Origin of the sequence: Gottfriedia acidiceleris, from assembly GCF_004138285.1 — a bacterium.
In the GTDB taxonomy this organism is placed as follows: domain Bacteria; phylum Bacillota; class Bacilli; order Bacillales; family Bacillaceae_G; genus Gottfriedia; species Gottfriedia acidiceleris_A.
The window spans coordinates 173015-230685 of sequence record NZ_SCFN01000003.1 but is presented as its reverse complement, the minus strand read 5'-3'; the positions used below and the strand labels follow the sequence as shown (position 1 = coordinate 230685).

The window sequence follows — 57671 nt, the reverse complement described above, 5'->3', positions numbered from 1 at the left end:
ATTTCTAAAAGGTTCATCCCAAAATTCTAAATGTTAAAAGAAAGTTAAAAAATAAAAGGTAAAAATAGCCATTTGTTGAATAAATAAACAGTGGTGACCTCAATATGAATCAATCGTTATAATTTAGTTTAAATTTAGTCCTACTTTTTTAATGACAGTTTTAATAGTTATGAGGAGACTTTACAGAAGTAATTTCTAAAATTATTAAAGTTTAAAGAAGGAGGAAATTTTTTTGAATCGAAAAGAATTGTTTTTAAACGTATTAGACAAAACATTTGATAAGGAAAGTTGGTTTGCGCCTCTAAAAGGTGCAATTGAAGGAATTACAGCTGAACAAGCTGGTTGGAGACCAACAGGGGAAGCAACGAAATCAATTTGGGAAAACGTCAATCACCTCCTTTATTACAAAGAGAGGCTTGTAGCAAATCTAGAAGGTAGAGAGTGGACAAAAAATCTAGACGGTGACCAAACCTTTTTTCTTACTGAACAATCGAATGAAGAAAACGAATGGAAGAAAGTAGTTGAACGTTTGGAAAATACTAGTTTTAGTTTAAGACAGCTATTGAGTAATATGACAGATGAGGAACTGGTGAGTAATTCTTTTGAAGTCAAACTAATGGATCTATTACTTCATGATGCTTACCATACAGGACAAATTATTCAAATTAGAAAAATGCAAGGATCGTGGCCATCACATCGTTGACATAACCTACCTGAGGCAGCTTAAAGCTGTCTTTTTTGTTTATAACACTAAGAGGTTGAAATACGTGGGATTAGAAATTGGATATTAATAATCGATTATATTATTATTTCAACCGTAATGAATTTGGAGGAGAAAAAATGAGAAAAAGATTACGAAAAAAAAAGATCAAATGAATGGGAATGGTTTTTGAGTAAAGGTGTTATATGAATGTAAAATATCTGGAAATCCTTCACAAGAAAAAATCGATGATGATTATGGTAGCGACGATCATAATACATTTGAGGAAAGCATTTTTCTTATAAAAGCAACTTCGCAGGAAGAAGCATATCTAATTGGTGAAAAAGAAGCGATAAAAAATGAAGTAGATTACTTAAATCAATATGATCAAACAGGAATGGAAGTTCATAAGATTAATCGATTGCTTTAATTTATCTGATAAAAAACTTCAAACAGGTACTAAAACTTATTCCCGATTTATAAGAGTTCCGCATGAATTACCGAAAGAAAAGGTTAATTCATATAATGACCTCGATTTAATTCATGATAAAGAAGTCGGCAATTAGGCTGAGAAAACCATATTTTAAAGGAGAAATTATCATGTTTAGTTATAAAATTGAAGAAAACTTACAATTAAAGTTATTAACTCTACAAGATGCAGAAGAGTTATACAAATTAACAATCAATTCTATGGAACATTTAAAAGAATGGTTACCATTAATAGCAAATAATAAAAAACTTGAGGATACAGAGAATTTTATAAAATCAACAATGAAACAATTTGCTGAAAACAATGGATTTCAAGCTGGTATTTGGTCAAAATCAAAACTTGTGGGGGTTATCGGGTTCCATAAAATTGATTGGTCAAATAAGTCGACTAGTATCGGTTATTGGCTAGGAAAGGGGTTTGAAGGATCAGGCATAATGACAAAAGCTTGTCATGCATTTGTTAATTATGCATTAACAGGTCTATTGCTAAATCGGGTTGAGATTCGTGCTGCTGTTGAAAATACAAAAAGCCGTGCTATACCTGAGAGGCTAGGATTCTTTCAAGAAGGTCGTATAAGGAAAGCCGAATGGTTGTATGATCATTATGTAGATCACATCGTTTATGGGATGTTAGCTGAAGATTGGGTTTCATTAAAGAAATAATGTTAATTTCATATCAATGAACTTTTTTTCTTGCATGAAAAGTATTAATACTTCAAATACTTCATTTGAAAGGACTTACTAATTATTTTTGTATAGTGAATAATTACTCATAATGGCTTGTCTAGCGTGATGATATTAACTGCATGTAAGAAAAGGAGAATATCAATGCATTGGTATGAAAAACTAAATCAGTATTTTCCAGTTGAAGAAATGAAATCAAGAGAACATATGGAAACTTTATTGAAAGAGCGGTCAGATATTTACCATAAAGATGAAGGTCCACATCATGTTTTAATGTATGCGGAACTGGATGATTTTGTATTTATCGATTACTTGTTCGTTTCTAAAGATGCCCGTGGGCAGGGTCTTGGCTATAAACTGCTTGATAAGCTAAAGAAGAAGGGCAAACCGATTATTTTAGAGGTTGAACCAGTTAATTATGAAGATACAGATACAGAAAAAAGGCTACGTTTTTATAAAAGAGAAGGTTTTGAGCATGCTCAGTCGATTGGATATAACAGACGCTCACTAGCTACTCAAGAAATAAACCCTATGGAGATTTTGTACTGGTCTCCAAATAATGAGGGTGAAGAAATGATTTTTAAAGCGATGAAAAAAACATATAATATGATTCATACATATAGGGATACCCATTTTTACGGTGAACCTTATCAGCCAGTAGAGGAAGTTTTAACCTTTGGAGAAAATAATAGCAATCAAAATCTCTTAGAAGACATATAAAAATGTTAAATCAAAAACGACTGATTACTCAGTCGTTTTTTCTAATTAAACACCCATACGTTTGCGTTGATTGTTTGGCTTTTTAGAAATTTGATTCTTTTTCGTCATATCTTTAACAGCATTTACTCCATTATTTTGATTAGAGTTTTGCTGTTTTTTGCTAGCCAACTTTTGTTTCATTAATTCCTGAAGACTAACTTTTTTTGGTTCATTTGTATTTTCACTCATAAATTTAGTTTCCTCCAATTTTATCATACTTTTATAATGACTTGTTGAAGGAAAATTAGCAAGTACATTTAAAAGAATTAAAAGTTCTATTAGCTTTCTTTTTCTGTATTTTTCTTATGAAATTCTTCCATTTTTTTACTCTTTGAATAAGCAGATTCCTCAGAATGTCCAAATTGATCTACAGAACTTTTCTGTGGACCTTTGTTTGTATGTCCTTTAGCCATGTTTAACCCTCCTTTTTATTATTATGTGCTTAAATTCCTTGAATAATCTTTTATTTAAAATGGGAATCTATTTATGATAATTGGATTAGGAGGAAGCAAAATGACAAGTAAAAATGGCAGCAAAGGAAGTAAAAATCAAAACGCACCAGAACTTCATGGACAAGAACCTACTAGTGGCGATAACACAAAAGGAAACGTTTATCGCTCTAAAAAAGGCAGTAAATCCAAAAATGAATTACATTAATATTTATTAAATAAAAAAGAGCTTGGATTCTCCCAAGCTCTAATTTTGTTCAGTCTTGAACATGAAATCCTTCTTCATCTAAATATTCACAAGCTTCACCGTAGCTATTGAATGTACCATCAAGATTTTCTCCTGCGTAAACATTCCACATGTCCATTTCTGAAACTAATTTTAGGATTTGTCCATTAGAATTAACCCAAATTTCTTCTACTTCTTCATCTTCTTCAAAAATTGGTTCGAATGATAGGCTCTCAATTGATTTAGTAAGTACTGTACGAAGTTCGTCTTCAGTAAATTCTCTTATATTTACCATACCTTTTTCGTTTGTTTTGTACCCCTTAATACCTTCAGCATATACAAAGCCGTTCCCATTAGGATGTAAATGGTAAACAACATTCTTTCTTTCTTTTAAACTTTCTTCATACTGGAAATTTGTACGCCCAAGTGAGACGGGCTTTTTAGTTAATTCTGGAAATGATTCAATGATCGCAAGTTTTTCTTCGTAAGTTAGCATAATGCCTCCAAATAAATATTATTTTTCCTATGTTTTGTATGTAACGTAACAAATATAACAAAAATCTTTTGAAAATGACATAGAATTGTCACAATTTCGGCTACTCTAATTTGGTAAAATGATAATGCTGTATAAATTTTACAAATTTTTTTTGGCAAATTTTTGGACTTAATTTGATTTTATTATACATAGTAGGTGATAACATGACAGTAAAAGTGAAAGTAAAAGAACAATTTATTACAAAACAATTTTATAAATCGTACTTAAATGAAAATGAAAACATTAAACATCCTATTGCAGTATTAGCTGACCTTTACAGAGAACAAAATGATGATATGGATCTTTCATCGATCCGATTTGCACAAGGTGAAGTTTATTTTGAAAATAAAGATTTTGAATCTGCAGTTTTCAAATGGGAAAAAGTTGGAAACCAGTTAAGCGATTGGGCAAAGAAAAATATTGCTGATTCTTATTATGAAATTGGTGCATATGAAACAGCAGAAAAGCTATATAAAGAAGTTAAAACAGATAGTAGTACGTTGACATCTGAAATATTCTTAAATTTATTCTCACTTTATATCGATGTTTCGAAATACGAGGAAGCAGATCGTATTATTAAAGAAGCAGTAAAATATAATCCTGATTATCCGAACGTAACAAGAATTGCACGTAATTTTTATGAAAAACATCACGATTGGAATAGTGCTGTAGCTCTAGCTTCAGATGAATCAATTCGTACAGAAGATTTAAAATGGTTTATTGTATTAAAAGAATATATTATAAATGGTGTAACAAAAGAAATGGCACCAAGTTATTTTGTGCAACCGTTACTATCATTGGCTAAAGTCGATCTTGAGCATTTTGAATTAATGGTAGAAGCACTTTGGAATAGTTACAGAGAACAATCAGTTTATGTTAATTGGTTACAAACGTTCAATGATATGTTATTCCAAATCAACGTTGAGACAGGTGTGAAGTGGAATCGTTTGCCATCAATCTATTCAATGACATACGAAGAATTAGTTGAAGGTGAATATTTTGTAGCTCAACTTGAGGAAGTGATGCCAAGCTTCTTAACAAATTGGTTACGTATTACCGATATTAAAGGAGCAGTTTTAGCAACGACTGCAACACTTGCTTGGGATCGTTTATTCCCAGGCCGTATTGATTATCAAATTGTTGCTGACGCAGAAATGGCATTTGAACAATTATTGAAAACACCTGATTGTTTTGAAATTGGAAAAGAATTATTTGAAAACATCCTACAATGGTCTGCTTTAAATGAAATAGAAGTTGGAGACCGTTTTGAGTGGTGGACAAGTAAATTAACTCAATTTGAAAATACAACAATGCTTGTGGCAGGTACATCCGGTAACGGTAAATCTTCATTTGTTAACTCACTTTTAGGTGAGAAAATGATGGGTTCTTCTACGACAATGCCAGTATTATTTGAACAAAATAGTGAATCAGATATTATCGTATTTTCGAAGGAAGGAAATACACAGCTTGCTGAATTTGCAGATTTTTACGATTTAACAACAGTTGAAAATAATCTGTTAAAAGGTGATGAATTAGTATACTATAAATTACCAAATTCATTTTTAGAAAAGCATCGCCTATCAATCATTGACACACCTGGAATTGATGGGAACCAGGTTAATACAAAAGCATTATTCCAATCTGTAAAACTTGCAGATCGTCTTGTTTATGTTTTAAATGCTACTGCACCTTATACAGAAAACGAACGATCTTTACTAGTTAAAATTCATAAAGAATTACCAACTCTACCGATTCACTTTATTTTAAATAAGATGGATTCTATTTATAGTAAAGAAGAAATTGATCGAGTTCGCGCTGAAATCCAAGCGAAAATTAGTCTAGATTTCCCTAGCGCTCAAGTATTACCTTATTCTTCAATTTATAATAATCAAGATCAATTTAAAGATTTAGAATTATTTATAGAGAATAACGTTCTATCAACTGAAGCAAATTCTAAACAAACAGAGAAATTATTATTAGCTATTCGCAAATTAATTAATTTCCTATTAGAAAAACGAGTTGAGAAAGAAGACGAACTACGTGCTAATATTGAATGGAATGAAGTTCTTGATGACAAATTAAATGGTCTATTACATTCTTTAAAAGATAAAGAAATGGAACATTTAAATACAATTAAAAGCTCGTATCGTGAATTAAAAGACGAATTAAAATATGACCTGAAGCTAAGTATTCCTGGTTTACTAAAAGAATGTAAAGAGTTAATCAAAGAAGATAGTGATTTCGGTACAATTCTTGAAACGCTAAACGAAGAGATGAATCTTCGAATTGGTGAGTATGTAAGAGAAAATACTCTACCAAAACTAAATGAAGCTCTTCAAAACTGGATTAAAGAATCAGGTGTTTTATTAGAAGGTACTCAAAGCTACTTAACTGAAATGAGTGATTCTTTAAATGAGTACATTGGAAATGAATATTTAAATCTTGAGTGTGATTTTAAAGTATTAGATGACTGGCGCCGTGATGCTGATCGAATGACTTCTATGACTCAGCTAGATGACATGAATATTTTATTAAATTCATCACCATCTCAATTTATCTTAAAAAGCTCAGGAATCTTATTAGGTTTACTGCCACAAAATAAATCAAAGCTTGTTGCTCAATATCAAAAGTATGTTGATAATGTCAACTATGATGATGTAACATCAGATTTATCAACGAAGTTTTTCCTACAATTTGAAATGTTTGAAAAAACTTTACCAAGAGATTTATCAATGTTCCTACATGCTCCATTTGAGCAAATCCACGAACTAGTTGATGAAACAAGAGTAGCAATTTCTAACTATAATCAAATTTTAGAAGATATGAAATTAAATCCAAGTATTTACTTTGATCCGATTACATTCTTCACAGTAAGATTAAGACAATTAGAATTTTTAACATTACGTTAATAATAAGGAAAGAGTGTGCTAAATGGCACACTCTTTTTTCTTTTTAACTATGCAATTATTTATAAAGCCAGTATTTCATTCAACTATTCCTCTGTATCTTCTTCAAACGGAATATGTACAACGATTGTTTGGTAGCCCTCTTTAATTTTTACATAGCCACCCCATGGGATTTGTAGTATTAAAAAGGCTCCTTTAGTATCAATTGAAAAATGTGCAATTTTTTCATGTTCTTCATCAAGCAATAGTACTTCTCTTTCATTTCCAACAGTCCGAATTCCAGGGTGGCAGTGAATTTGAATTTTCCAGTTGCCTAGTCTACTTAATAAGAAATGACTCATAAAATAGATCACCTTCTATCATTTAGTGTCTTCAAAACGAACTAATGAAACTTATTGGGAAAACAATACGAAATAACAGGTGAGGCCATCATTAAAATAATTCTATTCTAAAGAATGGTAACTTAAAACTATTTAGAAATTTTCGAAATATATTTCTTACTCATTAAGGTTTCATGAGTGAGAAAAAAGTGAAAAAAATTGAGATAGAAGAGTTCATAAGTAAGTAAAAATGCTAAAGTATTAGAATTATTAACTCATAGGGGGTTGGCTGACAAGTTCTTTGCAGAAAGTATGTCCGAAAATTTAGGATACAGGCTAACTCTTTTTTTTGTTCTTCAACTATCTGGAGTTTAGTTGCTTAAGATTCTTTAAGATTCTTTAAAATACAATTAAAAAAAATGTATTTTGCAGGAGATTCTAATTTTTACGTCAAACTCAAATCATAACCATTTACATAAAAAAATATATGCCAAATGGAAAGTTGTATGAAAGAAGGTGATACATAACCCGAAGCCGATCGCCAAAAGGAATGACTGGAAAATTTAAATTCATGGTAGTCGGGTAGCCTCAAATCGTATTTTGATTTCTAGATTGTTGGTAAGATCTTATTTAGGAACTAAGGAGAGGTGTAAGGATGAAAAAAAGAAACCGAAAAATATTAGTACCGACTGTTGCTTCATTGTTAACTTTATCGTTGTATTTCCCAGGAGGCTCAACTTTTGCCGCAGCTTCTAAAAATGTACAACTTATACAGGCAGCTCCAACCGCTGCAAATCACGGCACTTCCATTGGTCACACAAACCGCAACTCCAAAGCTTCTATAACTATTGCCCTTCAGCTAAGAAACAGCGATAAACTGGATAATTATATTGCCAGCTTAAAGAACCCTAACTCCATCAACTACAAGAAATACTTAACTCCCGACGAATTTAAAAATCAATATGGACCAACTGATACAACTGTTGCCAACGTTAAAAGTTATTTGACAAGTCAAGGCTTTAAAGTCGAAAATGTTTCTTCCAATAACGCCTTTATTACCGTCAGTGGCACCATTGGTCAAATGGAGGATACTTTTGGTGTAACCATAAATAACTATAAAGATTCAAATGGCGAAACCTATTATGCCAATGATCAAGCTCCTTCCATTCCCGCTGAATTTTCTGGGGTGATTACGAATGTTGAAGGTCTGAACAATGAACCACATTATACACATTCGAAAATTAGTAGTTCACCTACACAAGGATCTCAACAGACGAAAGCGGTGACAATGAAAGTGGGCAGTGGTCCAGCAGGCGGTTACACACCAGCTGAATTAAAAGGTGCTTATGATATCAACCCACTGGCAACTGCCGGGTATACTGGATCTGGCCAAACTGTTGCAGTCATGGAGTTGGACGGATATAAAGCAACGAACGTTAGCACCTATAACAGTTACTATGGATTAGGAAGCCCTGCACCAACAAATGTATATATTGATGGTTATAGTGGTGCTGCAGGTCAAGGTGCAATTGAAGTTGAACTTGATATTGAGGTAATCAATGCAATTGCGCCAAAAGCACAAGTAGTTGTATACGAAGGGCCAAATAGCGCCCAAGGCTTAATTGATACTTATCAAAAAATTGCCTCTGATAATCAGGCAAAATCAATTTCTGTCAGCTGGGGGATCGGTGAGCAGCATGAAGCAAGTGCGACGATGAATAGCTTACATACCATATTCCAACAATTTGCTGCCCAAGGACAAAGTATTTTTGCTGCGTCTGGAGACAATGGTGCCTATGATTCTGGAGGTAGAACTTTAGAGGTCGATAGTCCTGCAAATGATCCTTATGTGACTGGTGTTGGTGGTACTCACCTGAATTTAAGCGGTACTTCTTACAGTTCAGAAACCGTTTGGAGTAATAAAACTACCAAATCAGGTGACGGTGGAGGACTATCTAAAGTTTATGCTATGCCGTCATTCCAGTCAGGCCCTGGTGTCCAAAACAGTTATTCGAATGGTAAAAGGGAGGTTCCTGATGTATCGGCAGCTGCGGACCCTAATACAGGATATTCAATCTATACTGGAGGTGCGTGGCATGTAGTAGGTGGAACATCAGCTGCCGCACCATTATGGGCTGGAATCGCTGCACTCAATAATCAATTTGCACAAGCAAATGGCAAGGGCAACCTTGGTCAAGCAAATCCAACTCTTTATCAAGTCTTTAATACAACTCAAAAATATGCAGCATATCATGATATTACGTCTGGAACAAACTTGTACTATCCGGCTACATCTGGCTATGATATGGCTTCAGGTATCGGGACACCGGATGCGTATAATTTAATTCGAGATATAAATGGGTTCTAAAATAATAAATCAGCAGTCTCCAAATATTGGAGGCTGTCGTTTTTGTTAAAGAGAGAAATTAAGAGTCAATCTTAAATTCACGTCTAATAGCTAATGAAGAAAATACTTTAAAGGGTGCAGTAAACATGTTAAATAGCTTTTCAAGAATACCTCAATTTATGTGGAAATATGTGGGGAAATAGGCAGCTAAATTATTTATAAAAAAAGAACATGATGATTTTATTCTTCATGTTCTTTTTTTATTTCTAAAAGCACTACATAGTCATTTCTATTGCTCTAATCTATTGATGTTATAGGAATCCTAAACTGGGAATAGCCACAAATAATTACTAGGAATTCTTATTTGGCGGTAGCGTCGTATTAAAAAAACTTGTTGTAATAAATTGTTCATGATATTCAAAATCTATTACACAGTAGAGTAATTTGAATTAAAAGCGCTTGCATTTTTTAAATTATGATTTTATAATACTTGTATACAAGTATACTCGTATGGAAATGAAGGTGAACTTATGTCAGAATTAAAGCAATATCTTTATCCGGAAAAATGGCTATCAAAAGCTTCAGCTGGTGATCGTGTAACATATGAATTAAGGATGCAGATAATTTCTGGTCAAATTGAAAGCGGTACCAAGTTATCAGAAAATAAATTGGCTGCCGATTTCAATGTGAGTCGTTCTCCTATTAGAGAGGCATTAAAAACTTTAGCATCTGAAAATCTGATTCGTTTAGAAAGAATGGGTGCAGTTGTTATTGGATTAACTGAAAAAGAAATAGAAGAAATATATGATGTGCGATTACTAATCGAAACATTTGTATTTGAACGGTTGGTAAAATTAGACACGAAAGAATTGGTTATGGAACTAAGTAAAATTCTTGAAATGATGAAAATTGCAATTAAATATCAAGATGCCGATGAGTTTTCATTTCAAGATGTATTATTCCATGAAACGATTATTCGAGCGATTGATCATTCATACATTTTGATGATCTGGAATAATGCAAAACCAGTAATGGAAGCGTTTATACTTTTATCAATGCGAGTACGGTTTAAGGAAAAATACGAAGACTTTCAACGAATAGTGGAAAATCATCAATTATATATTGATGCAATTGGTACGAAGAATAGAGACCTTATGATTCAATCTTTGCATCAAAACTTTGATGATGTTCAAGGAAAAGTAGAGGATCTTTGGAGATCCCAACAAATGTTTTCAAAAGGAGTAGAACAAGAATAATGACAAACTATATGTTAGGGTTAGACATCGGTACCACAAGCACAAAAGCCGTTTTATTTACTGAAACAGGTGAAGTCATTCAGCAAGAGAATATCGGATACCCACTCTATACACCTGATATTTCAACAGCTGAACAAGACCCAGAAGAGATCTTTACAGCTTTAGTACAAGCAATTTCTAAAATAATGAAACAACATCCTCAAAAAGAGATATTATTTATTTCTTTTAGTAGTGCAATGCACAGTCTAATTGTCATGGATGAAAATGATCAACCATTAACGCCTTGTATTACATGGGCAGATAATCGAAGTGAGTTTTGGACTCATAAAATTAAAGATGAATTAAATGGTCACGAAGTATACAAACGGACAGGAACTCCGATACATCCAATGTCACCTTTAAGCAAGATAACATGGATAGTAAATGAACGACCAGAGATCGCACAAAAAGCGAAAAAATATATTGGGATTAAAGAATATGTATTTAAAAAATTCTTTGACCAATATGTTGTAGATCATTCGCTTGCTTCAGCCATGGGTATGATGAATCTTAAAACATTAGATTGGGATGAGGGAGCTTTACAGATAGCAGGGATTACAACTGATCAACTATCTAGACTAGTACCTACTACGGAGATTTTTACAAACTGTAATTCTGAGTTAGCTAGACAAATGGGTATTGATCCACAAACTCCTTTTGTAGTTGGTGCAAGTGATGGCGTACTTTCTAATCTTGGTGTGAATGCGATTCGAAAAGGAGAAATTGCAGTCACAATCGGGACAAGTGGGGCAATTCGAACCATTATTGATCAACCACAAACTGACGAAAAAGGACGAATATTTTGCTACGCATTAACGGAAAAACATTGGGTCATCGGTGGGCCAGTGAACAATGGCGGAATGGTTTTTCGCTGGATTCGTGATGAATTTGCGGCTTCGGAGGTTGAAACTGCAAAAAGATTAGGGATTGATCCATATGAAGTATTAACAAAAATTGCCGAAAGTGTAAGACCTGGAGCAGATGGCTTGTTATTCCATCCTTATTTAGCGGGTGAACGTGCACCATTATGGAACCCTGATGTTCGAGGATCCTTTTTCGGCTTAACGATGGCACATAAGAAGGAGCATATGATTCGCTCTGCACTTGAAGGTGTTATATACAACTTATACACTGTATTTTTAGCTTTAATTGAATGTATGGATGGACCGGTATCTAAAATCCAAGCAACTGGAGGGTTCGCGAGATCAAATGTATGGCGTCAGATGATGTCGGATATTTTTGATTTAGATGTAGTTGTACCAGAAAGCTATGAAAGTTCTTGTCTTGGTGCTTGTATTTTAGGTCTTTATGCAACAGGAAAAATAGAATCCTTTGAAGTAGTATCAGAAATGGTCGGTAATACTCACAAACATACTCCGAATGAAGAGGCAGTAAGAGAATATCGAGAATTATTGCCAATCTTTATTAGCCTATCGAGAGTATTAGAAAAAGATTATAAGCGGATTGCTAATTATCAAAGAGGATTAATTAATAAAAATAAATAGATTTTCGGGGGGGATTTCCATGCCACTAGTTATAGTAGCAATCGGAATAATAGCATTACTTGTTTTAATCATGAAGTTAAAATTAAATACTTTTCTTTCATTAATTATTGTTTCATTTGGAGTTGCTTTAGCACTTGGAATGAAACCAGACAATATTGGCACTACCATTGAAACTGGGTTAGGCGGAACACTTGGTCATTTAGCATTAATCTTCGGACTTGGTGCAATGCTTGGTAAGTTGATCGCAGATTCTGGTGGCGCACAACGTATTGCGATGACTCTTGTTAACAAATTCGGTGAAAAAAATATTCAATGGGCAGTTGTTGCTGCTTCATTCATTATCGGTGTCGCTCTATTCTTCGAAGTAGGATTAGTATTATTGATTCCGATTGTATTTGCTATATCAAAACAATTAAAAGTTTCTATTTTATATTTAGGTATTCCAATGGCGGCTGCACTATCTGTTACACATGGTTTCTTACCGCCACATCCAGGTCCGACTGTAATCGCTGGTGAATATCATGCAAATCTTGGTGAAGTATTACTTTACGGATTTATTATTGCTTTACCAACTGTTTTTATCGCAGGTCCTTTATTTACAAAGCTTGCTAAAAAGCTAGTACCTGCATCCTTCACAAAAACGGGTAATATTGCATCTTTAGGTGAACAAAAAATATTTAAACTTGAAGAAACTCCTGGTTTTGGAATCAGTGTTTTTACTGCATTACTTCCTGTTATTTTAATGTCATTTGCGACAATTGTTAATTTACTGCAAAAAACAATTGGATTTGATGATAATAGCCTACTAGTAGCGATCCGATTTATTGGTAATGCTGGTACTGCAATGGTAATTTCATTATTAGTTGCGATTTATACAATGGGATTGGCTAGAAAAATACCAATCAAAGAAGTTATGAACTCTTGTACAACTGCAATTACACATATTGGGATGATGCTCTTAATCATCGGAGGCGGCGGTGCCTTCAAACAAGTGTTAATTGATGGCGGTGTTGGTGATTATGTAGCTGAATTATTCAAAGGAACTTCAATGTCACCGATTTTACTTGCTTGGATTATTGCAGCGATCCTACGAATTTCCCTTGGTTCTGCTACTGTCGCAGCTTTAACCACTTCTGGTTTAGTTATTCCAATGTTAGGTCATTCTGACGCTAACTTAGCTTTAGTTGTTCTAGCAACTGGAGCTGGTAGTTTAATCGCTTCACACGTTAATGACGCAGGCTTCTGGATGTTTAAAGAATATTTTGGGTTAAGTATGAAAGAAACTTTCTTAACTTGGACATTACTAGAAACAATAATTTCCGTTTGCGGATTGGTCTTTATTCTTTTACTAAGTTTATTCGTATAATGGAAAAAACCAGCAGGAAGTTTTACTTTTCTACTACTGTTGGTTAATTAATCATAAAGGGCAGTATCCTCATTATAATACTTAGAACCTTTCTACGTATTATAGTAGAGATTTACTGCTCTTTATTTTATTATATTTTTATTTAGTCATTGTTAGCCAACCAACCTTCTAGGAAGAACATGACAATTTAAACTTGGGAATCTATTGGGTAATGATACCCTTTGTTAATTGAAAGCTATAGTTCTACAAGATTATAGGTTTAAGACTTAGTTCATATTATTGTTTTGGTTAAAAAAACCTATATCTAGAGCTATAAATAGTAGTTGTTCTTTCTTTAGTTAATAAATTTGGACTGGCAAAAATACAGGTCAAATGACACGGGAAATCTTTTAGTGGGTTTAATAAACGATTTTAACAATCAATTTGAAGTATGACAAATCCCTAAAAGTTTAAAATCTAATTGTTAGAATTCTATCTTTTTGATTGACATAGATCTCCCACCGAGTTATATTTGTTTCAGACAGTTAGAAATCTAATTATTCGGAGGTGAACGATTTGATTGATACACCTTATACAAGACTTCTTAGTACCATTATGCATAAGGTACGAGATCAATTGTCGTATCGTACGAAAGAACTTGAAGTAAATCCACAACAAGGTAGGATGATCAGTTATATTGCTGAGCATCAGGATCGAGGTTTAATTCAAAAGGATTTAGCAGATGCATTTAATCGAAGAGGTGCAAGTATAACCAGCATGCTTCAAGGACTTGAAAAGAATGGATACATTGGTAGAAAAATTCAAGCTGATAACGAACGTCAGAAACAAATCTTCGTATTAGAAAAAGGTAAAGAAATCGTTAATCAGATTGATGATATGTTTTTGGCAATGGAATCACGATTAACAGAGCCATTGACTGAAGAAGAAAAAAATGAATTTTTACGCCTATTGAAAAAGATTGATTCGAACCTTTAAGTGACTACGGCCATTAGGGTCGTATTGTCAAATTGTTAGAAGTCTAAAAGTTAGAATTCTAATTATAAATAAACAAAAATTATGATCTTAAACCAAAATAAAAAAGATTAAGATTCGGGAGGATGGAATAAAATGGAAGAATTTGTAGTGGATCAATCTAATATTTATTATTTAAAAGAAGCACCGATACGAAAATCGTTAGCTCGTTTATGTATTCCAATGATGATTGGGATTTCTGCTGGTACAATCTATAACTTAATAAACGTATTTTTTATCGGTTTAGTTCATGATACTGCGATGTTAAGCGCCATTACATTAGGCTTACCGATCTTTACGGTGCTAATGGCGATTGGGAATGTATTTGGGGTTGGTGCAGGAACTTTTGTTACTCGTCTCTTAGGTGAAGGAAATCTTCAGAAAGGGAAATCTGTAGCAGGTTATGCATTTTATATGAGTATTATATGTGGCTTGATTATTGCAGTAATTGCTTTACTATTTGTTAGTCCAATTGTTCATTTGTTGGGAGCGGACGCTACAACATTGCTTTATACAAAACAATATACTATCACGCTTTTTATTGGTGGCTTTGCATTTATTTTGAACTTTGCATTAGAACAAATTGTGCGTTCTGAGGGTGCAGCAAAAGAATCGATGTATGGAATGTTTATTAGTGTTATTTTTAGCATCATATTTGACGTGTTATTCATTTTAGTTTTAAACCTTCATGTAATGGGTGCTGCTCTTTCTATGGTTTTAGCAAATATTGCGGCAAGCATATACTACATTTGGTTTTTAGATAGAAAAAGTGAAACTTTAAGAGGTTTCTTAAAGCATTGGAAAGTATCAATAATCGATCAATTAGAAATCTATAAAGTCGGTGTTCCAGAGTTATTTAAAATGTCATTTATGATTGTTACAACTTTACTATTAAACAATTATTCCATTGAATACGGCGAGCATGTTGTAGCAAGTTTTGGAATTGCAGTAAGAATTGCACAACTCCCAGAGTTTATTACGATGGGCTTATTTATAGGGGCTATTTCTTTAATTGCTTATAACTTCGGTGGAAAAAATAAACCGCGCCTATATGAAACATTAAAAGAGTTAACATTATGGATTGGCGGAATCTCAATTATATTTGGTGGAATTGTATATATTTTTAAAATTCAAGTACTCGGTTTATTTACAATTGATTCAGCCGTGTTAAGTATTGGAGCACTAATCTTAACAGCTCAACTTATTTCATCTGTATTTAACGGATTTACCGGTTTATTCACTAGCATCTTCCAAGCGTCTGGTGAAGGGCTTTCAACAGGAATAATGTCAATTACACAAGGTGTTCTTTTCATACCAGTTGTCATCATCTTACATCATTTTTATGGATTAAATGGCATAATTTGGTCTTTAACACTAACTGAGGGGATTACATTCGTTATGGGTGCTATTCTAATGATTCCTTACTTAAGAAAACTTAAGAAAATGCCAGATAGCAGCCTAGCTCAATAATCAGTTCTTAATCCAATTGCATTAAGGAATTGTCAGTATTAAAATTTCAATTTTATTCAAACCTTTTAAAAGGGTTATTAACAAAATTTGGGATATCAGTCAATAGACTGAAACAAAGCATAAGATCATTAAGATACTTATGCTTTATTTTATTTGTTCTTTGAATTTGCTTATTATTCCATGAAAAAGGCTCTTCGCTCAGAAGTAATCCATTTCTCTAAGTCGTCTTGGCTACGTCGAACAAGTCTATTCACTAGTACATCATGCCATATATAGTCCTCTAATAAGTAAATATGAACTGGATCATTTGTATAAAAAGCAACACTACGCTCCTCAATTGATGGTCCATAAATCATCTCTTTAGAATCGATCGATAAAATAAACCAATGATCTGTAGACTTGGTCTCAGTAAATGGTGTAATGCGATGACTTTCTAGTTTTCCAATTGGATTTTCGACGTGTAGAGTAATTCCTTGTATGGTTGCTTTTTTAGTCGCATAAACCAGTTCCTTTTTCAAAACCTCATACATTTCGTCCCACATTGAAATCACAATCCGTTTTTCTGCTTTTTTTATTAACGTCTCACAATAGTTAATAATCGTTTTATAGTCCTTTAAAGTAATTACACGGTTGTCCATTTTTTCACCAAAAGCTTCTAGACCTTTTAAAGAGTCACTTATTACCGAATATGTAGATTGCCACTCTGATTGGGCCTTCTGTAAAAAGATTTCAACGGGCAGAGGTGAATATCGTGCCGTGTCATTTATTTCCTCTTTCAAGACAATTCCTTTTTCAACAAGATTACCTAACACATCGTAAATACGTGCTCTTGGTATACCCGAATCCTTGCTAACTTGGTAGGCTGTAACGGGACCTTGTTTAACGAGTGATACATAAGATTTGGCTTCATATTCGTTAAAACCTAATTTTTTGAGCTGTTGCACTAGATCTTCCACTTTTTCGCACTCCTATTTTTTGTTTATGTAATAAATTTACAATAACTATTTACAGATAGCAATTAGTTAGTTACTATTTCAGTAGTGACTATATGGAGAGGTTGATTGAAATGCATTTAGACTCATCGTTATTAATTATTTTAATTTGTTTTGGATTTTTAGCGTCATTTATTGATTCTGTTGTTGGGGGTGGTGGGTTGATAACACTACCTGCATTACTATTCACTGGGCTGAATCCTGCTGCGGCAGTAGCTACCAACAAACTAGCATCGACAATTGGCTCTCTTACAAGTACATACATGTTTTATCGTTCTGGTAAACTTGATTTAAAATCAGTGTCTAGATTTTTTCCACTCTCATTTGTTGGCTCATTATTGGGTGCATACACTGTACATTTGCTAAACCCTGAATTGCTTAAGCCATTGATGTTAATTATGCTCGGAGCAGTAGCAATATTTACTATTTTCAAGAAAGATTGGGGAAGTATTTCAACACCAAAAAAGTTATCCTTTTATCATTTCATTATTTTTTTAGTTACGATATTTGCGATTGGCTTCTATGATGGGTTCATCGGACCTGGAACAGGATCATTTTTAATATTTGCTTTTTTGTTGATTGGTTTTGATTTTTTAAAGGCTGCAGGTAATGCAAAATTTTTAAACTTTAGTAGTAATATTGCTGGATTGTTAATGTTTATGTTTTTAGGACAAGTAAACTACACTTATGGAATAATAATGGGAATTGCACAAATTGCCGGTGCGATTTGTGGATCGAAATTTGCGATAAAAAAAGGAAGCGGTTATGTTCGTGCGTTGTTCATTACAGTAACCTGTTTATTACTAGTAAAGAATATTTATGACTTTATTCAATAATTTTTAAAAAACTGTTCTTCCAAAATGTGGAAATTAATATGAGACAACTTACTTATCAATGATCAATCCAACAATTTTATTGACAAATTCTTTTTTCAACAGCATGAAAAAGCACCCCAGTTTATCGACTTGGGTGCTTTTTTTGTGACTAATATTTCTCGTAAATCCCAACTTAACTGCCCTACAAGCAACAAATCTAAAGAGAATCGACTGAATTGGGTTCTATAAATTTGAAAAAATTGTGACAAAATATAATCACGCGAAGAAACAATATCTTATTATAGTATAATTTTATTGAATTTGATGAAAATGTGAGGTAAGATTGTTTGGTCTGAAAATTAGTCCAATTGGGAACTTTATACAAATTATTAATCGGAGTTGTTGTTTATGTCACCAAAAGTACCTAATACTTTTATAATCATTCTAGGTTTTATGTTATTTGCACTGTTTTTTGGAGCAGGAAATCTAATTTTCCCACCCATACTTGGACAGTTAGCCGGAAAAAACGTATGGATAGCCAATGCAGGTTTTTTAGTTACTGGCGTTGGATTACCATTGTTAGGTGTTACAGCTTTTGTTTTTTCGGGTGAAAAAAATTTGCAATCTTTAGCTAGACGTGTACATCCGTTGTTTGGTATTGTATTTACTACGGTTCTCTATCTAGCAATTGGTCCTTTTTTTGCTATCCCTAGATCAGGGAATGTATCGTTTGAAATTGGTGTTAAACCCTTTTTATCAAATGATGCAAGTCCTGGTGCATTAATCATATTTACAATCTTATTTTTCACAGTTACATGCTTGTTATCACTTAATCCTACAAAGATTATTGATGTAGTTGGAAAATTTCTAACGCCTATTAAATTAACGTTTATCGGATTGCTTGTTGTTATCGCTATTGTTCATCCAATTGGAAGATTTCAAGAGCCATTTAAAGGTTACACAGCAAATGTGTTTTTTAAAGGTTTTCAAGAAGGTTATTTAACAATGGATGCTCTTGTAGCATTTGTTTTTGGAATTATTATTGTAAACGCAATTAAAGGAAAAGGAGTTACTACTAAAAAACAGCTAATGATCGTTTGTGGAAAGTCAACAGCAATAGCTGCTTCACTTTTAGCAATAATCTATTCTGCTCTTTCTTATATGGGCGCTTCAAGTGTTGAGAAACTTGGTCGATTAGATAATGGAGCTGAAGTTTTAGCGAAAGTTTCAGACTATTATTTTGGTTCTTATGGGGCAATATTATTAGGTTTAATGATTACAGTGGCATGTTTGACTACGAGTGTAGGTCTAATCACTGCTTGTTCTACTTTTTTTCATGAATTGTTTCCAGCCATTTCTTACAAAAAAATTGCGATCATTATGACTGTATTTAGTACACTTATAGCAAATATAGGTTTAACACAGTTAATTAAAGTTTCAATTCCTGTATTAATGACACTATATCCTATCGCTATATCCTTAATTTTCTTAACATTCTTACACTATACATTTAAAGGTAGGTCAGAAGTATATCAAGGCAGTTTGATCTTAACTTTTATTGTGAGTCTATTTGATGGATTAAACTCAGCTGGAATACAAATTGAAGTAATTCATCATTTCTTCACTAAGTACCTCCCGTTGTATAGTTTAGGTTTAGGTTGGATATTTCCAGCTATTATTGGTGGTTTTATTGGTTATTTTATTAGTATTTTACGTAAGAAAAATAAGGAAGATATTCCTAGTTCAATTCGAAAGATAAGTTAATTTTAGGGGAATTAAGAAGCTTTTTAACTGTAAATTTTCTTAATAAGTTAGTAATGGTTTTAGGGGAGAAGTTTTTAAGATTGATTCAAAAAGTGACACTTGTTTCATCAGAAAAGGGAGGAAATAGAATGGCACAAAAGGAATTGAAAAAAGGATTGAAAGCGCGCCATATTCAGATGATTGCATTAGGCGGTACAATCGGTGTAGGTTTATTTATGGGTTCGACGAGTACAATTCATTGGACAGGCCCATCAGTAATGCTTGCTTATGCAATTTCGGGGATTTTTATCTTCTTCATTATGCGTGCAATGGGGGAAATGTTATACGTTGAGCCAAGTACAGGTTCATTTGCGACATTTGGCCATAAATATATACACCCTTTAGCAGGGTATATGACTGCTTGGAGTAACTGGTTCCAGTGGGTAATTGTTGGAATGTCAGAAATTATAGCAGTTGGGGCATATATGAAGTACTGGTTTCCAGACCTACCAGCTTGGATACCAGGAATTATTGCAATTGGGATTCTAGGTGCAGCAAATTTAATTTCCGTTAAATCATTTGGTGAATTTGAATTTTGGTTTGCAATGATTAAAGTCGTTACGATTTTATTGATGATTGTTGCGGGCTTTGGTCTTATTTTCTTCGGCTTAGGAAACGGAGGAAATGCGATTGGAATATCTAACCTTTGGAAAAATGGCGGCTTCTTTACAGGTGGTTGGTCAGGTTTCTTCTTTGCACTTTCACTAGTTGTTGGAGCTTATCAAGGCGTTGAATTAATTGGTATTACAGCTGGAGAAGCAGAAAATCCGAAAAAAACATTAAAAGAAGCGATTCAAAGTCTTATTTGGCGTATATTAATCTTCTATATTGGTGCTATTTTTGTAATTGTAACAGTTTTCCCTTGGGATCAACTAAATTCAATTGGTAGCCCGTTTGTTGTAACTTTTGCAAAATTTGGTATTACAGCTGCAGCTGGAATTATTAACTTTGTAGTAATCACTGCTGCATTGTCTGGCTGTAACAGTGGTATATATAGTGCAGGACGCATGCTTTATACATTAGGTATAAATGGACAAGCACCAAAATATTTTACAAAAATCTCAAATAACGGAGTGCCTTTATTTGGTACGATTGGTGTACTAGTTGGTTTAGTAATCGGCGTTATTTTAAATTTTATTGCACCAAAAAACTTATTCGTGTATGTATACAGTGCAAGCGTACTTCCTGGGATGATCCCGTGGTTTGTCATTCTAATTAGTCATATTCGTTTCAGAAAAGTAAAGGGAGATGAAATTAAGAATCATCCTTTTAAAATGCCTTTTGCGCCATTTACTAACTACTTAACGTTAGCCTATTTAGTTTTGGTATTAATCGGTATGTGGTTTAATGATGACACACGTATCTCACTTATTGTAGGGATAATTTTCTTGGCAATCCTTGTCATTTGTTTTTATGCTTTCGGTATTGGAAAACGTGTTCCATTAGATGCTCAAGCAGATGAAGAAGTAGCTAACTGATAAATCACTTAGTTTGAAGGTAAGATGTTCCTTTGACTATAGGTATTCAATAAAAATATAAATTTTTTCAACAATCAATGCGTTCGTATTATTCTATCAAACAGTAATTAAACTGGATGATTTTATAATACGAACGCATTTTTTTTATTGCCTGAATAACTAAATCGATAGTATTTATTTAACTTAAAATAAAAATTTTTTTAAAAAAGTACGGAAAATAAATAATAAATATTTTGACTATTTTTGCATTTTATGACAAAATGATGAAAACTAAATAGTAGGGAATAGGTGTAAATGAAGTTCAAAGTTTGAAATCATTTACTTAAAAGGGAAGTTTGGTTAAATTCCAACACGGTCCCGCCACTGTAATAGAGGAGTAAATAAGAAGATGCCACTTATTAATATAAGGAAGGCTTTTATTTACAAAGATTCTTAAGTCAGGAGACCTGCCTATTCTAACGACGCTGTTTGACCTACGAGAGATAGGGAGGTGCCTTATGGAAAGAAAGCTTAAGTTAACGTATTCTAATTATTTATGTTTTCCAACTTAAAGGCATTTTTGTCTCTTATGAGATAAAAATGCTTTTTTATTTTAGTTAAAAGGAGAGGGAAAAAGTGGTACATATAAGTAATCTAGGATATCCGAGAATTGGTGAAAATCGTGAATGGAAAAAAACGTTAGAAAGCTTTTGGCAAAAGAAAATTAATCAAGAAGAATTTGAAAAAGAAATGAAATCACTGAGATTAAGCTCAATAAAGAAACAGCATGATTTAGGTGTGGAGCTAGTCCCTGTAAATGATTTTACGTTTTATGATCATGTGCTAGATTTTGCTACTATGTTTGGTTGGATTCCTAGCCGATTTGGTGAAATAAATGAAAGACCAAGTCTAGATACATATTTTGCATTAGCAAGAGGTAGTAAAAACATTGTAGCTTGCGAAATGACGAAATGGTTTAATACAAACTATCACTATATCGTTCCTGAATATCAAAAAGACAAGCAATCAAGATTACTATTCAATAAGCCATTAGAAGCATACAAAGAGGCACTACTTGAGCTTGGTATAAAAACGAAACCTGTCATTCTAGGAATCTATACATTTGTACAGTTAGCAAAAGGTTACCAAGAAGAAGAAAAACGCAACATAATTAATAATCTAGTAAACCTTTATATTCAAATGCTTAAAGAGCTTGAGAATGAAGGTGTTGAGTGGGTACAAATTGATGAACCATGTTTTGTGCTAGAAGAATCAAACAAAGATATTCGTTTTATGAAAGAAGTCTATGACAAAATTGCAAAAGCTGTACCTTCATTATCAATAATGCTTCAAACTTACTTTGAAGCAGTTGAACAATATAAAGAACTAATTTCATTCCCAGTAGCGGGCATTGGTCTTGATTTTGTTCACGGTAAAGATGGAAATTTAAAGTCAATACATGAGTTCGGATTTCCAAATGACAAAGTACTAGGCGTAGGAATACTTAATGGACGTAATATTTGGAGAAATGATTTAAATGATTCCATTGATTTTTTAAATTCTCTCAAAAAAGAAGTAAGTCCAAAGGAATGGTGGATTCAACCATCTTGTAGTTTGCTTCATGTACCAGTTACAAAAATTGAAGAGAATTTATTAAATGAAACATTATTCGAGGCATTATCGTTTGCCGATGAAAAATTAGAAGAGTTAGTTATACTAAAAAGTTTATTAATAAACAAAGCGAGCATGTTTGATAATGAAGTTAAATATGCGAGTAATTGTTTAGTAAATTTAAAACAGCTTAGCGAAAAAAATCACTCAACCCGTAATGAATTGGAATCCATTAATGAAGAAGATTTTAGAAGACCAGTACCATTTCATTTAAGATATCCATTACAAAATAAAGTAATGAATTTACCGATTTTACCAACGACTACAATTGGAAGCTTCCCTCAAACGAAGGAAATTAAACAAATAAGACAGCAATGGCGAAAAGGAACGATCGATGATTCAGAATATATGAATCAAATTAAATTGAAAATTAAAGAATGGATTGAAATTCAAGAAAATATTGAAATGGATGTATTAGTACATGGTGAGTATGAGCGTACGGATATGGTTGAATATTTTGGTGAGAAACTAGAGGGATTTGCATTTACAAAAAAAGCATGGGTTCAATCTTATGGATCACGATGCGTTAAACCCCCGATTATTTTTAGTAAAGTGGAATTTACAAAGCCAATTACTGTAAATGAAACTGAGTATGCACAAAGTATCACAACTAAACCAGTCAAAGGAATGTTAACGGGTCCAGTTACAATATTAAATTGGTCGTTTGTTCGTGAGGATCGTACAAGAGAGGAAATAGCAAATGAAATTGCATTAGCTTTACGTAAAGAAGTAAAAGCGCTTGAAGCTGCTGGCATTTCAATTATTCAAGTTGATGAACCTGCAATTCGAGAAGGTTTACCTTTGAAGCAAAAAGATTGGAATCAATATTTACATTGGGTAACTAGAGCATTTCGTTTAGCTACATCAAGAGTCCGTAATGAAACGCAAATACATACTCATATGTGTTATAGCAACTTTAGCGATATTATGGACACAATTATTGATTTAGATGCGGATGTTATTTCAATTGAACATGCAAGAAGTCATCAAGAATTTTCTACTTATTTATCTGAGTCGCCTTATCCATTTGGAATTGGTTTAGGCGTGTATGATATTCATAGTCCGAGGGTACCGTCGGTTGAAGAAATGGAAGAAAATATTATTAGTTCATTAAAAGTGTGTGATGCAAATAGATTTTGGGTTAATCCAGACTGTGGTTTAAAGACGCGTAATGAAACTGAGGTAATAGATGCCTTATCAAATATGGTAAAATCTGCGAAAAAAGTTCGAGAAAAATATTATTCAATTATTTAATGATAGGGTGAAATCGATGAATGGTAGATATGTAAAAGAATCCAGAGTATTTGATAGTAGTAGAATATTTCCAACTGATTTAAATAACCATGGTACATTATTCGGAGGAAAAATGCTTGCCGCAATGGACTTAATTGCCTCCATTTCAGCTACAAAGCATTCGAGAATGGAATGTGTAACCGCATCGATGGATTCAGTAGAATTTTTATGCCCAGTTCGCGAAAGTGACTGCATATATTATGAATCGTTCGTGATCTTAACAGGCTCAAGCTCAATGGAAGTATTTGTTCGAGCTACTGCCGAAGACCTACTTTCAGGTGAAAAAAGAGTTGCTGCAACATGTTTCGTAACATTTGTTGCACTAAAAGATGGAAAACCACATAAAGTAGTAGAGGTAATACCAGAAACTGAGGAAGAAATTAAATTACAGCAATTAGCATTTAAACGATTAGAAAGTCGCCAATTAAGAAAGAAATTGAGTAAGGAATTGGCATTAATTTGGAAAGAATAAAAAGAAACCATTGAATTCATACTAAAAGTAAGCTAAGATTAAATTAATATTTTTAAGGAGGCATCAAATTTAGACACTATGTACAATATCCGATAACTTTTTAAGCTAACGAATTTTATAGCAAAAAAGTACTCTGCCTGAAATCAGAGAAATTGGATAACTATGTCTATTTATGAGCCTATACTAATATTAAATTAATCCATTGTCTTAAATACATGGTTTATTTACTATTACATTTCATTTGAAATATATTCTAACGTATATATTTATATATACACGGCTTATTAAATCACATCCAATTTACACACAGGCAGATACTGCTTGTGTGTTTTTTATTTTCTCTGGTTAACGATTGAATTTTTAAGCAGAGTGATATTTTAAAATCGGATGGAGTGAAGTATATGTTTATTATAAAAGCATCGAATATAGAAATAGAATTAAATGGAAAAACAATTTTTAAAAATGGAAACTTAGACATAAAAGAAGGTGAAAGGGTAGCATTAATTGGTGAAAATGGAGTTGGAAAGTCAACATTTATTAATGCCCTTTTAGGTAATATCCCATTGAAAAAAGGAATGCTGCAAATCCACTATTCAAAAGATGAAATTGGATGGCTTTTAACCGATGAAGAGAATCAGGAAAACTTTTCAGCAAGGGAAGTGATCGAATCATTTGATCAAGAGCGATATCTTATCAAAAAGAATTTAGAAAAGTATTTACTTGATTTGTCTAACGAACAAAATCTTGCTAAATATAACGAGAGTTTAAGTAAATATTTAGAATTAGATTGCTATGATTGGGAAACAAAAATAGATCAAGTTTTAAAGAAATTTCAATTACCGCAGGAGTTATGGAATATCCCATTCAGTCACTTAAGTGGAGGACAAAAAACAAAAGTCAAATTAGCAAAAATCATGATGAAGGAACCAAAACTGTTAATTTTGGATGAACCAACAAATCATTTAGACACTGAGTCAATTCAATGGTTAACGGAATGGTTACAAAACTTTAAAGGTAGTGTACTTTTTATTTCTCATGAACGACAATTCATTGATGATGTTGCGACTGTTACTGTAGAATTAACGGATATTGGTACATCTAAGTATAATGGTGGCTATTCAACATACAAAATACAAAAAGAACATGAGCGAAAAACTCAACAAGCACAATATGAGAAACAAGAAGCGGAAAAGAAAAAACTCATTGAAACAATTAATCAATATAAACAATGGTTTACAAGCTCTCATAATGCGGCTAGTGAACGTGACCCTTTTGCTAAGAAACAAGCGGCAAAAAACGCATTAAGGTTTAAATCAAAAGAAAAGGATTTAGAACGATTAGAGAAAAGAAAAGTAGAAAAACCAAAAGAAACTAAAACAATTTCAGCAAGCTTTGAAAATGATTCATTTTCAGCTAAACAAATGATTACATTTGAAAAAGTTGATTTTTCATATGATGAAAAATCGTTATTTAACCAGGTTGATTTTATTCTAAATCGAGAAGATCGATTAGCTGTAATCGGAAAAAATGGCTCTGGAAAATCTACATTTTTGAAATTATTAACAGGATTAATGACTCCTAATAATGGATCTGTACGACATAACCCTCAATTAAAAATAGGTTACTTTATGCAGGAACTTGAAGCTTTAAATGAGGAATCAACAATTTTAAATGAAATTTTATCACTTCCAAATATGACTGAAACAGAAGCCAGAACAATTTTAGCCTGTTTCCTTTTTAGAAGAGAGGATGTTTACAAAAATATTGCTCAATTAAGCATGGGTGAGAAATGTAGAGTTGCTTTCGTAAAGTTATACTTTTCTGATGCTAATCTACTAGTGCTTGATGAGCCAACAAACTATTTAGATATTCACACGAGAGAAAGAATTGAAGAAGCATTAGCTGCCTATCCTGGAGCAGTAGTTGTAGTGTCACATGACCCATATTTACTAAAAAAGGTCTCAAATCGTGTAATTCATATTGAAAATGGAAATCTTTATGAATTCAAAGGATCTTTTGCAGAATGGAACGGTAGACAGAACATCTCAAACGATCAGCAAACTTTATTAAATGAACGAATTAAATTACAACTAGAAATAGCTGCAATGAATGCAGAAGAAAAAGATACGGATGAAGAAAAGAAAGCTCAAATCTTAAAAATCGTTACATTACAAAAGGAACTAGATGGAATAAATGAAAGGTTAAGTGTAGATATAAAAGGAAAAACAATATAAGTTATTGCTTTGTGTGTAATCTTTAAAATTAAAAAAACGCCTAGAATGTTTATAAAACCAAACAATGACTTATTAGCATTGTTTAGTAGTTGCCGAAAATAATGTGTCACCATAAAAGCGAAACCAATACAAATTAAAAAAACAAATCACTTAAGTTTGATTACTTAACGCGATTTGTTTTTTGCTTTACCTAAACCTTTTATCCTGCTTTCAACACATCATTTACATCATGAATAACGACAAACGCATTTGGGTCGATTGTGTGAATTATTTTTTTTAGTTCAAATAGTTCTTTATTATTAAGAATAATGTATAAGGACTCTTTTCTTATGCCAGAGAAGTGGCCTTTTGCAGGATAAATCGTTACTCCTCGATTCATTTCATTTGATACGATTTGTGCAATTTCATTCGCTTGATCGGAAATAATCGTAATCGCTTTTTTAGGATTTAACCCTTCCATAATAAAATCCAAAACTTTAATACCGATATAAATAGAAATGACAGTATATAACGTTTTCTCAAAGCCGATTACAAAATAACCACCTAAAACGACAATTAAATCAAACAATAGTAATGATTTACTAATACTCCACCCAAAGGATTGATGAACCATTTGAGCTAGAACCGTGGAACCACCTGTTGTACCACCTGCACGAAAGACAATTCCTAAACCTAGTCCAATTAAAACACCAGCAAAAATAGTACCTAGTAAAGTTTCGCTTGTTGGTACGCCATAACCGTCCGTAATACGTAAGAAAAATGAAATCGCTACTATGGAAATAACTGTATATATTATTAGTTGTTTCTTTAAATATTTATATCCAATTATTAACAAGGAAGCATTTAAAACAAAATATACGACATCAGGTGACCAGTTAAATAGATAATAAGTAATCATCGTAATGCCGGTAAAGCCACCTTCAGCTAATTTATTCGGTATTGCAAAGAAGTTAACACCGACTGCAAATATGGCTGATCCAACAAGGAGATATAAAATATCTACGAAGTTTTTACGCACAGTTACCCCTCATTTTCTAACAGATTTTTAACACTTCTATCATTCTATCTAATTATTCGTTTTGAATCAAAATATTTCTATTAAATTAAAGATGTATTATTAGTCATAGTTATAGATACCAATTCATAAGTTTATATAGACAAGCTATTAAGGGGGAATCATTATGGTATTTGCAACACCTGGAAAATCCGGTTCATTAATTACGTTTAAAAATCGTTATGACAATTTTATTGGTGGGGAATGGGTAAGACCAGTAAGAGAACAGTATTTTGGAAATGTATCGCCTGTAACTGGACAAGTCATTTGTGAGGTGGCTAGATCGACTTCGGAAGATATCGAAAAAGCACTTGATGCAGCACATGGTGCAAAAGGTAAATGGGGGAGAACATCAGTAACTGAGAGAGCAAATATATTACATAAGATTGCTGATCGTATGGAAGCGAATAAAGAATATCTTGCTGTCGCTGAAACTTGGGAAAATGGTAAACCTGTTCGTGAAACTTTAGCTGCAGATATTCCTTTAGCAATAGACCATTTCCGTTATTTTGCTGGATGTATCAGGTCCCAAGAAGGATCACTCGGTGAACTTGATGGTGATACAGTTGCATATCATTATAAAGAGCCATTAGGGGTTGTTGGTCAGATCATTCCTTGGAACTTCCCTATACTAATGGCTGTATGGAAGCTTGCTCCAGCTCTTGCTGCAGGGAATTGTGTTGTTCTAAAACCGGCTGAGCAAACGCCAACTTCTGTGTTAGTTTTAATGGAACTAATTCAAGATTTATTGCCACCTGGAGTTGTAAACGTTGTAAACGGATTTGGACTTGAAGCAGGTAAACCATTAGCTTCAAGTGATCGAATTGCGAAAATTGCATTTACTGGTGAAACTTCAACTGGCCGACTAATTATGGAATATGCTTCAAAGAATTTAATTCCTGTTACATTAGAATTAGGTGGTAAATCTCCTAATATATTCTTTGAAGATGTAGTAGACAATGAAGAGTTTTTCGATAAAGCACTTGAAGGCTTTACGATGTTTGCTTTAAATCAGGGAGAAGTATGTACATGTCCTTCAAGAGCGCTTATTCATGAATCAATCTATGAGGAATTTATGGATAGAGCGGTAAAACGTGTTAAAGCGATTAAACAAGGAAATCCATTGGATCCTCAAACAATGATCGGTTCCCAAGCTTCGCATGAGCAATTGAATAAGATTTTATCTTATTTTGAAATTGGTAAGAATGAAGGCGCAGAAGTTTTAGTTGGTGGTAGTCGCAATGTTCTTGATGGAGAATTGAAAGATGGTTTTTATGTAAACCCTACAATTTTTAAAGGGAACAATAAAATGAGAGTATTCCAAGAAGAAATATTTGGTCCTGTTGTTTCGGTTACTACATTTAAAACAAAAGAAGAGGCATTGGAAATCGCAAATGATACATTATATGGATTAGGAGCGGGTGTTTGGACTCGTGATATGGATACTGCTTATCGATTCGGACGCAACATCGAAGCAGGTCGAGTTTGGGTAAACTGCTATCACGCATATCCTGCACATGCAGCTTTTGGTGGGTATAAAAATTCAGGAGTAGGTCGTGAAACGCATAAAATGATGTTGGACCACTATCAAAATACAAAGAATTTGCTAGTTAGTTATTCTCCGAGTAAACTAGGATTCTTTTAAATACTTTTACACTCCAGTATTCATTTACTGGAGTGTTTTTACTTAAATAGAAGGGATGAATTAAATTAATAATTTTCTAAAATCCATACATAAAAACTAGTAGGCATTTAATATGTTAAATAAAAAGTATAAATTGGAGGGACTAAATATGTTATATCTAGCAATCTATGTATTTATCATGATCGTACTGTATAGTTTCATTCAATTATATTTAAACCGGAAGTGGAAGTTAATCTATACTACAAATGGTTATCAAAACTATTTTAAGATTATTGGTAAATTGAAGAAGAATGGGATTGAGTATAAGACGAAATTACCGATGAATTTTAGTGGTAGGAGATTTAATGAGAATACTCAATATGATATATATGTGAAAAAAGATTTAGAACATTTGGCATTACAGTCTTTATATCAAAATTAATAGAGTGATTTTGATTTTTGCCCAAGTTGTCAACTGTAGGATGTTCGCGTTCTGAGACTTTGGTCATTGCCGGGCATCCTACATTTAGTTGCTAGAAAAGAAGAATGCTAGTTTCCACTGCAGTGTACTCGTTTTATAATTTATTATAAAGAATAATAGATGTAAAATTTTTAAGTTCTTCGCCATTTCTGCCGTATTTTGGTCCATTAAATTCATTTCCTTATATAGGAGGGTTATAATATTACTCCTGCAAAGCTCCCACTTAATACTTGTTTTTTATTCTGATTTGTACATATGAAGGATGACATGATAGATATTCTATTCTCTTTTTTTTCAAATTTTTCAATTGTAACTTCACAGGATATTGTATCTCCTGAGTAAACTGGTCTTAAAAATTCGAAATTTACTGTTCGTGCTAGTACGTTATGATCTCCACCTATTTTAGTTGGTAAAGTTGCAGTCAACAAACCTTGAATGACAAGTCTTCCTTGTTCATCAGGCGTGATATGGTGAGCGCCTGCATCACCAGAAATCTTCGTAAACAATTCAACGTCTTCTACCGTAAAAGTTCGTTCAAATGTAATAATATCGCCCACTTGTAATGACAATTTATTCCCTCCTTAATAATAAAAGCCTTAATAAAATAGTTCAATTTCTTATTGTACTATCCTTCAAAATCGTTAAATAAAAAATCGGCTAAATTGTCGATTTGCTATTATTACGAAAGGGTATTAATTACGAGGTGCCCATAAAATGACAGACACACCGATTAAACAGATTACTGCACCGATCCAATCATATAAATCAGGTGATTTTTTATCAACACCCCAGCCCCATAAAATTGAAAGAACGATAAATACGCCTCCATAGGCAGCGTAAACTCTACCAAATGATGGAAAAATTTGGAACGTTGAATGACACCATAAACTGCCAAAATAATGCCTCCGATTAATCCTAAATAAGCAGATTGACCTTCTCTTAGCCATAACCATATAAGGTATCCTCCGCCAATTTCAGCTAAACCGGCTAATAAAAAAATAAATATTGCAGTTATCAAAGTTACTTCTTCCTTTCTACTAAAAAGACAAATTGATGAAAACAAATGTACAGGTATATGCCCCTTATTTTAACAATAAAGACTTAAAGAAACTATCATTCTATTTGAAATGAATTTCGGTACTAATAGAACTATTCCCATCATAATTTTATAGAAGAAAATAATATAAAGGAGGTGTCTTGTTAGTTGTTAAAAGTTAAAGTTAATTTACGTCCTGTAGTTAGTAAGATTAATTTACCAACCGTTATGAAAACAACTATTCTTCCAGGTGATTCAGTTGAAAGATTATTTATTGCAACACAGGTAGGAGAGCTCTTTTACATAGGAAATGGAGAAATCAGGACTTTTTTAGATATTCGCCCTCGGGTATTAAAATTAGGTGAGTCTGGAGGCTATGATGAACGCGGATTGCTTGGGTTAGCATTTCATCCTAATTTTTATCATAATGGGCAGTTTTATCTTCATTATTCAGTAGCTGGTTCTCAGGGGCCAGGTGCTCTTTCTAACTCTTTTAAACCTAATCCCTGTGATCCCAAAACATTAAATTTGAAATGGCTAAATAGGGAAACTCAATATGACCATATTGATACAGTTGAAGAATGGGTTCTACAATCAAGTGGTCAGCCTCAAAAACGACGGACATTATTGAACATCAGAAGACCCTTCTTGAATCATAATGGACTTAACACCTTAAATTTTTCACCCGAAACAAGTAAACTTGTTTTAACAACAGGAGATGGTGGATCAGGCTATGATCCGTTTAACCTAAGCCAAGAAAATTTGGAAATTGCGGGTAAAATAATTGAAATTGATGTAGATAAAAACATAAACGGCAATAATCCACCTATTGTCACTCGTTTTAATGAACTTCCAACAAGTATTCAAGAAACACTCACAGTAATAGCTAAAGGGGTTCGTAATATAACAGGTATTTCATATCAAAGATTTTATAATCAATATATTAAATATGTTGGAAATGTCGGTCAGGATTTAGTCGAGTCGCTTTTTTCATTTGTTCATTATAAACCAATACCAGTCTCTCAGTTAGTCCACATGAATTCTGAATCTGAGATGGAAGGATTTATTAACTTCGGTTGGAGAGGTTGGGAAGGTGCTTTTCCTACTTCGACAATAAAAGGATGCACCGAAAATCCAGATTTAGATGAGAAAACAATCGCTTATTACGATCAATCAGTAACGCTTTCAGCGAGCCGTCTTCAACCTTTAACTAGTTATTTTCATAAAGATCCAAGACCAGATAAATTTGAAGGAACTGCACATACAGGAGTCCAGTCATATATGGGAAATGAAATACCTAGTTTAACTGGTGGCGTTGTGTTTACCGATTTGGTACAAAAGGGATCTCATGCACAGGTTAAAGGAGTTTTGGCTTATACGAAATTAAGGCCAGATGGTAAACAAAGTGATTTCAGTGTCATACAAACAGATTATGATTTTGGTTCTAAACCGGCCTATTATGTAGGTTTGGGAACGAATCTAAATCAAACAAAACTCTATTTAGCGGTTTACGGTTCTATGAAAGTGACGGATTTAAACATGGGTACGATTTTTGAAATTGTACCGTGACTTTTAATTAACTTATATGAGTTTATAAACAATCACGGAGGTAATTATACACTCCAGTGGTTGTTTTATTAAGCTGATAATTGGTGTTTTCAAATAAAATTAGTCCTTGCTTAAATATAAAAGACTGATTGCCAAAGTTAAGTGTTCTCGTTATCTATTGACATAACAAAAAGTATAAATACAAGCTTCCTAAAAGAAGAAGCTTGTATCTATCATTAAAAATTACTTAAGATTGAGTGTCATTAAGTTTTTGAATTTTTTTTACCATGCCATTTCTATCGTCAAGGCAAGAAACTTCAATCAATAAATTATTAAACGTTGTGAAATAAAAGCCATAACTATTACCTCTCATGGGATAAGGTTCTTTTTCTATTTGGATGCCCCCAGCTATTAAACGAGCATACTGTTGATCTACTTCACTTGACGTTTCCACTAAAAAACCTACATGAAAAGCTTCAGGGTATCTAATTTCCATTTGCCTCTTAAATGCCTTTGGATCACTTAACACGAGAATAAATCCATGCTCATCACTTAACACTACAAGAGCTTTTCCTTTTTGTTCTAAAAATTTAAAATCAAAAAATGTTTCAAAGAATTGTCTAGCTTCTGATAAATCATCAACACATAAATTTAAATGATTCAACCTCATTCACTTTTCTCCTTTTAACAAAGATAGATTGATCTAAACCTTCTTTTGTTGTTTAAAGTTAAAACAACTAGAATATATATATGTAATTTAATTGGTAAAATATTCCTTTTATTAACATTGCTTGGTTGGTTATAAGTTATAAAGAGAACAAGTATATTTTAAGACTTGCAGCTAGTTTTTTGGGAGTAAATGACAGTTAAGTGGTATAAAATGGAATTGTTTGATACAGTTGAATTAAACATTATCATCTTATAGTGGGGAGAAATCAATGGGATATATTATGGATTTAAGAAAAGTTGTAGGTAGCCGACCTATCTTAATGGCAGGTGCAAATGTTATACTACTAGATTCACAAAAAAGAGTATTATTACAATTAAGAAAAGATAATAAGACTTGGGGATTACCTGGTGGATCATTAGAGTTGGGAGAAAATTTAGAAGAAGTGGCTAAAAGAGAATTGAAGGAAGAAACTGGTTTAACAGCATTAAACCTTGAGTTTTTTAATATTTTTTCTGGAAAAGAGTTTTATTATAAATATCCTCATGGAGATGAGGTATATAATGTAATTGCGACTTATATATGTACTGAATATACAGGTCAATTAGAGAAAGAAGAAAGCGAAGTGCTCGAGTTAGGCTTTTTTAGTTTTCATGACCTTCCATCAGAAATTAATCCACCCGAACTTCCTATTTTAAATTCGTTTAAGGATTCTAACTATTGAACTTCAGTATATAGATAAAAAAGGATCCTTTTGTAAGATCCTTTTTTTCATTTTCAATAATATATTATATTTTGTTTAACCCTTAAAAATTAAGTATTCTTATTTAAGGTCTTGATTACAAAATTAGCTTTTTTGTTCTATGTTATTTTGCAGTTGAAGTTGCTGTTTCATTTTTACAGTTTTCGCAAGTTGAATAGATTTTCACAACTTTTTTATACTCCGCGTACTCAATAGTTTCTTCGCATTCTTTACAGATTAAAATTTGCATTAGAAACACCTCCTAAACCCACTATAACACGTTCGAATCACTATTTCTCCAGGGACTTTACCCACCCTGTGGACGCGAATTGTCCCGGTCTAAAAAACGTTGAAATAGCAAGGTTTTTAAGCAGGAATTGACTTAAAAAAATTTTTTCTAGGTTTAAAAAAAAAACGAAAAATAGAACCGTTTGATTATGTTTCTGGGATCAATTTAGGCCTTGAGAAACTAATAACAATTTTTATATTATTTCATTAAAGCAAGCGATTATAGATTATCTTAATGAAAGGTCATCTTAATTGAGAATGACCCCTCAACAAGCTTCAAGGGGTCATCTTCTTTCGAATAATTTTAGTGAATAGGCATACCCCAGGATTCTTGCAATTTTTCAAGACCGGTTGGATTAGTAACTTTAAGAGTGATTTGTTTGTTGATGACTTTTTTCTCCATCAAACTATAAGAATCCCCGTCACGCAAGCCCGGCCAATAAACACTTCCGGCACCGATCGTATTAATTTTTTTGCTCATTGCACGAACATAGTTAATGTCATTCTTGTTCTTTTTTACCGAATAATCCAAGCCGCTTTTCATTGGTGCTCCCCATTCGGTAATGATGGCACGATCGGAGTATTTTCCAATTTCAATTGTTAAAATATTGGACCATCCTGTTTCTGTAAGGGAATTAATATGTACATATCCTGCATAAAACGCATAGCAGTGTACGGCAAGCATTGTTCCGTCAAGTCGTTTGTCATCACCTAGTGGATTAATATAGAGAGCGGCCAATCCAATTCCATCAAGAATTACATTTTTCTTCGGAACATTGAATCTTGTTAGCCAATCATGATAGAGATTACGTAAATCTTTTGTATTATAGCCGTAGGGCTCATTAATAGGTTCAAAATAACAGTTTGGGTTGTTTCCATACTTTTGGATAACAGTTTTCCACATGCTAAAATATTTTTTGAAATCTTCAGGTTTTCCATTTTTCGGTGGCCAATAGCAAAAAATTACTTTCCCTCTCTCTAACGCAGCATCAATGGCCCCTGTATAATTACTCCAATAATTTGCGACTGTAGCTTCATTAATGGGAAGTCTGACTGTGTTAGCACCAGTTTTGTCGAACATCTGCCCGATAATTTGTCGGCCAACTACTTTGGCAGAATCATATGTATCATTTTTGGTCAGTCCACTTACATAAATGACGCCATCAACAAAATTGTCACGCTCATCCGCCCAATTCACACCCCGTATTCCAGCTGACAGTGGTGAAGTAGGTTTATTAACGTTGATTTTTAAAAGATTTAAAAAAGCGAAAGAAGAAGCAATCAGTAAAATAATGGATGCAAAAATGCATACTACTATTAAAATTGCTCTTTTTACTATTTTCAAAATTTCCCCCCTCATCTAATTAATCTCTGTAAAATTTATTTTTAGAACTTTAATATTATTCTATGATTTATTGAAAAAGAATGAATATAGTAATAGTTTTTCCAAAGGCTCACCAAAGTGAATGGAAGTTTGATTCCAGTTAATCATAATTTGATTAAAGGCTTCTTTTTATGCACTAAATGGCAGGAGAGTTGAATAAAGAATGTTATAATTTAATGAAATGGAAATGTTAAAAAGTTCTAATTTTAACCATTAGGGGATAAGAATGAAAAAAATCTTAGTTGTAATAGCGATTTTAATAACGGGGATAGTAGGGATAAAAGGTTATTTTCTTTTTCAAAGTGGATTTGATATTAAAATAAAAAATCTAACAAATAAAGAGGTAACGGGAATATATTTGACCTATGATAATCGTAAATCTGATATAAAGATACCTAAAATTGCTTCACAAAATGACTATAAACTAAACGTAAATCCCTCTAAGGATGTTGGAGAGAGTTCAATGAGACTTCAGTATAAAGACAATAAAGGTAAATTACATACAGAAACAGTTATTGGGTATTTTGAAGGTGGCTATTCTGGAAATATATTAATTACAATAAAATCTATTGATGAAGATGGAAAACTTAAATTTAAAATTAAGGAAGATATTTCTTTATATTAAATTGTTAAGTTTTTTCATTATAAAAACCCTTTGTTCAACTAGTTTCATAGAATGTTGCAGTAAATGGCAGTTTAGGTGCATAACAATATGCGACTAAAGAGAATTTCAATTCCCAACAGAAAAAGGAAATTAGGTATTAGTAGTGGAATTTGTTAATTCGCTTGGCAGTGATCAATATGTAGGGAATGTTGTTAATATGTAAGTTGATAATTTACATTAGAGGTACTTCAGAAAAATTTTGATATTAATTAAACGTACCAACGCTCAGAATTTACTCTGAGCGTTTATTCTTTTATTGAACTAGCCTTATGATTAATATTAATAAAATAGTTTAATAATCTTTCAGTTCAATCTCGTTGGCAGCTTTAGCTATCATTTTCGTAATCATTTTAAACATTCCATTCATTAAGATGGGAAAACGTAACATTGCATTGCGTAGTAAAATTTTAAAGTTTGATTTTTCAATCATTCCTCCAGCAGTTAAAAGCCCTATTTTTTGGTTTTTTTCAACAAAATTTCTCATCTCTTTTTCATAGGAAATAAAGGACTTGTTGTAATCACCATTAGCAGCTTTCAGCTCTCCTGCAAGTACATATGCTCCGACAAGAGCCAGGCTAGTACCTTGACCTGAAAGGGGAGATGGACAATAAGCCGCATCACCTACTAAAGTAATTCGACCATTTGACCAGGTTGGCATGTGAATCTGACAAATCTCATCAAAGTAAAAATCTGTAGCTTCATTCAATTTTTTGAGCAAGTTTGGTGTTTCCCAACCTTTAAGTTCTTCAAAAGCATTTTTAATAAGATTCTTTTGTTCTTCCATATTATAACGGTCGTACTTAAGTGGCTCGGATTGGAACACTAACATGCCCTTTGCTTCCTTGTTATCATTTGCGCTATACATTCCAACAGTTTTACCTGGAACCGTATAAAGCATTTGAGAATGGTCGAGATTAAGATAATTCTCGAATTCAAAAATCGAGATATAACATCCGAGAGTATGTTTAAACTGATCTTCGTCACCAAATTTCAACGTACGAACGTTGGAATGGATTCCATCAGCCCCTATTATTAAATCAAATGTATCTGGTTTCGCATACATAAATTGAACTTCTACCCCTGTCATAGACTCATGTATAGAGGTAATTGAATCGCCCCAAATATATGTAACTTTATCCTTGGTCAAATCGAACAAAATGTTACTAAGATTTTCACGCATAATTTCAATATCCATTCCTTGCTGATTACCTATACTTGCTTCACTTATTTGACCTTTAATTTTACCTTTATCGTTCACGAAGTAAACTCCAGTCATATGAGTATCTAATGAACGAACTTGATCAAGAATACCCATTCGATCAAGAACAGAAATTGCAGCACCACGGATATCGACAGCAAATCCCCCTGGGCGTAAAGCGGGAGCTCTTTCTACTACAGTCACCTCGAAACCAAAGCGATCAAGCCAGTAAGCAAGTGCTGGCCCTGCAATGCTCGCTCCGGAAATAAGAACACGCATCGTTTGCTTCATAATTATTTAATCACTCCTAATCAAAAAAATTTAAACAACATAACAACAATATATTCACTGTTTTTTTACTTATGTACTTTCGTGAAATTACAACAATGATTCAGGGGTGCAATGAAATTGTGGGAAATTTTGAGGACTTTAAAGAATTACCTTCAAAATATGAAATTGATGAATATAAAATGGTTAAAGACTTTTGTTTAACAATTAAAGATGTGAAAATACAAAACATATTACTGATAACAATCGAAGGAAAAGGCGCATTTAGAAGATTTAAAGATGCAGTTATCGAATTTAATATTGAAATGGATTGGTATAGTTATCGTGACAGATGCTATAAAGACTTAGCGATCGAATGGTGTCAAAATAATGATATCGAGTACATAGATTAGAAAGATAAAAATGAAGGGTTTAGCGATTTGTGGTGTTTGATTTACAGGTAGCTTAAGTCAAATCAAAAAATAAAATGAATCCGTTCAGATTTCGCTGAAGGGATTTTTAACGTTTTCTTATGTAATTAGTTTGAACTAAATGCCAGTTTAGTTTAACAATTCCCCAAGATTATCTAATTAGATCGTTAGTTAATTCAACAGAGCCAATCTTCTAAAAATAATTAAAGTAATTTCAACCCATAACCAGCAATAAAGGAAAGAAAATAATAAAATAATTAGAACTGTAAAGAAGGAAAAAGAATCAGAAAATCCCGGCCCTAAGACTGGAAAGTGGAAAAGAAATAATAGACTCATAATACCTAGCATTAAAAGAGTCGCTCCAGTCGCAATGATCGATAATCTCTTTTTAAAAAAGTGAAAAGCCAAGCCTAACCCAAGTCCCAATAATCCTGTTGTAAAAGGAAAGACAATCAGTTCAGTTGGCTGTAATATGAATAATAACATGATTGTTAGAAAATAGGACTTTATTCCATCTGTAATGGAAAACATCGAACATAATAGAATAGGTGCAGTGGCGAGTGGACTTAAAAATAATCCTATACCAGGTAATAGGCCACCTGTAGCTTGAAAGAGTGCAGCAATACAAGCAAAAATAGAAGCTAAAATAAATTTCTTAGTTTTATTTTGTTTAGTAAATTTTAGTTGAAACAACCGGATTTCTTCAGTAATCGGTTTGAAAAAATACACATTTTCACCTCATTTAATGTACGATATACATCATTTATATGAGAATAATCAAATAGCAATACGCCAAACATGTTAAGGTAGGATTATGAATTATTGATAACAAATACAAATAAATGTATGATAAATACGTTGAGAATTGCATGAAAATTTCAAAATTAAAGGGGAAAATCTATGAATATTAAAATTGACAAAGAATATGTGATACAAACTGCTAAACAATTACTAGAGTTTAATAGCCCAAGTGGTTTTTGTTTTGAAATTATGGAGTTAATTCAGTCTTGGACAAATAGTTTAGGGTATGATTTTGAAACGACTAATAAAGGTTGTGGCGTAATCACTATTCCTGGTAAAAGCAATGAGCAAGTCATCGGATTATCAGCACATGTTGATACATTAGGGGCAATGGTTCGATCAATTACAAGTAAAGGTACTTTGAAATTTACAATTATTGGTGGACCAATCGTACCAACTCTTGATAGTGAATATTGCCAAATTAGAACGCGTGAAGGAAAAATATATACAGGTACATTTTTATCGACAAGTCCATCAATTCACGTATTTGAAGATAGTAAAACAAAAAAACGCGATCCAGAAAACATGGAAGTTCGTATTGATGAATGCGTTAAGTCAAAAGAGGATGTATTAAATCTTGGAATTAGCCCAGGAGACTTTATTTTCTTCGACCCGAAAACGACAATTACTGAAAGCGGATTTATAAAATCAAGATTTATTGATGATAAAGCAAGTGTAGCATGTTTAATTGGCTTACTTGAATTATTTAAAAGGGAAAAAATTGTACCTACATATACAACAAAATTATTCATTTCAACATATGAAGAAGTTGGACATGGCTCTTCTTATATCCCATCTGATATTACTGAATTAATTTCAGTTGATATGGGTTGTATAGGAGATGATTTAAGCTGTACTGAATACGATGTCTCGATTTGTGCAAAAGACTCTGGTGGACCATATGATTACAATATGACAACCGATTTAGTAAACTTAGCAAAAGAAAATGAGCTTAGCTATGCAGTAGATATTTATCCGATGTACGGGTCTGATACAGTTGCTGCTTTACGCGGAGGACAAGATATTCGTGGCGCGTTAATTGGACCAGGTGTTCATGCTTCTCATGGTATGGAAAGAACGCATTATAGTGCGATGGAAAATACAATGAAATTATTGTACTTATATTTAACAAAGTAATAATGTAAAAAAGCTGTTGTAAATCAACAGCTTTTTTAGATTAATAATTTAATTTTTGAACCCCGTTTAATTGACTATCAAATCGGTCCTCACCATTTGTTTTTACATTTTTCTTTAACGTAAATGTATAAAAATAAGCAGAGACTGACTCACGTTTTTTTTCTTGGAGTTTGTCTAATAATAATTTTTTTGTACCAGCACCAACAACTCCATCACTAGTTAATCCATTATCTTGTTGAAATGCTCTTACTGCTTGATCTGTTCCTTCAGCAAAGTAGCCATCGACGCCGTTTGTAGAGTAACCTAATTTTGTTAATGTATTCTGCAGCCATTCAACCTCTGAACCTACACTTCCGAGTTTTAAACTAGTAGGAATATCCGTTGGTTTTGTTACAACTACACTTCCTGAATCTTCATCAAATAAATGATTTGCAACGGCGATGTCTTGAAACGACAGGTTTGATGAAGTGATTAAAACAGTAGCCCCTTTTTGAACACGATCAAATAACCATTCTACTTCTTCATCATACATGCGTACACATCCATGACTAGCATAAGTTCCAATAGAACTTGGATTATTATTCCCGTGGATTGCATAGGTTGTACCCCATGTTCCTCTAGCATTTAAACCTAACCACCTATTACCAAGCGGGTTTTTTGGATCACCACCAGGAATATTCTCCTTATAATAAGGACGATTAACAATTTTAACGACGATTTTAAACTTTCCTTCAGGAGTTAGATCCTGACTCTTACCGGTTGCAACTTTAAAAACTTTTACCAATTTACCATTCTCATAAAAAGCTAATCTATTAATCGACTTATTAATAATGATAAATTGCGAAACAGGTTTTGTTTCTGCGGCGAAAGACTGAACAAAAGAAGTGCTAAAAAATAAAAGTAGTACTAAGAAAAAAAGAAACCAGCGCTTGATCAAAATTTTCCCCCCAACAATATATAGAAAATACATAGCCTTATATATTATGAAAGGATCGCTTGTCCTATCTAATAAAAATTTCAAATTAAGAAAAAAATAGATTAATGGGAAAACTGGAAAAGATTTAGATATTTAGTATTAAAAATGGATTGGTAAGTCTTTTGGATTTTTAAACATTATGAATATAAATCTATGATGAAAAATGTAAATGTTTGCATTAGTGAACAATCTTGTTAAAATAGAAAATGTAAGCGGTTAAATAGGGTGTATGAATAAATGATTTTTAAAACTAGGGAACTTTTACTGCAAAAACATGCACACGATTGCATAGTTTTAGTAAAAGGGTTTGAATGATTTGAAATTTCACGTACCATATTGATGAATTTAGAAGAAATCACAATTAAATTTTTTTAGTTTTTAAGATTTTACATAAGCTAGGAGGCAATTTAAATGGAGAAAAAATGGTGGCATAATAGTGTAGTTTATCAAATATATCCTAGAAGTTTTATGGATAGTAACGCTGATGGAATCGGTGATTTAAAAGGAATAATCGAAAAGCTTGATTATTTAAAGCTTTTAGGAATAGATGTTATTTGGTTGAGTCCTGTATATAAATCTCCTAATGATGATAATGGTTACGATATTAGTGATTATTGTGACATTATGGAAGAGTTCGGTACGATGAATGATATGGATGAATTAATTTCTGAAGCGAATAATCGAGGGATTAAAATCGTAATGGATTTAGTCGTGAACCATACATCTGATGAGCATCCGTGGTTCATTGAATCTCGAAAGAGCAAAGATAACCCATATAGAGACTATTATGTTTGGAGAGATCCTGTGAATGGAAGTGAACCAAATGACCTTCCTTCTGTATTCAGTGGCAGTGCTTGGGAATATGATGAACAAACTGGACAATATTTCTTGCATTTATTTAGTAAAAGGCAGCCTGATTTAAACTGGAAGAATCCAAAAGTCCACGAAGAAGTATATAATATGATGAACTTTTGGCTTGATAAAGGAATTGGTGGGTTCCGTATGGATGTAATAGATTTAATTGGGAAGATTCCTGATCAAGAGATTACAGCAAATGGTCCAAAGCTACATGAATACTTGCAAGAGATGAATAAAAAAACTTTTGGAAATCACGATGTACTAACTGTTGGTGAAACTTGGGGAGCAACTCCAGAAATTGCAAAGCTTTATTCAGATCCTGCTAGAAATGAATTAAGTATGATCTTTCAATTTGAGCATATCGGTCTTGATCAACAAGAAGGTAAAGAAAAATGGGATTTAAAGCCTTTGAATTTGTTAGAGCTAAAAGAAGTTTTTAATAAGTGGCAAACTCAGCTTGATGGAAAGGCTTGGAATAGCTTGTTCTGGAACAATCATGATTTACCACGAATTGTTTCTAGATGGGGTAATGATAAAGAATATCGTATTGAAAGTGCGAAAATGCTTGCTACAATCCTTCATTTAATGCAAGGTACACCTTATATTTATCAAGGTGAAGAAATTGGAATGACAAATATTCGATTTGAAAGCATTGATGAATATGACGATATTGAAACGAAAAATATGTATAATGACCGTATTTCAAAAGGATACAAGCATGAAGACATAATGGAATCGATTTATAAAAAAGGTAGAGATAATGCACGTACTCCAATGCAATGGAACGGAGAAAAGCATGGAGGTTTTACAAAAGGAAACCCTTGGTTAACAGTAAATCCGAATTTTACTAAAATAAATGTTGAACAATCGATAAACGATCCAGATTCAATTTTCCATCATTATCGCCAGTTAATCCAATTGCGAAAAGAAAATCCTGCAATTGTTTATGGTTCTTTTGAAATGCTTGCTGAAAATGATGAAAAAGTATTTGCTTATATAAGGCAGTATAATGATGAAAAATTATTAATTGTAGCTAACTTTACAAATGAGGAATCAAAATTTAGTTATAGTGATCGCTATGATGAAGTAAGTATACTTTTAAGTAATTATAAAGATTCGAGTTTAACGGGTGTGAATAGTAGCTTAAGACCGTATGAAGCAATTGTTTATAAAATTAAATAAAAAAATTAAATTATAAATTTATTAAAAATAGTTTGACATTTTAAAGTCCACTCGTATATGATAAGAATATCAAATAAGAAGGAGGTAGGTTAACATGATGATTGTAAGAAATTTAAACTGTGAAGCATCACAAAATTTCATAATGATTATGAACCCTATCTCTACGCAGGACGGACCACGTTGAAACTTAGATTTCAATTGACGATTTAGCCATGGGTTTATATTTCCCATGGCTTTTTTGTGCCAAAAATAAACGATTCATTTATGTTTGTTTTTGGGCGAAACGTTTCTTTATGGCCATGGGGTATGGAAAATATTCCCATGGCCTTTTTATTGTCAAAAAAAGTGGAGGGTTGCGTAGAGTTAGGTTAATTGATACAAGGGAGGTATAAATTTGTCTCGAATTTTAAAATATGTCTTTAGGCATAAGCTTTCATTTATTATTGGTTCAATTTCAATGGTTTTAGTAATAGGTGTGGATCATTTAATTCCTTATTTACAAATGATTCTAATCGATGATGGTATTACGAAAGGAAAAGCATCAGTAGTAGTTCCAGTTATTTGCGGTATTATTGGTGTCACAATCATTAAATCAATTTTTGGTTATGTAAAAGAATACTTATATGACTTAGTAAGCTCAAAGGTACATGAAGATATAAAAAATGATATGTTCAAGCATATTCAAAGTTTTGAGTTTAAGTATTTTGACTCGATGAATACGGGTGAATTACTTTCGAGAATTAATGAAGATGTGGAAAATATCTGGCAAACGATTGCGTTTGGACTAAGATTGTTTGTTGAAAATATTATTTATTTTACTGTCAGTACAGTTATCTTATTTGTAATTAATTGGAAGTTGGCACTAATTTGTTTAGTAATTATGATCCCAATTGGATATATGGGGACGCGTTTAAATCGCTTACTTAATAAAGGTTACGGTAAAATAAGTGACCATACAGCTGAAATCAATACGACTGCTCAACAAAATATTGCGGGTGTAAGATTGGTTAAAGCATTTGCTAGAGAAAAGCATGAGACTTTGAAATTTTTGAAAATGAATCGTGGATATTATGATTTAAATATGGCTCAAGCTAAAACAATGCGTAAATATTTTCCTAATATTGAATTTTTAACAAATATTGCGCTAGTAGCAATGATTATTATCGGTGGATATTTCGTTTTACAACATAGCATGACGCTAGGTGAACTAGTTGCATTTAGTGGATATATTTGGAACTTAATTTGGCCGATGAGAATGTTAGGCTGGTTAACAGATGTACTTTCTAAAAACCAAGCTTCTGCGAAGAAGATTTTTGAAATTTTAGATCGTAAAACAGAAATTGAAAACAAAGAAGGTGCATATACACCTAATCTTGTTGACGGTTCAGTGGAATATAAAAATGTAAGCTTTAAATACAATGATGAAATTGTCTTAAAAGATATTAATCTATATATTCCAAGCGGTAGTAAAGTAGCCATTATGGGAACGACAGGTGCTGGGAAATCTTCAATTCTTCATCTTATTGGTCGCTCATATGATGTGGCTGAAGGAGAAGTTCTAGTAGATGGCGTTAATGTTAAAGATTTTAATCTAACATCTTTACGTCAAAATATGTCTTTAGTTTCCCAGGATACATTCCTTTTCTCAGATACGATTGAAAATAATATTAAACTAGGAAACCCAGATGCTACAATGGATGAAATCCGTGAGGCTTGCCGTATTGCTTGTTGTCTAGACTTTATTGAAGAGCTAGAAGAAGGATTCAATACGGAAATAGGTGAACGAGGAATTGGTTTATCTGGTGGGCAAAAACAACGTATATCAATTGCCCGCGCATTATTAAGAAATGCTCCAATCCTAATTTTAGATGATGCAACTTCTGCATTAGATATGGAAACGGAGTATGAATTATTACACAATTTAAATAAACGTTTCTCACATAGTACAACATTTATAATTGCACACCGTATTTCAGCAGTAAAAAATGCCGATGTAATTTTATTTGTTGAAAATGGAGAAATAGTTGAAAAAGGAAATCATAAACAATTACTTGATAAAAAGGGAAGATATTTTGAAGTCTATGAAGAACAATTCAAGGATTTTGAAACAGTAGAAAGCGGGGTGTTCTAATGGCACAAAATACGATAAATCGTGATGAAGACCAATTAAATCGGAGTAAGACCGAGCTTATTTTTAGGCTCGGGACTTATTTAAAACCTTATAAATTAAAAACATTTACCGTTATTTGTTTAATGTTATTTGTAATGGTAATTGGGATATTAAACCCATATTTACTAAAGGTAGCGATTGATACAAATATTAAAAATCACGATGTAAAAGGGCTTATAATAATTGGAGCTGTATTATTAGCACTGAATTTCTTAGCAATGATTGCATCAAAAACACGTTGGACGATGATTAGCTCCGTTACGAATAATATTTTAGTAAATATTCGGCATGAGCTATACACACATATTCAAAAACTATCATTTACGTTTTTTGATAATCGACCAGTTGGAAAAATTTTGGCTCGTGTAATGGGGGATATTAGTGCTCTCCAAAATTTATTCAACCAAAGTATTCAAACATTAATTCCGGAATTACTAAGCTTAGTTTGCGTTACAGTCGTAATGTTTATCTTAAATGTTAAACTTGCAATCGCATCAGTATCAATTCTTCCATTTTTGGCAGTTGCAATGTTTTATATTGAAACACGCGCACGTAAAAGATGGGATGATTACCGAAAAAAACGTTCAAATTTAATTGCGTTTATACATGAAGATTTTTCAGGAATAAAAGTAGTTCAATCCTTTGCGAAAGAAAAAGATAAAGAAAAAGACTTCAAAGTAAAGGTTTCTGAATTAATGGGATCATTCATGAGAGCAGTAAAAATGAATGACTTCTTTTGGCCATTAGTTGAGCTTTCATGGGGTGTTGGTACTGTAATTGTATTTTATGTTGGATATAAGCTTGTAACTAGTCAAGAAATTGAAGTCGGAACATTAATCGCATTTTCAATGTATATTGGCATGTTCTGGCGTCCAATTATGAACTTATCAAACTTTTATAATACATTAATATCAAACTTCTCGGCAGCTGATCGTATTTTTGACATTATGGATATTGATCCAGAAATTATTAGTGAAGAAAATGCACCACCAATTGCACGAATAAATGGTAAAGTTCAATTTAGAAATGTGACTTTTGGTTATGATGAAAACTCTACCGTATTAAAAAATGTGAATTTCACAATAAATCCCGGTGAAAAAATTGCATTGGTAGGTGCAACAGGAGCAGGGAAAACGACGATTGTTTCACTTTTAAGCCGATTCTATGATCCTTTAAAGGGTGAAATTTTAGTTGATGGAAACGATATTAAAAAAGTAGATTTAGAATCCTTTAGAAGTCAAATGGGAATTATGCTACAAGATACATTCCTATTCTCAACATCGATTATGGAAAATATTCGATACGGTAAATTAAATGCTACAGATGAAGAAGTAATTGCTGCAGCTAAAGCAGTCCATGCTCATGACTTTATCATTAAAATGGAGAATGGGTATGATACAGATGTAAACGAGAGGGGCTCAAGACTTTCGTTAGGTCAAAGACAATTAATCTCTTTTGCTCGCGCTCTACTAGCTGATCCTAGAATTTTGATATTAGATGAAGCTACTTCGAATATCGATACACATACAGAGAAGCTTGTGCAAAATGGAATTGAAAAGCTATTAGAAGGTCGTACTTCATTTGTCATTGCCCACCGATTATCGACAATTCGTGACTGCGACAAAATTATGGTAATCGGAAACGGAAATGTCGAGGAAAGCGGGACACATGAAGAGTTATTAGGATTAAAAGGACATTATTATAAGCTATACATGGCGCAATATAGCTTCATTAATGATGGAGCATAATTAATCTGTTTTGATTAGATTGGGGCTGTCTCAAAAGTCAGGTTAACTGACATATGGGCGGCCTCTTTTTTATTAATTGCGATCCTAAAATACTTATTTGCAGTGCCGAGCTTATATATCACTATTCATTTTGATTTGCAGTTAGGACATCCATTTTTATGCCAAAAATTTAAAATTAGAACTTTGAAAATGAATTATTACGAATTCTTAATATAAGAATTAATTCTATGAATCTTGAAAAGTCAACTTAATAAAAGTAGATAAAATATCTTTATTTTCTATTTTTTTCTAATGTTAAAATAATAGTGTTTAAAATATTTTTGCGAAAATGGAGGTCAAGTATGAAACTTAATTATGAAATTAACTTGGATGATTATATTGAATTTAATTTACATCATTTAAAACACTCAAAAACTGTACAAAAGTCATTAATTAATCAACGAATTGCTGTGAGTTTAATCTATTTAGTAATACCATTTTTAATTTCCTTTCTTTTCAAACAACCGCTTTTTGGTTATTTACTTGCCTTTTCGTTAGCAGCCATTCTTTGGTTCATTTATTTTCCAAAGTATTTCTACCGTTCATCAAAAAACAAAATGATTAAGCATTTAACTGAAAAAGACGATCAATCATTATTCGGCGAACATTCTCTAAAGGTAGATGAGAATGGGATCAAAGAAATTACACAATCAAGTGTCCATGAAATAAAGTGGAATGATATAGTTGAAATAAAAGGAACGAAGAATTACTTTTATATTTATTTTACAAGTATGCAAGCCATTGTAGTGCCACTAGAAGCAATAAAAGATGACATGGAGAGATTATTACAATTCTACAGAAAATATAATATTCAAGTTTTATATTGCTAGTTGAATATTGCATTCTGTTCTCTAAGAGTTCAAGTTATTTTAACTTGAACTTTTCAGAGTGTTGAAATATATTGTAGTCAATATTGAAAAATACAAACATTAGATGATTTTCTATGAAAAAAGAGTATATTTATTATTGTTTTATCTGTGATCTTATTGATAAACAAGTGATTTTGGTTGATTTTTAAATGTTTTAACTAACTTGCAAAAATTAAAATATTTTCTTTTTTGACAATCAATATTTTGTAAAGATGTGTAAGTCGTCATCATAAGTTACAATTTGATTAAAAAGGATAATTCGTTATTTCAATTGACTATTCTATTGTTTTTAAGATTATTATTTTTTTATAAAGAACTTGATTGGAACGAAAGGGTGCTCGACTCCTATGGGAGAAGCGGGAAGACTGAGACCCCACAGGCGGCGCCGAGGAGGCTCAGGTCTAGCCCCATGGAAAGCGAGCACCCTGTAGTGGAAATCAATATGACACAACTTACTTATCAATGATTAATCCAATAATTTAATTGACAAATTCTTTTTTCAACAGCATGAATGGTTCAAGTTATTTTAACTTGAACTTTTTTATTGTTACGATTCATTCTTAATCAAGAAAGAAGAATTATGATAAAATGTAAAAAAGGAGGGTACTCACTTGGAGAATTGTATAAAGGTATCAGTTCGAACGCTAGTTGAGTATGCTCATACAGCGGGAAGTATCAATGTAACATATAAAAGTTCAGTTTCATTAATTGAAGGAACAAAGGCACACCAAAAAATTCAAAGAGAATACGGTGAACAGGATGTAAAAGAACGGCCCATATCTGGCACCATAACATTGGATCAATTGGTGTTTCAGATAGAAGGCCGTTGTGATGGATTATTACTTAAGGATGATCAATTTATAATAGAAGAAATTAAATCAACAATGAAGGATTTGAATGAAATAAATGAAGATTCATATCCTGTTCATTGGGCTCAAGCAAAAGTTTATGGATATTTTATTTGTGAAGAATTACAGCTTGAAAAGATTACACTTAGACTTACATATATAAATATTTTAACTGAGCAAAAAATAAGCTACGATCTTTTGTTTACAAAAGATGAATTAACAAATTACTTATACAAAATGCTAGAAATTTATTATCCTTTTGCAAAATGGAAATACGATCATATTGAGTTAAGGAATCAGACAATAAAAGAATTAAATTTTCCCTTTCCTTCTTTCAGAAAAGGTCAAAGAAAGTTAGCGGGTGCGGTATATCAAACGATTCAGGAAGGTAATAATTTATTTGCTGTAGCACCAACCGGAATAGGAAAAACGGTTTCAACTATATTTCCAACTGTTAAAAGTATTGGTGAGAATAGTATCAATCGAATGTTTTATTTAACTTCTAAGACGATTACTAGGACTGTTGCTGAAGAAGCATTTAAGCGCATGACTGATCAGGGACTTTGTATAAATTGTACGACGATTACAGCAAAAGATAAAATTTGTTTTAAAGAAGAGACGATGTGTCAAAAGGATTATTGTGAATTTGCCAATGGTTATTATGACCGGATAAATGATGCTGTTCTAGATATTCTTTCATCGGAAAAAGCGCTAACTAGGGAGAAAATAGAAGAATATGCACGCAAACATACAGTTTGTCCATTTGAATACTCATTAGATTTATTAAATTCTTCAGATGCTATTATTTGCGATGTAAATTATATTTTCGACCCTAGGGTATCGTTAAAACGATTATTTGATGAACATAAACGAAGTTCAGTTTTATTAATTGATGAAGCACATAATCTAGTTGATCGTGCAAGAGAAATGTATTCTGCGAGTCTATTCAAATCTAAATTTTTAGAGTTAAAAAATAGATATAAAAATTTAAAAGATGAACTTTATGCGATAATAAATGAAATAAATAAGCGATTTATTGAATTAAGAAAGAAATGGAAGGACGTTGTAACTCCAGTTTCAAAGGAAATAGATGGGGATTTACTAGAACTTCTACATACATTTAATGAAATCGTAGAAATAAAATTACAGGAAATGGATGAAGACGAAAATAAACAACTTCTACTTGATACTTATTTTGAGTCACTCAATTTCGTCAAAATGGCAGAGTTTTTTGATGAAAATTACGTATGCTACTATGAACTATATAAAAGTGAAGTTCATTTAAAGTTATTTTGCCTAGATCCTTCTAAAGTAGTAAATGACATAATAAAAAGATTTCGCTCTACAATTTATTTTTCAGCTACTTTAACGCCAATACAATATTTTCAAGATATGCTTGGTGATCAAAGTCGCGATTATACTATTTCAATCGATTCTCCTTTTCATAGGGAACAACTAGAAGTTACAATTGATCCTCTATCAACTCGATATCAAGATCGTGAAAGAAATTTAGAAAGATTAATTGATTCGGTGTATAAAGAGATTACGAAAAGAAAAGGTAATTATTTAGTTTTTTATCCGTCATATCAATATTTAATTCAAAGTGTTGATTTATTTAAAAAGAAATACCCTAACATAAAAACAATTGTTCAAGAAAATGGTATGACTGAAATTGAACGAGAAGAGTTTCTTTTACAGTTTGATAGTCTAAATGAGGAAACGTTAGTTGGTTTTGCTGTTTTAGGTGGTATATTCTCTGAAGGGATCGATTTAAAGGGTGATCGATTAAACGGTGTCGTAGTAGTTGGTGTAGGATTGCCGCAGATTTGTTTAGAAAGAAATATTTTAAAAGAGCATTTTAATTTGGTTGGAAAAAATGGGTATTATTATGCATATGTCTTTCCAGGTATGAATAAAGTAATGCAAGCGGGTGGAAGAGTTATTCGATCTGAATCAGATGAAGGGACTTTATTACTAATTGATGATCGATATAAGAGCGCGCTTTATCAAAGTTTATTACCTGAAGAATGGAAATGAAAAGCCAATAATTAAATAGCTCAAAAAAAAAGATTGATAATTATCAGAGTTTTTAATATACTTATCAATATAATTTAATATTCTTATCAAGAGCGGTGGAGGGACTGGCCCGACGAAACCCGGCAACTCTAGTGAAAACTAGAAAGTGCTAAATCCTGCAGGTGAAAAACCTGGAAGATAAGAGCGATATGTATATTTTGCGGACATAACCACTTCTTATTTTTTAGGAAGTGGTTTTTTATTTGACTAAAATGGGGGATTTATAATGACTAACACAAAAGAGGCTTTAAACACGAATAAAAAATCGATTGAAACGGTAGCTGTTCATGGAAGTAAAGGTTATGATCCATTAACTGGTGCGATTAGTTATCCAATTTATCAATCAGCTACGTTTAAGCATGCAGGACTTCATCAATCGACTGGATATGATTATGCAAGATTACAAAATCCAACTCGAGAAGAAGTTGAAAATACTGTTGCAAAATTAGAAAGTGCAAATTATGGAGTTGCATTTTCAACAGGAAATGCAGCCGTTACTGCAGTATTAAGCTTATTTAAAAAAGGTGACCACTTAATTGTTTCAGATGATTTATACGGTGGTACATATCGTTTATTCGAAGAAATTTATTCGCCATATGGACTTGAGCATAATTTTGTTGATACTACTGAAATTGAAAATATACTTGATGCACTTAAACCGAACACAAAAGGAATTTTTATTGAAACACCATCAAATCCAATGATGAAAGTAACTGATTTAAAAAGAGTAGTAGAGATTGCAAAAAAACGAGATATTATTGTGATCGTTGATAACACGTTTTTAACACCTTATTTCTTTAGACCAATTGAATTAGGGGCAGATGTTGTTGTTCATAGTGGAACAAAGTATTTAGGTGGCCATAATGATACACTTGCTGGTTTTGTCGTAACTAATTCAGAATATACGAATGAAAGAATTCGTTATTATCAAAAATCAACAGGTGCAACATTAGCTCCATTTGACTCATGGTTAATCTTAAGAGGAATTAAAACATTACATTTACGTATGGAATACAGTCAAAAAAATGCGATTGTACTTGCGAAGTTTTTAGAAAATCATCCGAATGTTACTGAAGTATATTATGTAGGGTTACCAACGCATAAGGGGTATTCAATTATTAAGGAACAGGCAACTGGATTTGGTGCAATGATTTCATTTAAAGTGAAAGATTTAAGTTTGGTTGAACAGGTTTTAGGAAGTGTAAAAGTAATCACATTCGCAGAAAGTTTAGGTGGAGTTGAATCGTTAATTACTTATCCACATACGCAAACTCATTCAGAAATGCCAGAGGAATTTAAAAGAAAGCTTGGTCTAGATGACCATACATTACGTTTATCAGTAGGAATTGAACATATTGATGATTTATTAAACGACTTAGAAAATGCATTGGGGTGATGAGGATGCAATTTGGAACTAAATTAATTCATAACGGAAACGAAATTGATCAGGCAACAGGTGCATTAAGTATTCCGATTTATCAGACTTCAACATTTCATCAGTTTGATATAGAGAATTTTGGTAAATACGACTACGCGAGAAGTGGAAATCCAACAAGAGAAGCGTTAGAAAATACAATTGCAAAATTAGAAAATGGTGTGCGCGGTTTTGCGTTTTCATCAGGGATGGCTGCAATTTCATCAGTATTGTCTTTGTTTTCAGCTGGAGATCATATAGTCATTTGTGAAGATGTTTATGGAGGAACATTTAGAATAGCGACAAAAGTATTAAATCGTTTCGGAATCGATTTTACTTTCGTAGATGCTTCTAATATACAAGAGATTAAAGCTGGAATAAAGCCAAATACAAAAGGACTTTATTTAGAAACACCGTCTAACCCTCTTTTGAAAATTACTGATTTAAGTAGTGCAATCAAAATAGCAAAAGAAAATGACATACTTGTCATTGTAGATAATAGTTTTTTATCACCATATTTACAAAGACCATTAGACTTAGGAGCTGATATTGTCGTTCATAGTGCAACAAAATTTATTGCAGGTCATAGCGATGTAATCGGAGGGTTAGCGGTCGTAAATTCGGAAGAACTTGCAAATGATTTATACACAATCCAAAATTCATTCGGAGCTATTTTAGGACCTCAAGACTGTTGGCTTACATTAAGAGGATTAAAGACCCTCAAAGTTCGTATGGATGCATATGAACAAACTGCATCAAAATTAGCAAACTGGCTTTTAGAACAAGAAGAAGTTGAGGATGTTTATTACCCAGGACTAAAAGATCATCCTGGTCACGATGTTCATTTTGAGCAAGCTACTGGAGGAGGAGCAGTTCTTTCATTTACACTAAAAACGATTGAACAAACGACAAGTTTCCTTCAATCAATCGAAAATGTTGCAGTTGCAGTTTCACTAGGTGGAGTTGAGACAATTGTTTCATATCCTGTAAAGATGTCTCATGCTGCAATACCGCTCGATGTTCGTGAAAGATTAGGAGTTAAAGATACATTGATAAGAGTGTCCGTTGGTTTAGAAGATATTGAAGACTTGATTGCAAGCTTCCAAAAAGCATTAAATGCAGGAGTAAGAGAAAAACAAGAAGTGCAAAGAATAGGGAACACGAATAATTAGAATGGAGAATCTTTCTTAGAAACACGAACAAAATATAACCTATATTAAAAATCCCACAATGGAATTTCTGTGGGATTTATTTATTTTATATTTTTTAATTTTGCGTTTTTGAAGATGCGTACATTCGATGTGTGCTTTTTAAGTAGTATAAATGATTTTGATTTACATGACTATGAAAGGAATATTTCCCCGTCACCAATTTCCTCTTGAATTACCTCAGATGCACCAATAAGCGCCAATGCGTTCCCAACTAATTGAATTGAATCTGAAAGTACGATTTTTCTTTGTAACTCAAGTAAATCTTTTTTATCTGAAGTGAACAATTGCTTAGAAACGTGAAAAGCTAGGGAAAATTGACCAGCTGTACCAATCCACATTCCCGATAAGATATCTCTTTTCCCTTGAAAGATTGGGTCTTTGTCAATCGTGTATAATTTTGATAATGTTATCGTTTCATATAATTGTGCAACTGCTTTAACCCATGTTACAGCAACAATTTTTTTCTCAAGACTCGATTGTAATTCCTCATCTTCTAAATTAGTTTTCTGATAATGATCTTTACCATCCTTTTCCTTAATATTTTCTTCAAGCATATTTTCCATCTCCAATATAAAAAATCTGTTATTTATATAACTATTCAACTTAGTGTGAATGTGATTCTATCTAATAGGGTATTTTCGTATTTCAAAAAGTAACTTTTAGTTAAATTAGGATGAAATAATAAAATTGTTTAATTATAAATAGTCTGATGTCAAATTAATTAATTATCAAGTTTGAATTGTCTAAAATTGGATGAAAAAAGCTGATTGACATATGGTGATTTCTAATGAAAAGGTTTCACTTTGTTTATAAACGAATATTTTTTCGAAAAAATACAAAAAATGTTCGTGTTTTTACTTGAAACGCATTCATATTGATGGTATTCTATTTTAGGTTGATTAAATGAAATAATTTAAACCTTATTTGGAGGTATATATAGATGTATGATGTTATCGTTGTTGGAGCAGGACCTGCTGGAATCTTTACTTGTTATGAATTAACTTTAAAAATGCCTAATGCTAAAGTACTACTTGTTGATAAAGGACATGATATATTCGCAAGACATTGCCCGATTTTACAAAAGAAAATTGAAAAATGTCCGCCTGCTGCAGGTAAAAAAGAATTTTCAGGTTGCTTACCAGCTTGTTCAATTACAAATGGTTTTGGTGGTGCTGGAGCATATTCAGACGGAAAATTTAATATTACAAGCGAATTTGGTGGATGGATGACAGATTACTTATCAGATTCACAAGTAGTAGAATTAATCAAATACGTTGATGAAATTAACTTAGAACATGGTGCGACTGAATCGATTACTGATCCTTTAACAGAAGAAGTAAGAGATATTGAACGTCGTGGTTACGCAGCTGGACTTAAATTATTACGTGCACAAGTTCGTCATTTAGGAACGGAACAAAATTTAGAAATTCTAAAAAGCATTTATGAGTATTTAAAAACGAAAATAGATATGAAGTATAAAACTGAAGTAGAGGACTTATTAACTGAAAAAGTTGAAGGTACTCATATCATTAAGGGGATTAAATTAAAAAAAGGTGAAGAATTACATGCTGAGAAAGTTGTAATTGTACCTGGTCGTGATGGCTCAAAATGGTTAACTGATGTTATGAAAAAACGTCGTTTAAAAATGTCAACGAATCAAGTTGATATTGGCGTTCGTGTTGAAACTTCAAACGTAGTAATGGAAGAAATCAACAAGCACTTATACGAAGGAAAATTTGTATTTAATACTAGCGTGGGTACAAAAGTCAGAACATTCTGTAGTAATCCGTCTGGACATGTAGTAGTTGAAAATCATTCAGGAATTATGACTGCTAATGGACATGCTTATAAGGATCCTAAATTAGGAAGTCCAAACACAAACTTTGCCTTATTAGTATCGCATCAATTCGCAGAACCATTTGATAAACCAAATGAATATGCGCACGAGGTTTCACGCCTTGCAAACATGCTTTCTCACGGTGGAGTAATCGTACAAAAATACGGAGATATCTTAAAAGGTCGCCGTTCGACTGAAAAACGTATTAAAGAAGGCTTTTTAGAACCAACTTTAAAAGAAGCAGTACCAGGTGACTTAGGATTAGTTTTACCATATAATACAATGAAAAGTTTAATTGAAATGGTAGAAGCATTAAACCACGTTACACCAGGTATCGCTGCAGAACATACACTTTTCTACGGCGTAGAAGCAAAATTCTATTCAGCACGACCGAAGCTAAATGACCACTTTGAAAGTGAAATCTCTGGTTTATATCTAGGTGGAGATGGAGCAGGAGTTACTCGTGGTTTAGCTCAAGCAAGCGCATGTGGCGTATGGATCGCGCGTGATATCGTTACAAAAATCGGAAGCAAAGAAAAAGAATTAGTTACCGTTTAATGCTTAATAAATAAACCTCTAGTGCATTGTTAAAGCATTAGAGGTTTGTTTTGTTACACTAAACAATTCATTAGACAATTTTTTGCTTTAATAAAGATTTAACGAGACTTTTTTCAAGAGGTATAATTTAATTAAAAACTAAAAGGTTGGAGATATATTGAAATTAAAACCTAAATATAAAACTTGGATTCGTATTTATAAACTGCTTATATTTCTAGTGATTTCACTCATTTTACTTTCGGTAACAATATTACCTGTTAACACATATGTACGAGTTTTATCAGGAATTTTAGCGGTGCCATTTCTATATATAACATTTATACTTTCTTATTCTGTGTACCAATTTGCACCAATTGGAGGGAATTATCAGACAAAAATTCATGACTTAATTATGTCCAAAGTGAAGTTGGATGGAGACGGAACACTTTTAGATATTGGTACTGGCAGCGGTTCGCTAATTATTAAACTCTCAAAGGCTTTTCCTACGTCTGTATTAACTGGAATTGATTATTGGGGGGACAATTGGGAGTATTCAAAAGCGCAATGCCAGCAAAATGCAAAAATAGAAGGTGTTTCTCATCAGATTCATTTTCAGAAAGCAAGTGCTTCAGAACTCCCTTTTAATGAGAATGAATTTGATGTAATTGTAAGCTGTCTTACATTTCATGAAGTAAAAGATCAAAGTAATAAAACAGATGTAATAAAAGAGGCATTAAGAGTATTGAAACCTGGTGGGAATTTCGTCTTTTTAGATTTGTTTATGGATGAAAAAATATTTGGTGATGAAAAGGAGCTTTTAAACGACTTAAAGAAATATGGTTTATCCGAATTGAACAGCTCTAAACTTAGTAAAGAAATGAAATTGCCAAAAATTTTATTGAACAAAAAAGTATTAGGAAATGCGGTAATTTTGAGTGGAAGGAAATAAGAGTTTACTTGATTTGGAGGGGTGGAATTATTGAACTTTACATATGAATTATCTGGAAGAGGTTGGGCAGTTGGGAAAATTGAAGTGAATTCAAATGTAATAAATTTTACTACAAGTTATTTAAGTAATCCATTGTTGGACATGTTAAATGCATTGTTATCACTAATACCAGAATGCGTACCGTATCCTTTAAAACAGACGAGTTTTGAATGGTATGATGAACCAGGGGGATCTACTTGGAAATTAGAAAGGATAAAGAGTTCCCAATTGTCGATTGAAATAGTGTATTACGCAGACGATCGTAAAAGTAAAATTGTTCAACAGATGAAAGAAGTGTGTAATATAGTTGATTTTTGTAGAACAGTTGTAAATGCATTAGAAAAACTTTTGAAAAAACATGGAACAGATGCGTACAAAGAATTATGGGTAAATGATGAGTTTCCTATTAATAAATTTCATATGTTAAAAGAGTATGTAAATAAAAACAAATAGTTGATTTTATTGAGGAAGAAGGATTAGCAGAATTAAACATAATACAAATCTAAATGAGGTGAAAACAATGGATACTTGTGCAGATGTTTTAATTGTGATCGATTTACAAAATGGTGTATGTTTCAACGGCGAGCATTTATTTGAATTGCAAAATTTAATTAGTAAAGTAAATAAAAGAATCTCATTATATAGAGAATTATGTAAACCAATTATATTTGTTCAACATTGTGATGAAGAATTAGTACCTGGTGAAGAGCTTTGGGCTATAAATCCAAATCTAGATGTTCGAGAAAAAGATTTTTTCATAAATAAAATACATGCAAATTCTTTTTTTAAAACGAACT

At 32.6% G+C, this 57671-nt stretch carries 50 protein-coding genes, 1 pseudogene and 2 riboswitches (1 of these 53 cut by a window edge); of the genes and pseudogenes, 36 read left to right on the top strand and 15 right to left on the bottom strand.

Features of this window, described 5'->3' with window-relative positions; all coding sequences use genetic code 11:
• Window positions 1-232: 232 nt before the first annotated feature.
• The 4 genes from EP747_RS06340 (at window position 233) to EP747_RS06325 (ending at window position 2593) form a co-directional block, all read left to right on the top strand.
• Window positions 233-703: a DinB family protein gene (locus EP747_RS06340; RefSeq protein WP_129689039.1), complete on the top strand. Its 471-nt coding sequence runs from the start codon at window positions 233-235 to the stop codon at window positions 701-703.
• 196 nt (window positions 704-899) lie between these two features.
• Window positions 900-1130 (top strand): DUF4288 domain-containing protein, encoded by a 231-nt coding sequence (locus EP747_RS06335; RefSeq protein WP_129689038.1) that lies wholly within the window; start codon window positions 900-902, stop codon window positions 1128-1130.
• Window positions 1131-1300: 170 nt separating this feature from the next.
• Window positions 1301-1852 carry a GNAT family N-acetyltransferase gene (locus tag EP747_RS06330; RefSeq protein WP_129689037.1) on the top strand — a complete coding sequence of 184 codons (552 nt, stop codon included), beginning with the start codon at window positions 1301-1303 and terminating at the stop codon, window positions 1850-1852.
• 165 nt (window positions 1853-2017) lie between these two features.
• Window positions 2018-2593 (top strand): GNAT family N-acetyltransferase, encoded by a 576-nt coding sequence (locus tag EP747_RS06325; protein ID WP_129689036.1) that lies wholly within the window; start codon window positions 2018-2020, stop codon window positions 2591-2593.
• A 45-nt stretch (window positions 2594-2638) separates the two neighbouring features.
• On the opposite strand, the gene EP747_RS06320 is transcribed toward EP747_RS06325, so the two are convergent.
• The gene (locus tag EP747_RS06320; protein ID WP_129689035.1) at window positions 2639-2821 is read right to left on the bottom strand and encodes a hypothetical protein; all 183 of its coding nucleotides are present in this window, start codon (window positions 2819-2821) and stop codon (window positions 2639-2641) included.
• An 89-nt stretch (window positions 2822-2910) separates the two neighbouring features.
• On the bottom strand, window positions 2911-3045 hold the full coding sequence (locus tag EP747_RS25075; RefSeq protein ID WP_255294764.1) for a hypothetical protein: 135 nt from the start codon (window positions 3043-3045) through the stop codon (window positions 2911-2913).
• A gap of 100 nt (window positions 3046-3145) precedes the next feature.
• On the opposite strand from EP747_RS25075, the gene EP747_RS06315 reads away from it, so the two are divergent.
• Window positions 3146-3289 (top strand): imidazoleglycerol-phosphate dehydratase, encoded by a 144-nt coding sequence (locus EP747_RS06315; protein ID WP_129689034.1) that lies wholly within the window; start codon window positions 3146-3148, stop codon window positions 3287-3289.
• Between the two features lie 49 nt (window positions 3290-3338).
• On the opposite strand, the gene EP747_RS06310 is transcribed toward EP747_RS06315, so the two are convergent.
• Window positions 3339-3803, bottom strand: a complete 465-nt coding sequence (locus tag EP747_RS06310; protein ID WP_129689033.1) for a hypothetical protein — start codon at window positions 3801-3803, stop codon at window positions 3339-3341.
• A 203-nt stretch (window positions 3804-4006) separates the two neighbouring features.
• Between EP747_RS06310 and EP747_RS06305 the strand changes: the two genes are divergently transcribed.
• A complete protein-coding gene (locus tag EP747_RS06305; RefSeq protein WP_129689032.1) occupies window positions 4007-6751 on the top strand; it encodes a dynamin family protein in 2745 nt (914 codons plus the stop codon).
• 83 nt (window positions 6752-6834) lie between these two features.
• On the opposite strand, the gene EP747_RS06300 is transcribed toward EP747_RS06305, so the two are convergent.
• Window positions 6835-7089 carry a hypothetical protein gene (locus EP747_RS06300; protein ID WP_129689031.1) on the bottom strand — a complete coding sequence of 85 codons (255 nt, stop codon included), beginning with the start codon at window positions 7087-7089 and terminating at the stop codon, window positions 6835-6837.
• A gap of 634 nt (window positions 7090-7723) precedes the next feature.
• Here EP747_RS06300 and EP747_RS06295 point away from each other — a divergent pair.
• From EP747_RS06295 to EP747_RS06270, 6 genes are all read left to right on the top strand, one after another.
• A complete protein-coding gene (locus EP747_RS06295) occupies window positions 7724-9436 on the top strand; it encodes a S53 family peptidase (RefSeq protein WP_129689030.1) in 1713 nt (570 codons plus the stop codon).
• Window positions 9437-9945: 509 nt separating this feature from the next.
• On the top strand, window positions 9946-10671 hold the full coding sequence (locus EP747_RS06290) for a GntR family transcriptional regulator (RefSeq protein WP_129689029.1): 726 nt from the start codon (window positions 9946-9948) through the stop codon (window positions 10669-10671).
• A complete protein-coding gene (gntK, locus tag EP747_RS06285) occupies window positions 10671-12215 on the top strand; it encodes a gluconokinase (RefSeq protein WP_129689028.1) in 1545 nt (514 codons plus the stop codon). Before EP747_RS06290 ends, gntK begins: the two co-directional genes overlap by 1 nt.
• Window positions 12216-12234: 19 nt before the next feature.
• Window positions 12235-13581, top strand: coding sequence for a GntP family permease (locus tag EP747_RS06280; RefSeq protein ID WP_129689027.1), 1347 nt, complete (start codon window positions 12235-12237; stop codon window positions 13579-13581).
• Window positions 13582-14136: 555 nt separating this feature from the next.
• Window positions 14137-14556 (top strand): MarR family winged helix-turn-helix transcriptional regulator, encoded by a 420-nt coding sequence (locus EP747_RS06275; protein WP_205753809.1) that lies wholly within the window; start codon window positions 14137-14139, stop codon window positions 14554-14556.
• 132 nt (window positions 14557-14688) lie between these two features.
• A complete protein-coding gene (locus EP747_RS06270; protein ID WP_129689026.1) occupies window positions 14689-16062 on the top strand; it encodes an MATE family efflux transporter in 1374 nt (457 codons plus the stop codon).
• Window positions 16063-16235: 173 nt separating this feature from the next.
• Here the strand turns inward: EP747_RS06270 and EP747_RS06265 are convergent, their stop codons facing one another.
• Window positions 16236-17018: a TrmB family transcriptional regulator gene (locus tag EP747_RS06265; protein WP_129689025.1), complete on the bottom strand. Its 783-nt coding sequence runs from the start codon at window positions 17016-17018 to the stop codon at window positions 16236-16238.
• A gap of 110 nt (window positions 17019-17128) precedes the next feature.
• Between EP747_RS06265 and EP747_RS06260 the strand changes: the two genes are divergently transcribed.
• The 6 genes from EP747_RS06260 to abc-f all read left to right on the top strand — a co-directional run bounded on the left by EP747_RS06260 (window position 17129) and on the right by abc-f (window position 26799).
• Entirely contained in the window at window positions 17129-17890 is a 762-nt protein-coding gene (locus EP747_RS06260; protein ID WP_419179273.1) for a TSUP family transporter, read from the top strand.
• Between the two features lie 387 nt (window positions 17891-18277).
• The gene (gene brnQ / locus EP747_RS06255) at window positions 18278-19633 is read left to right on the top strand and encodes a branched-chain amino acid transport system II carrier protein (RefSeq protein ID WP_129689024.1); all 1356 of its coding nucleotides are present in this window, start codon (window positions 18278-18280) and stop codon (window positions 19631-19633) included.
• A 128-nt stretch (window positions 19634-19761) separates the two neighbouring features.
• Window positions 19762-21150 carry an amino acid permease gene (locus tag EP747_RS06250; protein ID WP_129689023.1) on the top strand — a complete coding sequence of 463 codons (1389 nt, stop codon included), beginning with the start codon at window positions 19762-19764 and terminating at the stop codon, window positions 21148-21150.
• 269 nt (window positions 21151-21419) lie between these two features.
• Window positions 21420-21619: riboswitch (cobalamin riboswitch) on the top strand.
• A 146-nt stretch (window positions 21620-21765) separates the two neighbouring features.
• Window positions 21766-24054, top strand: coding sequence for a 5-methyltetrahydropteroyltriglutamate--homocysteine S-methyltransferase (metE, locus tag EP747_RS06245; protein WP_129689022.1), 2289 nt, complete (start codon window positions 21766-21768; stop codon window positions 24052-24054).
• A 16-nt stretch (window positions 24055-24070) separates the two neighbouring features.
• Complete coding sequence (locus EP747_RS06240; protein WP_129689021.1) at window positions 24071-24565, top strand: acyl-CoA thioesterase; 495 nt, start codon at window positions 24071-24073, stop codon at window positions 24563-24565.
• 401 nt (window positions 24566-24966) lie between these two features.
• Window positions 24967-26799, top strand: coding sequence for a ribosomal protection-like ABC-F family protein (gene abc-f, locus EP747_RS06235; protein WP_129689020.1), 1833 nt, complete (start codon window positions 24967-24969; stop codon window positions 26797-26799).
• Between the two features lie 199 nt (window positions 26800-26998).
• On the opposite strand, the gene EP747_RS06230 is transcribed toward abc-f, so the two are convergent.
• Window positions 26999-27817 (bottom strand): YitT family protein, encoded by an 819-nt coding sequence (locus EP747_RS06230; RefSeq protein WP_129689019.1) that lies wholly within the window; start codon window positions 27815-27817, stop codon window positions 26999-27001.
• 163 nt (window positions 27818-27980) lie between these two features.
• Here EP747_RS06230 and adh point away from each other — a divergent pair, with 163 nt between their 5' ends.
• Window positions 27981-29498, top strand: a complete 1518-nt coding sequence (gene adh, locus EP747_RS06225; RefSeq protein ID WP_129689018.1) for an aldehyde dehydrogenase — start codon at window positions 27981-27983, stop codon at window positions 29496-29498.
• Between the two features lie 148 nt (window positions 29499-29646).
• Window positions 29647-29919, top strand: coding sequence for a hypothetical protein (locus EP747_RS06220; protein ID WP_129689017.1), 273 nt, complete (start codon window positions 29647-29649; stop codon window positions 29917-29919).
• Window positions 29920-30152: 233 nt separating this feature from the next.
• On the opposite strand, the gene EP747_RS06215 is transcribed toward EP747_RS06220, so the two are convergent.
• Together EP747_RS06215 and EP747_RS06210 are read right to left on the bottom strand one after the other, a co-directional pair.
• Window positions 30153-30527, bottom strand: coding sequence for an enoyl-CoA hydratase (locus EP747_RS06215; RefSeq protein WP_129689016.1), 375 nt, complete (start codon window positions 30525-30527; stop codon window positions 30153-30155).
• 123 nt (window positions 30528-30650) lie between these two features.
• A pseudogene (locus EP747_RS06210) lies at window positions 30651-30976 on the bottom strand (YnfA family protein).
• Window positions 30977-31162: 186 nt separating this feature from the next.
• Here EP747_RS06210 and EP747_RS06205 point away from each other — a divergent pair.
• Window positions 31163-32563: a PQQ-dependent sugar dehydrogenase gene (locus EP747_RS06205; protein ID WP_129689015.1), complete on the top strand. Its 1401-nt coding sequence runs from the start codon at window positions 31163-31165 to the stop codon at window positions 32561-32563.
• A gap of 226 nt (window positions 32564-32789) precedes the next feature.
• Here EP747_RS06205 and EP747_RS06200 read toward each other — a convergent pair whose 3' ends face one another.
• A complete protein-coding gene (locus EP747_RS06200) occupies window positions 32790-33212 on the bottom strand; it encodes a VOC family protein (RefSeq protein ID WP_129689014.1) in 423 nt (140 codons plus the stop codon).
• A 268-nt stretch (window positions 33213-33480) separates the two neighbouring features.
• Here EP747_RS06200 and EP747_RS06195 point away from each other — a divergent pair, with 268 nt between their 5' ends.
• Complete coding sequence (locus EP747_RS06195) at window positions 33481-33933, top strand: NUDIX hydrolase (RefSeq protein WP_129689013.1); 453 nt, start codon at window positions 33481-33483, stop codon at window positions 33931-33933.
• A gap of 142 nt (window positions 33934-34075) precedes the next feature.
• Here EP747_RS06195 and EP747_RS06190 read toward each other — a convergent pair whose 3' ends face one another.
• Both EP747_RS06190 and EP747_RS06185 read right to left on the bottom strand, forming a co-directional pair.
• Entirely contained in the window at window positions 34076-34201 is a 126-nt protein-coding gene (locus EP747_RS06190; protein ID WP_129689012.1) for a GapA-binding peptide SR1P, read from the bottom strand.
• Between the two features lie 342 nt (window positions 34202-34543).
• Entirely contained in the window at window positions 34544-35584 is a 1041-nt protein-coding gene (locus tag EP747_RS06185; protein ID WP_165346887.1) for a glycoside hydrolase family 5 protein, read from the bottom strand.
• 265 nt (window positions 35585-35849) lie between these two features.
• Between EP747_RS06185 and EP747_RS06180 the strand changes: the two genes are divergently transcribed.
• A complete protein-coding gene (locus EP747_RS06180) occupies window positions 35850-36248 on the top strand; it encodes a hypothetical protein (RefSeq protein ID WP_129689010.1) in 399 nt (132 codons plus the stop codon).
• A gap of 331 nt (window positions 36249-36579) precedes the next feature.
• On the opposite strand, the gene EP747_RS06175 is transcribed toward EP747_RS06180, so the two are convergent.
• Window positions 36580-37776, bottom strand: a complete 1197-nt coding sequence (locus EP747_RS06175; protein ID WP_129689009.1) for an FAD-dependent monooxygenase — start codon at window positions 37774-37776, stop codon at window positions 36580-36582.
• A gap of 119 nt (window positions 37777-37895) precedes the next feature.
• Here EP747_RS06175 and EP747_RS06170 point away from each other — a divergent pair, with 119 nt between their 5' ends.
• Window positions 37896-38165 carry a UPF0158 family protein gene (locus tag EP747_RS06170; RefSeq protein WP_165346885.1) on the top strand — a complete coding sequence of 90 codons (270 nt, stop codon included), beginning with the start codon at window positions 37896-37898 and terminating at the stop codon, window positions 38163-38165.
• Window positions 38166-38354: 189 nt separating this feature from the next.
• On the opposite strand, the gene EP747_RS06165 is transcribed toward EP747_RS06170, so the two are convergent.
• Window positions 38355-38912 (bottom strand): hypothetical protein, encoded by a 558-nt coding sequence (locus EP747_RS06165; protein WP_129689007.1) that lies wholly within the window; start codon window positions 38910-38912, stop codon window positions 38355-38357.
• A gap of 171 nt (window positions 38913-39083) precedes the next feature.
• Here EP747_RS06165 and EP747_RS06160 point away from each other — a divergent pair, with 171 nt between their 5' ends.
• Window positions 39084-40121, top strand: coding sequence for a M42 family metallopeptidase (locus tag EP747_RS06160; protein WP_097978693.1), 1038 nt, complete (start codon window positions 39084-39086; stop codon window positions 40119-40121).
• A 40-nt stretch (window positions 40122-40161) separates the two neighbouring features.
• Here EP747_RS06160 and EP747_RS06155 read toward each other — a convergent pair whose 3' ends face one another.
• Window positions 40162-41058, bottom strand: a complete 897-nt coding sequence (locus EP747_RS06155) for a L,D-transpeptidase family protein (protein ID WP_235832779.1) — start codon at window positions 41056-41058, stop codon at window positions 40162-40164.
• A 450-nt stretch (window positions 41059-41508) separates the two neighbouring features.
• Between EP747_RS06155 and EP747_RS06150 the strand changes: the two genes are divergently transcribed.
• The 7 genes from EP747_RS06150 (at window position 41509) to EP747_RS06115 (ending at window position 53473) form a co-directional block, all read left to right on the top strand.
• Window positions 41509-43137, top strand: coding sequence for a glycoside hydrolase family 13 protein (locus EP747_RS06150; RefSeq protein WP_129689005.1), 1629 nt, complete (start codon window positions 41509-41511; stop codon window positions 43135-43137).
• A 394-nt stretch (window positions 43138-43531) separates the two neighbouring features.
• Window positions 43532-45268 carry an ABC transporter ATP-binding protein gene (locus EP747_RS06145; protein WP_129689004.1) on the top strand — a complete coding sequence of 579 codons (1737 nt, stop codon included), beginning with the start codon at window positions 43532-43534 and terminating at the stop codon, window positions 45266-45268.
• The gene (locus EP747_RS06140) at window positions 45268-47055 is read left to right on the top strand and encodes an ABC transporter ATP-binding protein (protein ID WP_129689003.1); all 1788 of its coding nucleotides are present in this window, start codon (window positions 45268-45270) and stop codon (window positions 47053-47055) included. The genes EP747_RS06145 and EP747_RS06140 overlap by 1 nt, the downstream gene beginning before the upstream one ends.
• Window positions 47056-47396: 341 nt before the next feature.
• A complete protein-coding gene (locus tag EP747_RS06135; RefSeq protein ID WP_129689002.1) occupies window positions 47397-47924 on the top strand; it encodes a YcxB family protein in 528 nt (175 codons plus the stop codon).
• 650 nt (window positions 47925-48574) lie between these two features.
• On the top strand, window positions 48575-50848 hold the full coding sequence (locus EP747_RS06125) for an ATP-dependent DNA helicase (protein WP_129689001.1): 2274 nt from the start codon (window positions 48575-48577) through the stop codon (window positions 50846-50848).
• Between the two features lie 80 nt (window positions 50849-50928).
• Window positions 50929-51032, top strand: a riboswitch (SAM riboswitch).
• A gap of 81 nt (window positions 51033-51113) precedes the next feature.
• Window positions 51114-52283 carry a trans-sulfuration enzyme family protein gene (locus EP747_RS06120; RefSeq protein WP_129689000.1) on the top strand — a complete coding sequence of 390 codons (1170 nt, stop codon included), beginning with the start codon at window positions 51114-51116 and terminating at the stop codon, window positions 52281-52283.
• Between the two features lie 5 nt (window positions 52284-52288).
• On the top strand, window positions 52289-53473 hold the full coding sequence (locus EP747_RS06115; RefSeq protein WP_129688999.1) for an aminotransferase class V-fold PLP-dependent enzyme: 1185 nt from the start codon (window positions 52289-52291) through the stop codon (window positions 53471-53473).
• Window positions 53474-53643: 170 nt separating this feature from the next.
• Here EP747_RS06115 and EP747_RS06110 read toward each other — a convergent pair whose 3' ends face one another.
• Window positions 53644-54066 (bottom strand): hypothetical protein, encoded by a 423-nt coding sequence (locus tag EP747_RS06110; RefSeq protein ID WP_129688998.1) that lies wholly within the window; start codon window positions 54064-54066, stop codon window positions 53644-53646.
• A 386-nt stretch (window positions 54067-54452) separates the two neighbouring features.
• Here EP747_RS06110 and EP747_RS06105 point away from each other — a divergent pair, with 386 nt between their 5' ends.
• The 4 genes from EP747_RS06105 to EP747_RS06090 all read left to right on the top strand — a co-directional run.
• Window positions 54453-55907 carry an NAD(P)/FAD-dependent oxidoreductase gene (locus EP747_RS06105; RefSeq protein ID WP_129688997.1) on the top strand — a complete coding sequence of 485 codons (1455 nt, stop codon included), beginning with the start codon at window positions 54453-54455 and terminating at the stop codon, window positions 55905-55907.
• Between the two features lie 154 nt (window positions 55908-56061).
• Window positions 56062-56835 carry a class I SAM-dependent methyltransferase gene (locus tag EP747_RS06100; protein WP_129688996.1) on the top strand — a complete coding sequence of 258 codons (774 nt, stop codon included), beginning with the start codon at window positions 56062-56064 and terminating at the stop codon, window positions 56833-56835.
• Window positions 56836-56865: 30 nt separating this feature from the next.
• Complete coding sequence (locus EP747_RS06095; protein ID WP_129688995.1) at window positions 56866-57327, top strand: hypothetical protein; 462 nt, start codon at window positions 56866-56868, stop codon at window positions 57325-57327.
• A 67-nt stretch (window positions 57328-57394) separates the two neighbouring features.
• A protein-coding gene (locus tag EP747_RS06090; protein WP_129688994.1) for a cysteine hydrolase family protein crosses the window boundary here: on the top strand, window positions 57395-57671 show its 5' portion. It continues 242 nt past the right edge of the window; 277 of the gene's 519 nt are visible here — the first part of the coding sequence; its start codon is at window positions 57395-57397; the stop codon falls past the right edge of the window.

What these genes read in the sequence shown, in the direction of transcription:
- EP747_RS06330 (WP_129689037.1), top strand. Translation starts at nt 1,301, where the DNA reads ATGTTTAGTTATAAAATTGAAGAAAACTTACAATTAAAGTTATTAACT.
- EP747_RS06325 (WP_129689036.1), top strand. Translation starts at nt 2,018, where the DNA reads ATGCATTGGTATGAAAAACTAAATCAGTATTTTCCAGTTGAAGAAATG.
- EP747_RS06320 (WP_129689035.1), bottom strand. Translation starts at nt 2,821, where the DNA reads ATGAGTGAAAATACAAATGAACCAAAAAAAGTTAGTCTTCAGGAATTA.
- EP747_RS25075 (WP_255294764.1), bottom strand. Translation starts at nt 3,045, where the DNA reads ATGGCTAAAGGACATACAAACAAAGGTCCACAGAAAAGTTCTGTAGAT.
- EP747_RS06315 (WP_129689034.1), top strand. Translation starts at nt 3,146, where the DNA reads ATGACAAGTAAAAATGGCAGCAAAGGAAGTAAAAATCAAAACGCACCA.
- EP747_RS06310 (WP_129689033.1), bottom strand. Translation starts at nt 3,803, where the DNA reads ATGCTAACTTACGAAGAAAAACTTGCGATCATTGAATCATTTCCAGAA.
- EP747_RS06305 (WP_129689032.1), top strand. Translation starts at nt 4,007, where the DNA reads ATGACAGTAAAAGTGAAAGTAAAAGAACAATTTATTACAAAACAATTT.
- EP747_RS06300 (WP_129689031.1), bottom strand. Translation starts at nt 7,089, where the DNA reads ATGAGTCATTTCTTATTAAGTAGACTAGGCAACTGGAAAATTCAAATT.
- EP747_RS06295 (WP_129689030.1), top strand. Translation starts at nt 7,724, where the DNA reads ATGAAAAAAAGAAACCGAAAAATATTAGTACCGACTGTTGCTTCATTG.
- EP747_RS06290 (WP_129689029.1), top strand. Translation starts at nt 9,946, where the DNA reads ATGTCAGAATTAAAGCAATATCTTTATCCGGAAAAATGGCTATCAAAA.
- gntK (WP_129689028.1), top strand. Translation starts at nt 10,671, where the DNA reads ATGACAAACTATATGTTAGGGTTAGACATCGGTACCACAAGCACAAAA.
- EP747_RS06280 (WP_129689027.1), top strand. Translation starts at nt 12,235, where the DNA reads ATGCCACTAGTTATAGTAGCAATCGGAATAATAGCATTACTTGTTTTA.
- EP747_RS06270 (WP_129689026.1), top strand. Translation starts at nt 14,689, where the DNA reads ATGGAAGAATTTGTAGTGGATCAATCTAATATTTATTATTTAAAAGAA.
- EP747_RS06260 (WP_419179273.1), top strand. Translation starts at nt 17,129, where the DNA reads ATGCATTTAGACTCATCGTTATTAATTATTTTAATTTGTTTTGGATTT.
- brnQ (WP_129689024.1), top strand. Translation starts at nt 18,278, where the DNA reads ATGTCACCAAAAGTACCTAATACTTTTATAATCATTCTAGGTTTTATG.
- EP747_RS06250 (WP_129689023.1), top strand. Translation starts at nt 19,762, where the DNA reads ATGGCACAAAAGGAATTGAAAAAAGGATTGAAAGCGCGCCATATTCAG.
- EP747_RS06240 (WP_129689021.1), top strand. Translation starts at nt 24,071, where the DNA reads ATGAATGGTAGATATGTAAAAGAATCCAGAGTATTTGATAGTAGTAGA.
- abc-f (WP_129689020.1), top strand. Translation starts at nt 24,967, where the DNA reads ATGTTTATTATAAAAGCATCGAATATAGAAATAGAATTAAATGGAAAA.
- adh (WP_129689018.1), top strand. Translation starts at nt 27,981, where the DNA reads ATGGTATTTGCAACACCTGGAAAATCCGGTTCATTAATTACGTTTAAA.
- EP747_RS06220 (WP_129689017.1), top strand. Translation starts at nt 29,647, where the DNA reads ATGTTATATCTAGCAATCTATGTATTTATCATGATCGTACTGTATAGT.
- EP747_RS06200 (WP_129689014.1), bottom strand. Translation starts at nt 33,212, where the DNA reads ATGAGGTTGAATCATTTAAATTTATGTGTTGATGATTTATCAGAAGCT.
- EP747_RS06195 (WP_129689013.1), top strand. Translation starts at nt 33,481, where the DNA reads ATGGGATATATTATGGATTTAAGAAAAGTTGTAGGTAGCCGACCTATC.
- EP747_RS06190 (WP_129689012.1), bottom strand. Translation starts at nt 34,201, where the DNA reads ATGCAAATTTTAATCTGTAAAGAATGCGAAGAAACTATTGAGTACGCG.
- EP747_RS06180 (WP_129689010.1), top strand. Translation starts at nt 35,850, where the DNA reads ATGAAAAAAATCTTAGTTGTAATAGCGATTTTAATAACGGGGATAGTA.
- EP747_RS06175 (WP_129689009.1), bottom strand. Translation starts at nt 37,776, where the DNA reads ATGAAGCAAACGATGCGTGTTCTTATTTCCGGAGCGAGCATTGCAGGG.
- EP747_RS06160 (WP_097978693.1), top strand. Translation starts at nt 39,084, where the DNA reads ATGAATATTAAAATTGACAAAGAATATGTGATACAAACTGCTAAACAA.
- EP747_RS06150 (WP_129689005.1), top strand. Translation starts at nt 41,509, where the DNA reads ATGGAGAAAAAATGGTGGCATAATAGTGTAGTTTATCAAATATATCCT.
- EP747_RS06140 (WP_129689003.1), top strand. Translation starts at nt 45,268, where the DNA reads ATGGCACAAAATACGATAAATCGTGATGAAGACCAATTAAATCGGAGT.
- EP747_RS06135 (WP_129689002.1), top strand. Translation starts at nt 47,397, where the DNA reads ATGAAACTTAATTATGAAATTAACTTGGATGATTATATTGAATTTAAT.
- EP747_RS06120 (WP_129689000.1), top strand. Translation starts at nt 51,114, where the DNA reads ATGACTAACACAAAAGAGGCTTTAAACACGAATAAAAAATCGATTGAA.
- EP747_RS06115 (WP_129688999.1), top strand. Translation starts at nt 52,289, where the DNA reads ATGCAATTTGGAACTAAATTAATTCATAACGGAAACGAAATTGATCAG.
- EP747_RS06110 (WP_129688998.1), bottom strand. Translation starts at nt 54,066, where the DNA reads ATGCTTGAAGAAAATATTAAGGAAAAGGATGGTAAAGATCATTATCAG.
- EP747_RS06105 (WP_129688997.1), top strand. Translation starts at nt 54,453, where the DNA reads ATGTATGATGTTATCGTTGTTGGAGCAGGACCTGCTGGAATCTTTACT.